The organism is Cellulomonas hominis, assembly GCF_901521055.1.
GTDB lineage: Bacteria > Actinomycetota > Actinomycetes > Actinomycetales > Cellulomonadaceae > Cellulomonas > Cellulomonas endometrii.
Map to the genome: position 1 here is coordinate 1 of NZ_CABEGA010000034.1, position 47,875 is coordinate 47,875.

44 protein-coding genes are annotated in these 47,875 nt (G+C 76.0%); 23 read left to right on the top strand and 21 right to left on the bottom strand.

Going from position 1 to position 47,875, the window contains the following annotated elements:
* Window positions 1-287: 287 nt before the first annotated feature.
* Window positions 288-1,160 carry a DUF2599 domain-containing protein gene (locus KJP73_RS09985; protein WP_213282710.1) on the bottom strand — a complete coding sequence of 291 codons (873 nt, stop codon included), beginning with the start codon at window positions 1,158-1,160 and terminating at the stop codon, window positions 288-290.
* Window positions 1,157-1,717: a YqeB family protein gene (locus tag KJP73_RS09990; RefSeq protein WP_213282711.1), complete on the bottom strand. Its 561-nt coding sequence runs from the start codon at window positions 1,715-1,717 to the stop codon at window positions 1,157-1,159. The genes KJP73_RS09985 and KJP73_RS09990 overlap by 4 nt, the downstream gene beginning before the upstream one ends.
* 186 nt (window positions 1,718-1,903) lie before the next feature.
* Between KJP73_RS09990 and purL the strand changes: the two genes are divergently transcribed.
* The 3 genes from purL (at window position 1,904) to KJP73_RS10005 (ending at window position 5,838) form a co-directional block, all read left to right on the top strand.
* Window positions 1,904-4,336, top strand: coding sequence for a phosphoribosylformylglycinamidine synthase subunit PurL (gene purL / locus KJP73_RS09995; protein ID WP_213282712.1), 2,433 nt, complete (start codon window positions 1,904-1,906; stop codon window positions 4,334-4,336).
* 66 nt (window positions 4,337-4,402) lie between these two features.
* Window positions 4,403-5,446 (top strand): ribosome small subunit-dependent GTPase A, encoded by a 1,044-nt coding sequence (gene rsgA / locus KJP73_RS10000; protein WP_213282713.1) that lies wholly within the window; start codon window positions 4,403-4,405, stop codon window positions 5,444-5,446.
* A 17-nt stretch (window positions 5,447-5,463) separates the two neighbouring features.
* The gene (locus tag KJP73_RS10005) at window positions 5,464-5,838 is read left to right on the top strand and encodes a sterol carrier family protein (RefSeq protein ID WP_213282714.1); all 375 of its coding nucleotides are present in this window, start codon (window positions 5,464-5,466) and stop codon (window positions 5,836-5,838) included.
* Between the two features lie 3 nt (window positions 5,839-5,841).
* On the opposite strand, the gene KJP73_RS10010 is transcribed toward KJP73_RS10005, so the two are convergent.
* Window positions 5,842-6,501, bottom strand: a complete 660-nt coding sequence (locus tag KJP73_RS10010; protein ID WP_213282715.1) for an IMPACT family protein — start codon at window positions 6,499-6,501, stop codon at window positions 5,842-5,844.
* Window positions 6,502-6,568: 67 nt separating this feature from the next.
* Here KJP73_RS10010 and KJP73_RS10015 point away from each other — a divergent pair, with 67 nt between their 5' ends.
* The 3 genes from KJP73_RS10015 to purM all read left to right on the top strand — a co-directional run bounded on the left by KJP73_RS10015 (window position 6,569) and on the right by purM (window position 9,741).
* Window positions 6,569-6,982: a histidine kinase gene (locus KJP73_RS10015; protein WP_249669279.1), complete on the top strand. Its 414-nt coding sequence runs from the start codon at window positions 6,569-6,571 to the stop codon at window positions 6,980-6,982.
* Between the two features lie 75 nt (window positions 6,983-7,057).
* A complete protein-coding gene (purF, locus tag KJP73_RS10020; RefSeq protein WP_213282716.1) occupies window positions 7,058-8,608 on the top strand; it encodes an amidophosphoribosyltransferase in 1,551 nt (516 codons plus the stop codon).
* Window positions 8,605-9,741 (top strand): phosphoribosylformylglycinamidine cyclo-ligase, encoded by a 1,137-nt coding sequence (purM, locus tag KJP73_RS10025; protein ID WP_213282717.1) that lies wholly within the window; start codon window positions 8,605-8,607, stop codon window positions 9,739-9,741. The genes purF and purM overlap by 4 nt, the downstream gene beginning before the upstream one ends.
* 294 nt (window positions 9,742-10,035) lie before the next feature.
* Here the strand turns inward: purM and KJP73_RS10030 are convergent, their stop codons facing one another.
* A complete protein-coding gene (locus KJP73_RS10030; RefSeq protein WP_213282718.1) occupies window positions 10,036-10,224 on the bottom strand; it encodes a DUF3073 domain-containing protein in 189 nt (62 codons plus the stop codon).
* 752 nt (window positions 10,225-10,976) lie between these two features.
* Between KJP73_RS10030 and KJP73_RS10035 the strand changes: the two genes are divergently transcribed.
* The 3 genes from KJP73_RS10035 to KJP73_RS19260 all read left to right on the top strand — a co-directional run bounded on the left by KJP73_RS10035 (window position 10,977) and on the right by KJP73_RS19260 (window position 13,818).
* A complete protein-coding gene (locus KJP73_RS10035; protein WP_213282719.1) occupies window positions 10,977-11,183 on the top strand; it encodes a BldC family transcriptional regulator in 207 nt (68 codons plus the stop codon).
* Between the two features lie 155 nt (window positions 11,184-11,338).
* On the top strand, window positions 11,339-13,057 hold the full coding sequence (locus KJP73_RS10040) for a DNA-3-methyladenine glycosylase 2 family protein (RefSeq protein ID WP_249669280.1): 1,719 nt from the start codon (window positions 11,339-11,341) through the stop codon (window positions 13,055-13,057).
* Window positions 13,058-13,152: 95 nt separating this feature from the next.
* Entirely contained in the window at window positions 13,153-13,818 is a 666-nt protein-coding gene (locus tag KJP73_RS19260; RefSeq protein ID WP_249669281.1) for a methylated-DNA--[protein]-cysteine S-methyltransferase, read from the top strand.
* Between the two features lie 82 nt (window positions 13,819-13,900).
* On the opposite strand, the gene KJP73_RS10050 is transcribed toward KJP73_RS19260, so the two are convergent.
* From KJP73_RS10050 to KJP73_RS10060, 3 genes are all read right to left on the bottom strand, one after another.
* Window positions 13,901-14,176: a DUF3618 domain-containing protein gene (locus KJP73_RS10050; RefSeq protein ID WP_213282720.1), complete on the bottom strand. Its 276-nt coding sequence runs from the start codon at window positions 14,174-14,176 to the stop codon at window positions 13,901-13,903.
* A complete protein-coding gene (locus KJP73_RS10055; protein WP_213282721.1) occupies window positions 14,173-14,601 on the bottom strand; it encodes a phage holin family protein in 429 nt (142 codons plus the stop codon). The genes KJP73_RS10050 and KJP73_RS10055 overlap by 4 nt, the downstream gene beginning before the upstream one ends.
* Before the next feature lie 91 nt (window positions 14,602-14,692).
* On the bottom strand, window positions 14,693-15,130 hold the full coding sequence (locus tag KJP73_RS10060; protein WP_213282722.1) for a phage holin family protein: 438 nt from the start codon (window positions 15,128-15,130) through the stop codon (window positions 14,693-14,695).
* A 77-nt stretch (window positions 15,131-15,207) separates the two neighbouring features.
* Here KJP73_RS10060 and KJP73_RS10065 point away from each other — a divergent pair, with 77 nt between their 5' ends.
* From KJP73_RS10065 to KJP73_RS10075, 3 genes are all read left to right on the top strand, one after another.
* The gene (locus KJP73_RS10065; protein ID WP_249669282.1) at window positions 15,208-15,648 is read left to right on the top strand and encodes a fluoride efflux transporter FluC; all 441 of its coding nucleotides are present in this window, start codon (window positions 15,208-15,210) and stop codon (window positions 15,646-15,648) included.
* Window positions 15,645-16,022: a fluoride efflux transporter CrcB gene (crcB, locus tag KJP73_RS10070; RefSeq protein WP_213282723.1), complete on the top strand. Its 378-nt coding sequence runs from the start codon at window positions 15,645-15,647 to the stop codon at window positions 16,020-16,022. The genes KJP73_RS10065 and crcB overlap by 4 nt, the downstream gene beginning before the upstream one ends.
* 68 nt (window positions 16,023-16,090) lie before the next feature.
* The gene (locus KJP73_RS10075) at window positions 16,091-18,343 is read left to right on the top strand and encodes a SpoIIE family protein phosphatase (RefSeq protein WP_213282724.1); all 2,253 of its coding nucleotides are present in this window, start codon (window positions 16,091-16,093) and stop codon (window positions 18,341-18,343) included.
* A gap of 31 nt (window positions 18,344-18,374) precedes the next feature.
* On the opposite strand, the gene KJP73_RS10080 is transcribed toward KJP73_RS10075, so the two are convergent.
* The 3 genes from KJP73_RS10080 to KJP73_RS10090 form a co-directional block, all read right to left on the bottom strand.
* Window positions 18,375-18,995 carry an FMN reductase gene (locus KJP73_RS10080; RefSeq protein WP_213282725.1) on the bottom strand — a complete coding sequence of 207 codons (621 nt, stop codon included), beginning with the start codon at window positions 18,993-18,995 and terminating at the stop codon, window positions 18,375-18,377.
* 127 nt (window positions 18,996-19,122) lie between these two features.
* The gene (locus KJP73_RS10085) at window positions 19,123-20,319 is read right to left on the bottom strand and encodes an LLM class flavin-dependent oxidoreductase (protein ID WP_213282726.1); all 1,197 of its coding nucleotides are present in this window, start codon (window positions 20,317-20,319) and stop codon (window positions 19,123-19,125) included.
* A 62-nt stretch (window positions 20,320-20,381) separates the two neighbouring features.
* Entirely contained in the window at window positions 20,382-21,740 is a 1,359-nt protein-coding gene (locus KJP73_RS10090) for an APC family permease (protein WP_213282727.1), read from the bottom strand.
* A gap of 313 nt (window positions 21,741-22,053) precedes the next feature.
* Between KJP73_RS10090 and KJP73_RS10095 the strand changes: the two genes are divergently transcribed.
* Window positions 22,054-23,886 (top strand): PKD domain-containing protein, encoded by a 1,833-nt coding sequence (locus tag KJP73_RS10095; RefSeq protein WP_213282728.1) that lies wholly within the window; start codon window positions 22,054-22,056, stop codon window positions 23,884-23,886.
* A 110-nt stretch (window positions 23,887-23,996) separates the two neighbouring features.
* Window positions 23,997-24,464 (top strand): ArsR/SmtB family transcription factor, encoded by a 468-nt coding sequence (locus tag KJP73_RS10100; RefSeq protein WP_213282729.1) that lies wholly within the window; start codon window positions 23,997-23,999, stop codon window positions 24,462-24,464.
* Window positions 24,465-24,482: 18 nt separating this feature from the next.
* Here KJP73_RS10100 and KJP73_RS10105 read toward each other — a convergent pair whose 3' ends face one another.
* On the bottom strand, window positions 24,483-25,064 hold the full coding sequence (locus KJP73_RS10105; protein WP_213282730.1) for a M15 family metallopeptidase: 582 nt from the start codon (window positions 25,062-25,064) through the stop codon (window positions 24,483-24,485).
* A 167-nt stretch (window positions 25,065-25,231) separates the two neighbouring features.
* Here KJP73_RS10105 and KJP73_RS10110 point away from each other — a divergent pair, with 167 nt between their 5' ends.
* Window positions 25,232-25,396, top strand: coding sequence for a hypothetical protein (locus tag KJP73_RS10110; RefSeq protein WP_213282731.1), 165 nt, complete (start codon window positions 25,232-25,234; stop codon window positions 25,394-25,396).
* A 37-nt stretch (window positions 25,397-25,433) separates the two neighbouring features.
* On the opposite strand, the gene KJP73_RS10115 is transcribed toward KJP73_RS10110, so the two are convergent.
* From KJP73_RS10115 to KJP73_RS10130, 4 genes are all read right to left on the bottom strand, one after another.
* Window positions 25,434-25,952 (bottom strand): hypothetical protein, encoded by a 519-nt coding sequence (locus KJP73_RS10115; protein WP_213282732.1) that lies wholly within the window; start codon window positions 25,950-25,952, stop codon window positions 25,434-25,436.
* Between the two features lie 110 nt (window positions 25,953-26,062).
* On the bottom strand, window positions 26,063-28,459 hold the full coding sequence (locus KJP73_RS10120; protein WP_213282733.1) for a transglycosylase domain-containing protein: 2,397 nt from the start codon (window positions 28,457-28,459) through the stop codon (window positions 26,063-26,065).
* A 71-nt stretch (window positions 28,460-28,530) separates the two neighbouring features.
* Complete coding sequence (locus KJP73_RS10125; protein ID WP_213282734.1) at window positions 28,531-28,869, bottom strand: STAS domain-containing protein; 339 nt, start codon at window positions 28,867-28,869, stop codon at window positions 28,531-28,533.
* 92 nt (window positions 28,870-28,961) lie between these two features.
* A complete protein-coding gene (locus KJP73_RS10130) occupies window positions 28,962-29,282 on the bottom strand; it encodes a hypothetical protein (RefSeq protein WP_213282735.1) in 321 nt (106 codons plus the stop codon).
* A 212-nt stretch (window positions 29,283-29,494) separates the two neighbouring features.
* Between KJP73_RS10130 and KJP73_RS10135 the strand changes: the two genes are divergently transcribed.
* Window positions 29,495-30,553: a PIG-L family deacetylase gene (locus KJP73_RS10135; protein ID WP_249669283.1), complete on the top strand. Its 1,059-nt coding sequence runs from the start codon at window positions 29,495-29,497 to the stop codon at window positions 30,551-30,553.
* Window positions 30,550-32,253, top strand: a complete 1,704-nt coding sequence (locus tag KJP73_RS10140; protein WP_249669284.1) for a sensor histidine kinase — start codon at window positions 30,550-30,552, stop codon at window positions 32,251-32,253. Before KJP73_RS10135 ends, KJP73_RS10140 begins: the two co-directional genes overlap by 4 nt.
* A gap of 35 nt (window positions 32,254-32,288) precedes the next feature.
* On the opposite strand, the gene KJP73_RS10145 is transcribed toward KJP73_RS10140, so the two are convergent.
* From KJP73_RS10145 to KJP73_RS10170, 6 genes are read right to left on the bottom strand one after another with little or no spacing between them, the layout of a single operon-like run.
* Window positions 32,289-33,887 (bottom strand): DUF6270 domain-containing protein, encoded by a 1,599-nt coding sequence (locus tag KJP73_RS10145; protein ID WP_213282737.1) that lies wholly within the window; start codon window positions 33,885-33,887, stop codon window positions 32,289-32,291.
* Window positions 33,884-35,062 (bottom strand): non-hydrolyzing UDP-N-acetylglucosamine 2-epimerase, encoded by a 1,179-nt coding sequence (gene wecB, locus KJP73_RS10150; RefSeq protein ID WP_249669286.1) that lies wholly within the window; start codon window positions 35,060-35,062, stop codon window positions 33,884-33,886. Before wecB ends, KJP73_RS10145 begins: the two co-directional genes overlap by 4 nt.
* On the bottom strand, window positions 35,059-35,997 hold the full coding sequence (locus KJP73_RS10155; RefSeq protein ID WP_213282738.1) for an ABC transporter ATP-binding protein: 939 nt from the start codon (window positions 35,995-35,997) through the stop codon (window positions 35,059-35,061). The genes wecB and KJP73_RS10155 overlap by 4 nt, the downstream gene beginning before the upstream one ends.
* Window positions 35,984-36,928, bottom strand: a complete 945-nt coding sequence (locus KJP73_RS10160) for an ABC transporter permease (RefSeq protein WP_213282739.1) — start codon at window positions 36,926-36,928, stop codon at window positions 35,984-35,986. Before KJP73_RS10160 ends, KJP73_RS10155 begins: the two co-directional genes overlap by 14 nt.
* Window positions 36,925-38,661 (bottom strand): glycosyltransferase family 4 protein, encoded by a 1,737-nt coding sequence (locus KJP73_RS10165; protein ID WP_213282740.1) that lies wholly within the window; start codon window positions 38,659-38,661, stop codon window positions 36,925-36,927. Before KJP73_RS10165 ends, KJP73_RS10160 begins: the two co-directional genes overlap by 4 nt.
* Window positions 38,658-39,887, bottom strand: coding sequence for a glycosyltransferase family 4 protein (locus KJP73_RS10170; RefSeq protein ID WP_249669287.1), 1,230 nt, complete (start codon window positions 39,885-39,887; stop codon window positions 38,658-38,660). Before KJP73_RS10170 ends, KJP73_RS10165 begins: the two co-directional genes overlap by 4 nt.
* A gap of 182 nt (window positions 39,888-40,069) precedes the next feature.
* Here KJP73_RS10170 and KJP73_RS10175 point away from each other — a divergent pair, with 182 nt between their 5' ends.
* From KJP73_RS10175 to KJP73_RS10200, 6 genes are all read left to right on the top strand, one after another.
* A complete protein-coding gene (locus KJP73_RS10175) occupies window positions 40,070-41,554 on the top strand; it encodes an NCS2 family permease (protein WP_213282741.1) in 1,485 nt (494 codons plus the stop codon).
* Between the two features lie 43 nt (window positions 41,555-41,597).
* The gene (locus KJP73_RS10180) at window positions 41,598-42,923 is read left to right on the top strand and encodes a UDP-glucose dehydrogenase family protein (protein WP_213282742.1); all 1,326 of its coding nucleotides are present in this window, start codon (window positions 41,598-41,600) and stop codon (window positions 42,921-42,923) included.
* A 122-nt stretch (window positions 42,924-43,045) separates the two neighbouring features.
* Complete coding sequence (locus KJP73_RS10185; RefSeq protein WP_213282743.1) at window positions 43,046-43,981, top strand: hypothetical protein; 936 nt, start codon at window positions 43,046-43,048, stop codon at window positions 43,979-43,981.
* Between the two features lie 135 nt (window positions 43,982-44,116).
* Complete coding sequence (locus KJP73_RS10190) at window positions 44,117-44,554, top strand: MarR family winged helix-turn-helix transcriptional regulator (RefSeq protein WP_213282744.1); 438 nt, start codon at window positions 44,117-44,119, stop codon at window positions 44,552-44,554.
* Between the two features lie 10 nt (window positions 44,555-44,564).
* A complete protein-coding gene (locus KJP73_RS10195; protein ID WP_213282745.1) occupies window positions 44,565-45,890 on the top strand; it encodes an MFS transporter in 1,326 nt (441 codons plus the stop codon).
* A 104-nt stretch (window positions 45,891-45,994) separates the two neighbouring features.
* Entirely contained in the window at window positions 45,995-47,785 is a 1,791-nt protein-coding gene (locus KJP73_RS10200; protein WP_213282746.1) for a DUF4012 domain-containing protein, read from the top strand.
* Window positions 47,786-47,875: the final 90 nt, after the last annotated feature.

Sequence of the window (47,875 nt, forward strand, 5' to 3'; positions counted from 1 at the left end):
GACGCGCTGAGCCCCGGCCCCCTCGCCTCCCGGCGACCGGGCCGCGGGGCCCGTGCCGGCAGGTGCCGCGGGGCGGCCCGGTCGCCGGGAGGCGAGGGGGCCGGGGCTCAGCGCGTCAGCGACGCGCGAGGGCGTTCAGCGACGACAACAGCACGCGGCGGTCGACAGGGGTCGACAGGCGCGGGTGCGTGCGGTGGCGGTCGTGTGGCGCATGGTGCGGTGACTGTAGCAACAACCGACCGGGGCGCAGGACGGTGCGTCCGCCATGCGGTCGCCGGGCTGCCGCGTCACTCCGGGTTGCACAGCGCCGCCAGCGTCTGCAGCAGGCCGACGTCGGGCCGCCACGGCTCCAGGTTCCAGCTCGCCTTGTCGGGGGCGCCGATGGTGTGGCAGGTCAGCTGGTCGTGCATGGCGGGTGTCCCGGCCTCCGGCACCTGCGCGACGAGCTGCGACCAGACCGCCTCCTCGCCGGCGCGCCCGCCCGTCCGGGCCCACGTCGCGGGGACGACCGCGAGGCTGCGCCCGCCCTCGTCGTCGCGGTCCGACCACGTGGCGCCGCGCACCGCGGTCGTGGCCACGGTGGCGGCGAGGGTCCCGCCGGGCAGGGGCTCCACGCTGCCGTCGGTGCGCACCGGCACGACGACGGACCAGGCGAGCGTCCCGCCGTCGTCGGCGTCCACCTGCACCCGCAGCCCGGACCCCGTGGCGACCCCGTCCAGGACGGGCGCGGTGACGGCGGCGACCGCGCGGCCGTCGCCGTCCCGCACGAGCGCGGACCCGTCCTCCAGCTCCTCCACCGTCGTGCCCGCGGGCGGGACCACCGTCAGGACGGGGACCACCGAGGCGGTCCCGCCGTCGGACACGGGCAGCGGGGCGGTCAGCACGACCGCGCCGTCCTCGTCGGGCGCGCCCGGGGCCTCCGGGAGCGGCGGCCACACCGCGAGCGTGACGTCGCCGACCGGGACGGCGGTGCCGGCCGCGCGGAGGCCGTCGGGGTCGGTCGGCCTGAGCTGCGCGTCGGTGCTCGCGCTCGGTCCGGCACCCGGCGCCTCGCTCGTCTCGCTCGTCCCGCGGGGTTCGGCGGGACCGGTGCACGCGGCCAGCAGGGCGGTCACCGCGAGGGCGGCGGCGGCGAGCGAGGCGCGCGGGCGGCGGGTCACCCGCCCAGTGTGGCGGACCCGGGCGGGCGCGCGGCGCTCGGGGGGCCGGCGGGTGCGGCGTCCCGCCAGCTGTACCCGGCGCCCCGGAGGGCCTCCGCGAGCACCGCCGCCGGGACGGCGGTGCGGACGCGGGCGAGCTCCGTCCCGTTCGAGGCGAGCAGCACGAGCGCCTTGTCGTCGTGCAGCGCCTCGCGCACGTCGGCCCGCGGGTACGCCCGCCGGCTCGTCCTCTGCGTCACGACGACCTCGTCGCGCGTCACGTCGATCCGCGGCTCCTTCCCCAGGTCGTCGGCCGCGGCCAGCGCCCCGAGCACCGCGCCGCCCGCGACCAGCGCCACGGGGCCCCAGCCGCCCCAGCCGTCCACGACCCGGTCGATCGTCTCGATCGCCCCGCGCCACGGGACGAACGCGAGCGAGAGCAGCCAGTCTCGCGCCAGGTGCAGGAGCAGCCCGGCGACGGCCCCGCCGCCGGCGAGCAGGACGTAGGTGAGCACGACGTCCTGCCGGGGCACCCGGAGCCCGGCGGTGCCCGTCGGCGGGTGCGGTCGCTCGGTCATGCGGCGAGCGTAGGAACGGGCCGGCGGCGGGCACATCCGCCTTTCTGCGGAGCCGGGGTGCCGTGCGGGGGAGGCGCGCGGCGCCGGTAGCCTTGTCCCGTCTGACGACGCCCGCCCCGCCCGGTCGCGCCCGGCGCCTGCACCTGCGCAGGCCGCGGCGCCCGGGCCACCAGCCCGAGGGATTCGATGACCAGCGCGCCCACCTCGCAGCAGCCCGCATCGCCCGGCCAGCCCGCCCCCGACCGGCCCGCCGGGCACGTCTCGGACACGGTCGAGCACGCCGCGGCCACCCCGGAGGCCGCGCAGCCGTTCGCGGAGCTCGGCCTCAAGCCCGACGAGTACCAGCGCATCCGCGACATCCTCGGCCGCCGCCCGACCGCCGCCGAGCTCGCGATGTACTCCGTGATGTGGTCGGAGCACTGCTCCTACAAGTCCAGCAAGAACCACCTGCGGAAGTTCGGCGAGCGGGTCACGCCCGAGATGACCGAGCACCTGCTGGTCGGCATCGGCGAGAACGCCGGCGTGGTCGACATCGGCGACGGCTGGGCCGTGACGTTCAAGGTCGAGTCGCACAACCACCCGTCGTACGTCGAGCCGTACCAGGGCGCGGCGACCGGCGTGGGCGGCATCGTCCGCGACATCATCTCGATGGGCGCGCGCCCCGTGGCCGTCATGGACCAGCTGCGGTTCGGCGCGGTCGACCACCCGGACACCGCCCGCGTCGTGCACGGCGTCGTGTCGGGCGTCGGCGGCTACGGCAACTCCCTCGGCCTGCCGAACATCGGCGGGGAGCTGGTGTTCGACGCCTCCTACCAGGGCAACCCGCTGGTCAACGCGCTGTGCCTCGGCGTGCTGCGGCACGAGGACATCCACCTGGCGAACGCCTCGGGCGTGGGCAACAAGGTCGTCCTGTTCGGCGCGCGCACCGGGGGCGACGGCATCGGCGGCGCCTCGATCCTCGCGTCCGAGACGTTCGACGACACCAAGCCCTCGAAGCGTCCGTCGGTCCAGGTCGGCGACCCGTTCATGGAGAAGGTGCTCATCGAGTGCTGCCTGGAGCTCTACGCGGCCCGGGTGGTCGAGGGCATCCAGGACCTCGGCGCGGCCGGCATCTCCTGCGCGACGTCCGAGCTCGCGTCCAACGGCGACGGCGGCATGCACGTCGACCTCGAGAACGTGCTGCTGCGCGACCCCACCCTGACGGCCGGCGAGATCCTCATGTCGGAGTCGCAGGAGCGGATGATGGCGGTCGTCACGCCGGAGAAGCTCGACGAGTTCCTCGCGATCACGTCGAAGTGGGACGTCGAGACGGCCGTGATCGGCGAGGTCACCGGCACCGGGCGCCTCACCATCGACCACCACGGGCAGCGGATCGTCGACGTCGACCCGCGGACGGTCGCGCACGAGGGCCCGGTGTACGACCGGCCGTACGCGCGGCCCGACTGGCAGGACGTGCTCGTCGCGGACTCCGTGAGCACCCCCGAGGGCGCGTCCCGGTACGCCCGGCCCGCGACCCCGGCGGAGCTCCGCGCGACCGTGCTGGAGCTGCTCGCCTCGCCGAACCTCGCGTCGAAGGCGTGGGTCACCGACCAGTACGACCGGTTCGTGCAGGGCAACACCGCCCTCGCGCAGCCCGACGACTCCGGCGTGGTCCGGGTCGACGAGACGACCGGCCTCGGCGTGGCGCTCGCGACCGACGCGAACGGCCGGTACGCCAAGCTCGACCCGTACACCGGCGCGCAGCTCGCGCTCGCGGAGGCGTACCGCAACGTCGCCGCGTCCGGCGCCCGGCCGCTGGCCGTGACCGACTGCCTGAACTTCGGCAGCCCCGAGGACCCGGCGTCCATGTGGCAGCTGGTCCAGGCGATCGAGGGCCTCGCCGACGGCTGCGCGACGCTGTCGGTGCCCGTCACGGGCGGCAACGTCTCGCTGTACAACGGCACCGGGGAGCCCGGGAAGATCGACTCCGCGATCCACCCGACGCCCGTCGTCGGCGTGCTCGGCGTGATCGACGACGTCGCGGAGGCCACCCCGTCCGGCTGGACCACCGCGGGGCAGTCCGTGTACCTGCTCGGCACGACCCGGCCGGAGCTCGACGGCTCCGCGTGGGCGGACGTCGCGCACCAGCACCTCGGCGGCACCCCGCCGCGGGTCGACCTGGAGGCCGAGCGCCGGCTGGCCGAGGTCCTGGTCCGGGCGTCCCGCGACGACCTGGTCGACGCGGCCCACGACCTGTCGGAGGGCGGCCTGTCCCAGGCGCTCGTCGAGTCCTCGCTGCGCTACGGCGTCGGGGTGCAGGTGGACCTGGCCGCCCTGTGCGAGCGCGACGGCGTCACGCCGTTCGAGGCCCTGTTCTCCGAGTCGACGGCCCGCGCGATCGTGGCGGTGCCGCGCAGCGAGGCGGTCCGGTTCGAGGACCTCTGCACCGCGCAGGGCGTCCCGGCGCTGCGGATCGGCGTCACCGCCGAGACCTGCACCCCGGGCGCGGGCGCGCCGTCGCAGGAGCTCCCGGAGGACCACGTGCACGCCCCGGCGGTCGAGGTCACCGGGCTGTTCACGCTGCCGCTCGCCGAGGCCCGCGCGGCCCACGAGGCCACGCTGCCCCGCTACTTCGGCTGACGCGGGCCCGCGGGGCGGCGGAAATCCGCTCGCCCCGCGGGTCGTGCCGTCCCTAGCGTCGTCCGCATGACGACCGGGACGGTTCCCACCCCCACGGGTCGGGTGGTGCGCGTGGACAAGGGCGCGGTGCTCGTGCTGCCCGCAGAGGGCGGCGAGCCGGTGCGCGTCGCGCTGCCCCGCGGCGGCACGGTGCCGCTGCTCGACCGCGCCGGCGCGCTCGTCGGCACCGTCCCGCCGGCGGTCGGCGACGGCGTCCTGCTCGGCGCCCACCCCGACGGCGCCCCGGCCCTCACCGCGCTGACCGAGCGCCGCACCGCGGTGGTCCGCGACGGGTCCGACCGCACCTCCCACACGCAGGTGCTGGCCGCCAACGTCGACGTCGTGCTGGTGGTCGAGCACCTGGACCCCGATCCCAGCCCCGGCCGGGTGGAGCGGCTGCTGACGCTCGCGTGGCGGTCGGGGGCCCTGCCGGTCGTCGTGCTGACCAAGGCCGACCTGGTGCCCGACCCCGGCGGGATGGCGGACGAGGTGCGTGCCGTCGCGATCGGCGCCGAGGTGCACGCGGTGAGCGTCACGACGGGCACCGGGCTCGAGCCGCTGCGCGCGCTGCTGACGCCGAGCACGACGCTGGTGGTCGTGGGGCCGTCCGGCGCGGGGAAGTCCACCCTGGTCAACGCCCTCGCCGGCGCCGAGGTCATGGCGACGGGCGACCGGCGCTCCGACGGCCGCGGCCGACACACCACGGTGCACCGCGAGCTCGTGCCGCTCGCCGGCGGGGCGTGCCTCATCGACACCCCCGGGCTGCGGGGCGTCGGGCTCGTCGCCGACGCGGAGTCGCTGGGCAGCACGTTCGCGGACGTCACGGAGCTCGCGGCGCGCTGCCGGTTCGGGGACTGCGCGCACCGCTCCGAGCCGGGCTGCGCCGTGCTCGCGGCGGTCGAGGACGGGAGCCTGCCCGCCCGCCGGCTCGACTCCTGGCGGCGGCTGGCCCGGGAGGCGGCCTTCCAGGAGCGGCGCGCGGACGCCCGGCTCGCGGCGTCGGAGCGGGCCCGCGTCCGCCAGGCCACGGCCGCCTACCATCGGATGCAGCGCACGCGCCCCGCCCGCTGAGCGGCGAGAATGGCGGGATGCCACCGCGCCGCCGCACCGACCCCGCGGTCGGCCGGGCCGCCGTCGCCGCCTGGCGCGCCGACCCGACCGACCTCCGCGCCCGCCGCACCGCCGTGCGGTTCACCCTCGAGGAGCTCGCGGACGTCGCGCCCGGGCACACCGTCGAGGTGCGGGTGCCGCCGGACGGGGCCGTGCAGGCCGTCGAGGGCCCGCGGCACACCCGCGGCACCCCGCCCAACGTGGTCGAGACCGACCCGCAGACCTGGCTGGAGCTCGCGACGGGGGAGAGCACCTGGGCCGAGGCCCTCGACGCGGGCAGGGTGCGCGCGTCCGGCGAGCGCGCGGACATCGCCCGCTGGCTGCCGCTGCAGGCGACCCGCGCCCGGGGCTGACGGTCAGCGGGACTGGACCTGCGTGGGGCCGCGCTCCGCGGTCAGGGCGCCGGACGTGGCCGACGCGAGCGCCGCGTCCAGCGCGTCCAGGTGCTGCGGCGGGACCATCAGGGTGAACGTCGCCTGCGCCCCGTAGGCGACGTCCTCGAGGGAGGCGTCGTGCCCGCCCGCCCAGTCGCGCAGCACCCCGTGCAGCCGGCCGGCGTCCGCGTGCGGGGCGTCGACCGTCACCCGCGTCGCCGCGCTGCGCCGCACGAGCCGGGCCAGGTCGAGCGCCTCGGACGTGGCGGTCGAGTACGCCCGGACCAGCCCGCCGGCCCCGAGCAGCACCCCGCCGAAGTACCGGGTGACGACGACCACCAGGTCCGTCAGGTCCCGGCGGCGGAGCACCTCCAGCATCGGGACGCCCGCGGTCCCGGACGGCTCCCCGTCGTCGGTCGAGCGCTGCTGCTCGGCGTGCGGGCCGACGGCGAGCGCGACGCAGTGGTGCCGCGCGTCCCAGTACCGCTTGCGGACCGCGGCGACGACGGCGTCCGCCTCGGCCACCGACGCGACCGGGTGCACGAGGGCCAGGAACCGCGACCGCTTCACCACGAGCTCGTGCTCGACCGGCGCGGCGACGGTGGACGGGTACCGCGGGGCGGACTCGGCAGCGGCTCCCACCCCGCGAGCCTAGGGCCGCCGGTGGTCGCGGACGGCCGGGCGGTGGCGGGCGACCTAGGATCGGCGGGTGGCTGACGCGACCGACACCGGGCGACCCGACGACGAGACAGGCGCGGACCTGCCCGCACAGCCGACCCCGGTGGAGCCGGCTCCCGCGGCGGCGCCGCGGCCCGAGCCGACCGAGGCCGAGCTGGCCCGCGTCGCCGAGCCCGCGCGCGTGCGCCGGGCCCCGAAGGTCGGCGCGTTCATCACGGCGGGCGTCCTGCTCGGGGCGCTGCTCGGGCTGGTCGCCGCGCTCGTCGTGGGGTCGTCGGACGCGCCGTCGGACGGCACCGCGTTCATCAGCATCCTGGAGGGCGAGGGCGCCGTCCGGCTGCTCTCGGCGCTGCTCGGCGCGATCATCGGCGCGTTCGTCGGGGCGGGGCTGGCGGTGCTGGCGGACCGGCGCAGCGTGCGCCGCCGGGACGCCGGCCAGGGCTGACCGCACGCCGCCGGGGGAGCGCCCGCAGAACCCGCCGGCTCGGCCGCGCGCGGGGGCCTGTGTCACCATGGAGTCGTGGCCCCCCGCGGAGACGGACTGCTCAATCACGACCTCTTGCCGAACGAGAAGGGACCCCAGGACGCGTGCGGCGTCTTCGGGGTCTGGGCTCCCGGCGAGGAGGTCGCCAAGCTCACCTACTTCGGGCTCTACGCCCTGCAGCACCGCGGGCAGGAGTCCGCCGGCATCGCGACGTCGAACGGCGAGCAGCTGCTCGTCTACAAGGACATGGGGCTCGTGTCCCAGGTCTTCGACGAGACCGCGCTGAACGCCCTGCACGGGCACATCGCCGTCGGGCACGCGCGCTACTCGACCACCGGTGGCAGCACCTGGGAGAACGCGCAGCCGACGCTCGGCGCGACCGCCGGCGGCACCGTGGCCCTCGCGCACAACGGCAACCTCACCAACACGGCCGAGCTGGTCGACCTGGTCGCGGAGCGGTACGGCGCCCAGCGGCGCGGCGAGCTCGCGCGCGGCAACACCACGGACACCGCGCTGGTGACGGCGCTGTTCGCCGGGGACCCCGACACGACGCTCGAGGAGACCGCGGTCGAGGTGCTGCCGCGGCTGCGCGGCGCCTTCAGCCTGGTGTGGATGGACGAGCACACCCTGTACGCCGCCCGCGACCCGCAGGGCGTGCGCCCGCTGGTGCTGGGCCGCCTCGAGCGCGGCTGGGTCGTCGCGAGCGAGACCCCGGCGCTCGACATCGTCGGCGCGTCGTTCGTCCGCGAGATCGAGCCGGGCGAGCTCGTCGCCATCGACGCGGACGGGCTGCGCACGCGCCGGTTCACCGAGCCGCAGCAGCGCGCCGGGTGCGTCTTCGAGTACGTGTACCTGGCCCGCCCGGACACCACGATCGCCGGCCGCTCCGTGCACGCCGCCCGCGTCGAGATGGGCCGCCGCCTCGCCCACGAGCACCCCGTCGAGGCCGACCTCGTCATCCCCGTGCCGGAGTCGGGCACGCCCGCGGCGGTCGGCTACGCGCAGGCGTCCGGCATCCCGTTCGGGCAGGGCCTGACCAAGAACGCGTACGTCGGGCGCACCTTCATCCAGCCGTCCCAGACGCTGCGCCAGCTCGGCATCCGCCTCAAGCTCAACCCCCTGCGCGAGGTCATCCGCGGCAAGCGGCTGGTCGTCGTGGACGACTCGATCGTCCGCGGCAACACCCAGCGCGCGCTCATCCGGATGCTCCGGGAGGCCGGCGCGGCCGAGGTGCACGTGCGGATCAGCAGCCCGCCGGTGAAGTGGCCGTGCTTCTACGGCATCGACTTCGCGTCCCGCGCCGAGCTCATCGCGAACGGCCTGGCCGTCGAGGAGATCGGGTCCTCGCTGGGCGCCGACTCCCTCGGCTACATCTCCATGGACGCGATGGTCGCCGCCACCGAGCAGCCCGCCGCGCAGCTGTGCACCGCGTGCTTCTCCGGGAAGTACCCCATCGAGCTCCCGCCCGCCGACCGCCTCGGCAAGCACCTGCTGGAGCAGAGCGAGCTCCCGCTGGGCTCCCCGGAGGACGGGCTGGCGACGCTCGTGCCGGGCTCGGGCGGCGGCAACGCGCTGGAGCACCCGTGACCGCGGGCGGGCCGGGTGCCGGCGGCGTCACGTACGCCGCGGCCGGGGTCGACACCGAGGCCGGCGACCGCGCCGTCGAGCTGATGAAGGACGCCGTGCGCGCGACGCACGGGCCGCAGGTGCTGGGCGGGGTCGGCGGGTTCGCCGGGCTGTTCGACGCCTCCGCGCTCGTCGGCTACCGGCGGCCGCTGCTGGCCACCTCGACGGACGGCGTGGGCACGAAGGTCGCGATCGCGCAGGCGATGGACGTGCACGACACCATCGGCTTCGACCTCGTCGGCATGGTCGTCGACGACATCGTGGTCGTGGGCGCCAAGCCCTTGTTCATGACCGACTACATCGCGTGCGGCCGCGTGGTCCCCGAGCGGATCGCGGACGTCGTGCGCGGCATCGCGGCGGCCTGCTCGGTCGCCGGCACCGCGCTGGTGGGCGGCGAGACCGCCGAGCACCCCGGTCTGCTCGGGCCCGACGAGTACGACGTCGCGGGCGCGGCCACCGGTGTGGTCGAGGCCGACGGGCTGCTCGGCCCGGAGCGGGTCCGCGCGGGCGACGTGCTCATCGCGCTCGGCTCGTCCGGGCTGCACTCCAACGGCTACTCCCTGGTCCGCCGCGTGGTCGAGGTCGCGGGCTGGACGCTGGACCGGGACGTGCCGGAGCTCGGCCGGACCCTCGGCGAGGAGCTCCTCGAGCCGACCCGGGTGTACGCGGCCGACTGCCTGGCGCTCGTCGAGCGGGCGGGCGGCGCGGTGCACGCCTTCAGCCACGTCACCGGCGGGGGCCTCGCGGCGAACGTCGCGCGCGTCCTGCCGGGCGGCCTGGTGGCGGACGTGCCCCGGGACTCGTGGACGCTGCCGCCCGTCTTCTCGCTGGTGCAGGCCGCGGGCGGCGTGCCGTGGACGGACCTGGAGCGGACGCTGAACCTGGGCGTCGGCATGGTCGCGATCGTGGACGCCGCCGGCGCCGACGGGGTGCTGCGGCACGCGGCCGAGCTCGGGATGCAGGCCTGGACCCTCGGCGAGGTGCGCGCGCTCGACGCCGAGCGCGACGCGGCCGGGGGACCGGACCTGGTCGCGGGGACCAAGGGCGTGCAGGGCGGCGCGGTCCACCTCAGCGGGGCGTACCGGACGGCTTGAGGGCTCGCGACGGGCGCTGGCCCGTCGGACGGTGAGGTCGTCAGTCGCGCACGAGGTCGTCCCGCAGGACTGACGACCTCGTGCCGTGGTGACGACCTCGGCCTCGACCTCGACCTCGGCCGCGCGGGGCGGGTCGGCGGGCCGGTGGGGTCGGCGGGCCGGGCCGGGCCGGACAGCACTCGGGTCGGCACCGCGGTCCTCGGGGGAGCGCGGTGCCGACCCGGCTGCTTGTGCGTGCCGCGTGCTCAGCGGCTGGCCGGTCTCACGCGGACGACGCGTGTACCGGCCGGGGATTCAGTGCTCGTCCACCCAGCGAGGGTAGTCATCACCCTCGTCGTCGGAGTCCTGGCGGCTGTCGGTGACGAGGTCGTTCCGACGCCCTGTGAGCTCCTGCTCCAAGGCCCGGTAGTTGGTGTCAGGGCTGAAGTACTTCAGCTCCCGCGCCACCTTCGTCTGCTTAGCCTTCTGACGGCCGCGCCCCATGGCATCGACCCCCTCTAACGTGGAAGCGGGGCGGCTCCGTGCTCACACGTGCGGCCCCGGGGTGCTGAATCGTCTGTTCGTGTCGCAACGGTACATGGTCCCGCGGCATTCCGACCACTCGCCGCCGGAGTGACGCCGCTCGCACGCCGGCGGCCGCCCGGCGCGGGTGCGACGGGGCCCGCGCGGCACCGGGACCGGCACCCGCGCGACGTGCCGCGGGGCGCCGCGGGGAGGGTACGGAGGCCGACGGCGACCCCGCGAGGCCCGCCGGGCGGTGCCGTCCTGTGATGTTCGCCACCGGCTGACAGGGTGAGGGCGCCGCGACGGACGGGTGTCGTCCTTCACCCGCGATCACCCGACCGGCGTGGTCTCGCGGGCGAAGTCCGTGGTCGCGGCGTCGCCCCGGCGCCCAGTCACAGCGGCCCGGACACGTTCGGGTGACCGTGCCCCGCCTGGCGACCCCCCGTTCGGCCCAGCGTGCCGACGCGCAGTCATGTCCACTTCGACCTAGAGTGTCCCAATAGTTACCGCTTGTCCGGAGATGGGACGTTGGTACTAGTTGCGAGAGTTCGATCGTGACAGAGTCGTCGCGGTGGGGGCGCTAGGGGGTCAGAGCGTGTTGAGGTCGCCGTCGCAGAGGTGCCCGGGCGTGGCCCGGGCACTGGTACCGAGGACGGCCCTGTTCCAGACAGATCCGACGGCGGGCCCGCGGGCCGGCCGTCACCGCCAGGACAGCACCCCGGAGGTCTGACGTGTCCGCCCCGCACACCGAGAACGAGATCCTGCTCACCCCGTCCGAGGTCGCGACCCTGTTCCGGGTCGATCCCAAGACCGTGACCCGGTGGGCCAAGTCCGGCAAGCTCTCGTCGATCCGCACGCTGGGCGGTCACCGCCGGTACCGGGAGACCGAGGTGCGCGAGCTCCTCGGCGGCATCCCCGGTCAGCGCGACGACTCCTGACGCCGGACCGCTGACGCCGGTGCGCCGGCACCGACCGCGCCCGCACCGAGCGCGCCGGCGCTGACGCCCTCGACCTGACCGCGCAGCGCTGGCGCTCCCACCGCCGTGTCCGAGGACCGCCAGAATGGGGGTCCGCGACGGACGAGGGTGAGGCGGTGAGCACCACGAACCCGCAGGACGACCTGCCCACCTGGATCGACCGTGCCGTCGCCTACCGCGCGGTGAGCGGCAGGGACCCGCGCTACGACGGCCGCCTGTACCTCGGCGTGACGTCGACCGGCGTGTACTGCCGGCCCTCCTGCCCGGCGCGCACCCCCCGGCAGGAGAACTGCCGCTACTACCGGTCCGCCGCCGCCGCGGTCGCCGCCGGGTTCCGCGCGTGCCGCCGCTGCCGCCCGGACGCGCTGCCCGGCAGCCGGGAGTGGGACGCGCGCGCCGACCTCGCGGCCCAGGCGCTGCGTGCGATCGCGCTCGGCGTGGTGGACGAGGTCGGGGTCGACGGGCTCGCCGCCCGGCTGCACGTCAGCTCGCGCCACCTCCAGCGCGTCGTGGTCGCCGAGATGGGCGCCGGGCCCGCGCAGATCGCCCGCAGCCGCCGGGCGCAGCTGGCCCGGCACCTGCTCGACGAGACCGCGCTGCCGATGGCCGACGTCGCCTTCGCCGCCGGGTTCGCGAGCGTCCGGCAGTTCAACGACGTCATGCGCGCGACCTTCGGCGCCGCTCCCCGGGACCTGCGGCGCCGGCGTCGTGCCGGTGCGGCCGGGACGGCTGCCGCGACGTCCCCGCCCACGGGCACCCGGGTGCACGCGAGCACGGCGCCCGGCGACGACGGTGACGCACTCGCCGCCGCCCGGCCACCGGTCGACCGCGCACGCCTCGCCCTGCACCTGCGGCACCGCCCGCCGTTCGACGCCGCCGCGTGGTTCGCGCACGTCGAGCGCCGCGCCGTCGCCGGGCTGGAGGTCGCCGAGGCGTCGGCCACGGAGTACCGGGTGCGCCGCCTGGTGCCCGCGCCCCACGGACCGGCCGGGGTGACGGTGCGGCTCGCGCGGGACGGCGCGCGGGTGGACGTCGAGCTCGAGCTGGGCTCGCTCGCGGACCTCGCCCCGACCGTCGCCCGCGTCCGCCGCTGGCTCGACCTGGACGCCGACCCCGCGCTGGTCGACGCCGCGCTGGCGGAGGACCCGGACCTGGCGCCGCTCGTCGCCCGGCGGCCCGGGCTCCGGGTGCCGGGCACGGTCGACGGGTACGAGCTCGCGGTGCGCGCGGTGCTCGGCCAGCAGGTGTCCGTGGAGGCGGCACGCACCCTGACCGCCCGGCTGGTCGCCGCCCACGGGGCGCCGGGGACGGACGGCGCCGACGCGCTGCGGGCGTTCCCGCGCCCGGACGTGCTGGCCGCGGTGGGTGTCGACGGCGTCCGGGCGCTCGGCCTGACCGGCTCCCGCGCGACCACGGTGGTCGCGGTGGCGCGTGCCGCAGCGGACGGTCTGCTGCTCGACCCCGCGGCGGACCGGGACCGGACCCGCGCGCAGCTGCTGGCCCTGCCGGGCGTCGGGCCGTGGACGGCCGAGTACGTCGCGCTCCGGGCGCTCGGCGACCCGGACGCGTTCCCCGACGGCGACCTGGTCCTGCGTCGTGCCGTCGGCCGGTACGCGCCGACCCCCGGCCGCGAGGAGGCGCCGGCCGCGCGCGCGGTGCGGGACCGGTCGCAGCAGTGGCGGCCGTGGCGCGGGTACGCCGCGCAGCACCTGTGGACGGCGATGGCGGCCGACGCCGGGGAGCCTGCGGCGCGGCCGTCCGCACCAGCAGCGGCACCTGGACCCGCACCCGCAGCGGAAGTGGCTCCGGCACCGGCAGCGGCAGCGGCGCGATGACGGCGCGCCGGCCCGCCGGCCCGGGGGTGCGCGGCGGCACCGCGATGTCCGCGGACCGCCAGATCCGCGCTGCGGGGGCGGCGCATGATGGAGCCATGGCCCTCGACGGATCCACCCTGACGCTCCCGGCCCCTGCCGCCGCCCCTGCGACCCCTGCCGCCGCTGCCACCCCCGTGGCCTCTGCCACCCCCGTGGCCCCTGCCGCCGCTGCGGCCGCCGCCGGTGCGGTCGCGGCGGAGCCGCTGCTCGCGGTCGCGCTGCCCACGCCGGCGGGGGAGCTCGCCGTGCTGCTCACCCCGGAGGGCGTCGTCCGGGCGGCGGGGTTCGCCCCCGTCGCGGCGATGGTCGCGCGCCTCCCGCTGGCGCTGAGCACGCGGGGGCACGAGTTGCTGCCGGCCGATGCCCTGGCCGGTCGCGGGGCCGGTCCGGCGGCCGTGGCGGACGCCGTCGCACGGTACGCGGACGGGGACGTCGCGGCGCTCGACGGCGTGCCGGTCGAGCAGCCCGGCGGGCCGTTCCAGCAGCGCGCGTGGCTCGCGATGCGCGCCATCGCCCCGGGCGGCACGGTGACGTACGCCGAGCTCGCGCTCGCCGCCGGGAGCCCCACGGCGGTCCGCGCCGCCGGGTCGGCCTGCGCGCGGAACCTCGTCGCCCCGTTCGTGCCGTGCCACCGGGTGCTGCGCTCCGGCGGGGCGCTGGGCGGGTACTACTACGGGCTGGACGTGAAGCGGGCGCTGCTGGCGCACGAGTCGCGCGCCTGACGCCCGGGTCGACGACCAGGCCGGGCACCCGGCCGACGACCCGGCCGGCCGGTCCCCTGCGGGACCGGTCGGCCGTGCGGCGTCACCGCCGGACGATCAGCAGCACGACGAGCGCGAGCGCGCCCACGCCCGAGGCGAGCACCGCGCGGGAGCGGTTCCGGTTCGCCGGGTCCGCGCCGGGGTCGGTGCCGACGGCGTCGCGCCACACCTTGCGCGCGTTCTCCTTGGCGTCCGCGATCTGCCGCTTCGGGGCCAGCCGGGCGGCGAGCTCGTCCGCGGTGCCGGCGAGCTCGGCGCGGGTGAGCGTCACCTCGGCCTCCAGGTCGCTGATGGACGGCGTGCTGGTGGTGTCGCTCATCGGTGCAGACCCTCCTTGACGGACCGGGACACGGTGTCGGCGTCCTGCTTCAGCCCCGCGATCGCCTTCTCCGGCGTCGGCGGGGTGCCCTTCTTCAGGCTCTTGATCCCGATCAGCGCGAGCACGGCCGTGACGACCGCGAGCAGCACCAGGACGATCAGCGCGGCCAGCCACGGCGGCATCGCCTCGCTGAGCGCCAGGATCACGGTGGTCACCAGGACCGCGAACGTGAAGAAGCCGAAGAACGCGGCGCCCGCCAGCAGGCCGGCCCCGATGCCGGCGGCCTTGGCCTTCTGGGCCAGCTCCGCCTTGGCCAGGTCGATCTCGGCGCGGACGAGCCGGGCGGCCTGCTCGCTCAGCCGGCTGATCAGCTGGCCGATCGACTGCTGGTCCGGCCCGGAGCCGCGGCCCCATGTCGTCGTCATCCGGTGCTCCTTCGTGGGCGGGAGGCGTTCGGAGCCCAGTCTGGCCCGTCCGGGGGATCCGCGCAGGTGGGCGCGCTCGCCGGCCGCGTCCTCAGTCGGTCCAGGGGTGCACGAGCTCCTCGGCGTCGGGTGCGGGACCGGCCCCGGCGGGGGCGACGCGCACCGGCTGCGGCAGGCGTCGACGTCCCCACGCGGCGGCACCGGCCGCGACGGCGATCAGCACCACGCCCACGATCAGCGCCGCGAGCCAGAGGTCCAGCACGAGGTCGAGCGCGACGACCGCCGCCGTCACGAGCAGCGCGAGGCCGAAGACGGTGAGCAGCAGCGCCGCCGCGAACGCCAGCGCGCTGGGGCGGACCTCCACCGCCCGCGCGCGCACGGAGCGCGTGACGGAGTCGATCTCGGACTGGATCGACTGCCGGACGCGGTCCTCGACGTGCTCGACCCGTTCCCGTGTGAACTCCGCGAGCGGCTCGGTGAACCGGCTGAACAGCCCGGGTCGGCGCGGGTCGTCGCTGGTGCTCGTCACGGTCGCTCCTTCGCGGTCCGGGGCCGGTGCAGCCCGTCGAACCCACCCTAGCGACGCCGGTGCGCGAGGATGTCCCGGTGCCGACGCCCGCGCCCGCCCCGGAGGACCTGCCGCCCCGGGCGCCGACGACCTCGCCCCGCGGGCGTGCGGCGCTGGCGCTGCTGGTCGCGGTGGGCGGCGCGGCCGGGTCGCTCGGGCGGTACGGGCTGGCGCAGGCGCTGCCGGTGCAGCACGGCTGGCCGCTGGGGACGCTGACGGCGAACCTGGTGGGCGCGTTCCTGCTCGGGGCCCTGCTGGAGGCCCTGGGCCGGCGGGGGCCGGAGACGCCCGGCGTGCTGCGGGTGCGGCTGGCGCTCGGCACGGGGCTGCTCGGCGGGTTCACCACGTTCAGCGCGCTGGCGCTGGAGACGGAGCGGCTGCTCGCCGCGGGTGCGCTCGGGACCGGCCTCGGGTACGCCGCGGTCAGCGTGGTCGGCGGCGTGCTGTGCGCGGCCGCGGGCGGGCCGGGTGCCCGGTGAGGGACGCGCTGCTGGTCGCCCTGCTCGGCGGCGCCGGGGCCGCGACCCGGTTCTGGGTCGACGGTGCCGTCCGCGCGCGGGGACGCACGATCCTGCCGGTCGCGACGATCACCATCAACGTGACCGGGTCGCTGCTCATCGGGCTGATCGCCGGCGCGCACCTGTACCGGGGGCTGCCCGGCACCTGGCAGCTGCTGCTCGCCACGGGGTTCTGCGGGGGGTACACGACCTTCTCCACCGCGATGGTCGAGACCGTCCGGCTGGCCCAGGCCGACGAGCGGGGCCGAGCGGTGCTGAACGTGCTCGGCACGCTCGTCGTCACCGTCGGCGCGGCCGCCGCCGGGATCCTCCTCATGGCCGTCGGCACCGGGTGATCTACTGGGGGAGGTGCCGTCGCACGTCGTGACGGCGGTCCGTCGTGGGCGAGGGGAAGGGGTGACGGGTGACGCAGCAGGTCTTCCTGGCCCCTGGCGAGCCCGTCGACCTGGACAACTGCGCGCGCGAGCCCATCCACATCCCCGGCTCCGTGCAGCCCCGCGGCGTGCTGCTGGTCGTCCAGGAGCAGGGCTCCGTCGTGCTGCAGTGCTCCGCCAACGTCGGCGAGGTGCTCGGCCGGCCGGTGGACGAGGTGCTGGGCGCGACGCTCGCGGACGTGCTGGGCCGGGCCGCGTCCCGCGTGGTGCTCGAGCAGCTGGCGGCGGTCGCCGACCACCGCACGCGGAACCCCGGCCTCGTGCACGTGGGCGCCGGCGAGGCGGCCGTGCTCCTCGACGTGGTCGTGCACCGCCCGCCGCCCGCCACCGCGTCCGACCCCGGCCCGGTGTTCGTCGTCGAGCTCGAGACCGCCGACGGGCCCCGCCCGCTCACGTTCGGCAGCACGTACGAGCGGGTGCGCGACGCCATCGCCGACCTGAACCGCGCGAGCGAGCTGACCGGGCTCTACGACACCGCGGCGCGGCACGTCCGGGCGATGACCGGCTTCGACCGCGTGATGCTCTACCGGTTCGACGCGGAGTACAACGGCGAGGTGGTCGCCGAGGCCCGCCGCGACGACCTCGAGCCGTTCCTCGGGCTGCACTACCCGGCCTCGGACATCCCGCCCCAGGCGCGTGCGCTGTACGAGAAGAGCTGGATCCGGCTGATCTCGGACGTCGACTACACGCCCGTCCCCGTGGTGCCGACGGCCGAGCCGCTGTCGGGCCGGCCGCTCGACCTCACCTACGCGACGCTGCGCAGCGTCTCGCCGATCCACTGCGAGTACCTGCGCAACATGGGCGTCCGCGCCTCGATGTCGATCTCCCTGCTCCGCGACGGGAAGCTGTGGGGCATGGTGGCCTGCCACCACTACGCCGGGCCGCACGCCCCGTCGTACGGCGTGCGTGCGGCGGCGGAGTTCCTGGGCGTGGCGCTGTCCGCGCGGCTCGTCGCGCAGGTCGAGGAGGACCTGCTGGCGGAGTCCCGGCGCGCGTCCGGCGTGCTCGCCCGGCTCGTCGCCGCCAGCCGGGACGAGGACGTCCGGCTCGCGCAGGCGCTGACCCGCACGGACGACCTGCTGGAGCTCGTCCCCGCGGACGGCGTCGTGGTCTGCGTCGGCGGCGACCTGGCCTCCCGGGGCCGGGTGCCGGACGCCGAGGCGCGGCGGAGGCTCGCGGCGTGGGGCAGCGGCGTCGGCGGGGTGCTGGCCACCGACCACCTGCCGGACGAGCCCACCGCCCCGCACGTCCCCGGCACCGCCGGCGCCCTCGCGCTCGCCCTGCCGGACGGCGGCTCGGTGGTCTGGCTCCGCGACGAGGTGGTGCGGACCGTCGACTGGGGCGGCGACCCGCACAACAAGGCCATCGCCGTCCGGGACGGCGACCGGTACCGGCTCAGCCCCCGCACCTCGTTCGACGCGTGGCGGGAGCACGTCCGCGGGCGCTCGGCGCCGTGGGACGACCGGCACGCGACCAACGCGACCGACCTGCGCGGCCACCTCGTCGAGGCGATGTTCCGGCGCGGGCAGGCCGAGGTGCTCGCGGCGCGCGCCCTGCAGCGCACCCTCGTGCCGTCGCGGTTGCCGGCGGTGCCGGGCTGGACGGTCGAGGCCCGCTACGAGCCGTCCGGCACCGGGCAGGTCGGCGGCGACTGGTACGACGTCGTGACGCTGTCCGACGGGCGGGTCGCGCTCGCGGTCGGCGACGTGACCGGGCACGGCCTGCCCGCGGCCGCCGCGATGGCCGAGCTGCGGCACGCCACGCGCGCCTACCTGCTGGACGCCGCGCCGCCGGCCGTCGTGCTCAGCCGGGTCGCCCGGCTCGCCCGGTGGTCCCGGCCCGGTCAGATGGCGACGATGGCCCTGGCCGTGCTGGACCCGGCGACCGGTGAGGTCGAGCACTCCTCCGCCGGGCACCTCCCGCCGCTGCTCGTCCGGGCGGACGGCTCGGCGGCGTGGGAGCCGGTGCTCGGCTCACCGCTGCTCGGCCTGCTGGACGCCGAGCCCGCCTCGGGGCGCGTCACGCTGGCGCCCGGGGACGCGCTGCTGCTGCTGACCGACGGCCTGATCGAGCGGCGCGGCGAGTCGATGCGCGTGGCGATGGCCCGGACCGTCGCCCAGGTCGGGCGGCCGGAGCCGGGCCGCCTCGGGGACGTGGTCGCCCGCGTCCGGGACAGCGCGTCGGAGGACGACGCGACGGTGGTCCTGCTCGCCCGGGACTGACGGCCGCGACCCGCCCGGGCGGCGCGCGCCGTCAGCCGCCGAGCAGGTCCGCGAAGGACGGCGCGCCGGCGAACGGGTCCTGCGGGCCGCGGGGGCCGCGGGCGGCGACGGTCGCCGCGAGCTCGGCGCCGGCCCGGCGGATGCGCGCGGGCAGCGGGCTCGGCTCGCCCGCGGTGCTGCCGGTGGCCCAGTCGTCGGTCGCCGCGAACACGGACGTCGTCGCGACGTCGGCCCGCAGGTAGGTGAACAGCGGGCGGATCGAGTACTCGATCGCCAGCGAGTGCCGGGGGGTGCCGCCGGTCGCGCCCAGCAGGACGGGCAGCCCGATGATGCCGTCCTTGTCCAGGATGTCGATGAACGACTTGAACAGGCCCGAGTACGTCGTGGTGAAGAGCGGCGTCACGGCGATCAGCGCGTCGGCGCCGGTCACCGCGTCGATGACCTCGGCGAGCGCGGGGCTGGGCACCCCGGTGAGCATCGCGTTGACGATGTCGTGCGCGTGGTCCCGGAGCTCGACGACGCGGACCTCGGGGCGCTGGCCGCGGTCGGCGAGCTCGGTGGCCGTCGCCTCGGCGAGCCGGTCGGCGAGCAGGCGGGTGGACGACGGCTGGCCGAGGCCGGCCGACAGCGCGACGATCCTGCGCTCGGTCATGAGTGGTGCTCCTCGTTCTGGGGTGGTGCTGGTGCGTGCTGAGGTGCGCGGAGTGGAGCGTCCTGACGGGACACGCCGGGCGTGTCCGGCAGAACTCTCCACTCCGCGCGGATGTTCCGCGGGTGGGTCAGAGGCCGAAGGCCGCGCCCCTGGTGCTGACGGCGTCCGCGGCGGCGGCGTCGTCCTCGGCGGTCTTCCCGGTCCAGTGGTCGGCCGCGGCGACGGTCTGCTCGTGGACGGCACCGGCGGCGCGGGCCTTCGCGACGCGCTCGGCGTGCGTGGGCGGGCCGGACGGCACGTCGGCGGGGCGGTCGGACTCCATCTCCTTGCGGAGCACGGGGACGACCTCGCCGCCCAGGATGTCGAGCTGCTCCAGCACCGTCTTGAGCGGGAGCCCCGCGTGGTCGATGAGGAACAGCTGCCGCTGGTAGTGGCCGACGTCGTGGCGCATCGCGGCGTACCGGTCGATGACCTGCTGCGGGGAGCCGACGGTCAGCGGGGTCTGCGCCGAGAAGTCCTCCAGCGACGGGCCGTGGCCGTAGACCGGGGCGTTGTCGAAGTAGGGCCGGAACTCGTCGACGGCGTCCTGCGAGCTCTTCCGCATGAACACCTGGCCGCCGAGGCCGACGATCGCCTGGTCCGCGCGCCCGTGGCCGTAGTGCTCGAAGCGCTGGCGGTAGAACTGCACCATCTGCTTCGTGTGGCTCATCGGCCAGAAGATGTTGTTGTGGAAGAAGCCGTCGCCGTAGTAGGCGGCCTGCTCGGCGATCTCGGGGCTGCGGATCGAGCCGTGCCAGACGAACGGCGGGACGCCGTCCAGCGGGCGCGGGGTGGAGGTGAAGCCCTGCAGCGGGGTGCGGAACTTGCCCTCCCAGTCCACGACCTCCTCCTCCCAGAGGCGGCGCAGCAGGGCGTAGTTCTCGATCGCGAGCGGGATGCCCTGCCGGATGTCCTGACCGAACCACGGGTAGACCGGGCCGGTGTTGCCGCGGCCCATCATGAGGTCCATCCGGCCGTCGGAGATCACCTGGAGCATCGCGTACTCCTCGGCCAGCCGGACCGGGTCGTTCGTGGTGATCAGCGTGGTCGCGGTCGACAGCACGATGTTCGTGGTGCGCCCGGCCAGGTAGCCGAGCATCGTCGTCGGGGAGGACGCCACGAACGGCGGGTTGTGGTGCTCGCCGGTCGCGAAGACGTCGAGGCCGACCTCCTCCGCGTGCTGGGCGATCGTGAGGATCGACCGGACGCGCTCGGTGTCGTCGGGCGTGCGGCCCGTGGTGGGGTCGGTCGTGATGTCGCTGACCGTGAAGACTCCGAACTGCATCTCGCGCTCCTCAAGTCGATGCGTTTGCATGTACTTGCGCCCCAACGGGCGAGCGCGCGGATCTATTCCGCGGGGACGGACCCGGTGTCGCGGCGCTCGCTCGACACCCCGCGGCGGGACGACCGCCGCGTCAGCAGGTGCAGCACGAGGCCCACGGCGACCAGCACCCCGGCCAGCGCCCAGTGCCGCGCCTCCTGCTGGGTGAGCAGCACCAGGCAGGTGACGACGGCGAGCACCGGCAGCGGGGTCCACGCCCGGAAGTGGTCGTGCTCCACGCGGTCCCTGCGCAGCACCAGCACCGCGATGTTCGTGCTGAGGAACACGAACAGCAGCAGGAGCACGACGGTCGACGCGAGGTCGACGAGCTCGCCGGTCGCCGCCAGCACCATCGCGACCAGCGTGGTGACGACGATCGCGACCCACGGCGTCCGGCGGCCCGGGAGCACCCGCCCGAGCACCGGCGGCAGCAGGCCCTCCTCGGCCATGCCGTAGGTGAGCCGGCTGGCCATGATCATCGTCAGCAGGGCCCCGTTGGCGACAGCGACCAGCGCCACGACGGAGAACAGCTCCAGCGGCACGCCACCGGCCGCCCGGACCACCTCGAGCAGCGGCCCGCTGGAGGACGCCAGGTCCTGCGGCGCGACCACGGCCGGGGCGACGAGCCCCACCAGCAGGTAGACCGCGCCGGCCGTCACGAGCGCCCCGAACAGCGCCTTGGGGTAGACGCGGCGGACGTCGGTGACCTCCTCCGCGATGTTCGCGGAGGTCTCGAAGCCGACGAACGAGTAGAAGGCGATCAGCGCGCCCCCGAGCGTGGCGGCGGCCCACGACGTCTCCGCCGGCAGCTCCAGCACGCGGCCGGGGTCGCCGTCGCCGCGGCCCAGGACGATCGCCCCCAGCACGACGACGAGCACCAGGCCGCTCAGCTCGATCACCGTCATGACCAGGTTGGCGCGCAGCGACTCCTTGATCCCGCGGGCGTTCAGCAGCGCCACCAGGGCCAGGAACACGAGCGCCGTCGGCACCGCCGGCAGGTCCACGAACACCGACAGGTAGTCGCCGCCGAACGCCAGCGCGAGGCCCGCGGCCGACGTGACGCCCGCGGCCAGCATGCAGAAGCCCACGAGGAACGACACCAGGGGGCTGCCGAAGGCCCGCTGCGCGAACACGGCCGAGCCGCCCGCCTGCGGGTACTTCGTCACGAGCTCGGCGTAGGAGGACGCCGTCAGCAGCGCCATGCCCAGCGCGACGACGAGCGGCAGCCAGATCGCGCCGCCGGCCTCCGCGCCGAGCTCGCCGACCAGGGCGTAGACGCCGGCGCCCAGCACGTCGCCGAGCACGAACAGGAACAGCAGGGGGCCGGTCACCGCGCGGCGCAGGCGCGGCGTGGTGCGGTCCGTGGGGGTGTCGGTCGTGGTCACCCGGCCGATTATCGGGTCGGGCCCGCGGGCGCGCGCGGCGAGCGGGCGGGCCGCCGGACGGGTGACCGAGACCACACGCCCGGGGCGGATGGGCTCACGCCGGGCCGCGTGTTGACGATCGGTGGACGTGCGGCCGCTCACGGCGCCCGCACACCGGGGCCAGCGCCCCGGGGCACCGACGGCCCCCCTCCCACGGCGACGACGACGCGGGACGGCGCGCCGCCGCACCCGCCGCGGACGCGGCACACGTCACGCACCAGCACAGCAGCAGACCGGGCGCCCGGCCGGGTGCCCGCCAGCAGGGGGCCCCTCCATGTCCGTCCGTCCCGACGGGCGTGCCCGCGCGCACGCCCGACCCCTCCGCACGGCCGTCCTGGCCGTCGTCCTGACCGTCGTGTCCGTCCTGTCCTGCGGGGTGACCGCCCCGGCGGCCGCCGCCACGACCGACGACCCGGGGTTCCGCCTCGGCGCGCACGTGGACCGGGGCGCCGCCGCCGACACGGCCGCCGCCGTCGCCGGCTTCGAGGACGCCATCGGCCGGCGCCTCGACGTCCACCGCTGGTACAGCCGGTGGGACGACGTGCAGCCCGCCCCGGCGGTGGTCGCGTCCGTCGCGCGCGGCCGGACGCCGCTGCTGTCGATCTGGCCGCGGCGGCTCGACGGGACGGTGGTGCCGTGGCAGGCCATCGCCGACGGCCGGGTCGACGCGCAGATCCGCGCGCAGGCCGCGGGGGTCGCCGCCCTGGGGGTCCCCGTGTACCTCACGCTGCACCACGAGGCCGACATCGCCGACGGCTGGGGCACCCCGGCGCAGTTCCGTGCGGCCTGGCGGCACTACGTCGAGGTCTTCCGGGACGCGGGCGTGCCGGACGTGCGGTGGACGTGGGTCGTGACCCCGGGCAGCTTCGGCTCCGCACCGTCGACGGCCGGCGCCGACGCCTTCTACCCGGGGGACGACGTCGTCGACCGCGTCGGGCTGGACGCCTACAACTGGTACGGGTGCGCGGCGGGCAAACCCGCGGCGTGGCGCTCGCTGGCCGAGGTCGCCGGGCCGTTCCGCCGGTGGGCGCAGGACCGCGGCAAGACGCCCGTGCTCGCCGAGTTCGGCACCGCGACGGACGCCGCCGACCCGGGGCGCCGCGCCGCGTGGCTGACGGACGCGGTCGACTGGCTCGGCCAGTGGCCGGGGCTGGACGTCGCGTCGTCGTTCGAGGGCACCGGGACGTGCCCGTGGGCGGTCGCCGGCTCCGCCTCGGCCCGGACGGCCTACGCGGCCGCCGTCGCGTCCCCGGTGGCGAACGCCAGGCCGACCGCGTCGCTCCGGCCCTCCGGCACGGTCGGGCCCGCGCCGCACGCGGTGACGTTCGACCTGGCGTCGAGCACCGGCGGCGGCTCCGCCACCGGCACCGGCGTCGCCCGGTGGACGCTCGACCTGGGGGACGGGGGCACCCGCTCGGGCACGGGCGCGCCGGGGGCGGTCGCGCACACCTACGGCGCCGGGACCTTCACGGCCCGCCTCGCGGTCACCGACGCGGCGGGGCGGACGGGCACCGACAGCCGGACGGTCACGGTGGCGCCCCCGCCGGTCGTCACCGCGGCGGAGCAGGGCGTCACCGGGACCGGGGCCGGCCTGCGCGCGTGGGTCGACCCCGAGGGCCTGGCGGGCACCGTGCGCCTCGCGTGGTCGGTCGACGGGGGTGCGGAGGCCGGGCACGTCGACCGCGCGGTGACGGCGAGCACGTCCGCGCAGGCCGTCGGGGTCGACCTCACCACCCTGGCGCCGGGTACCCGGTACCGGTGGACGGCCACCGCCACGACCGCGGCGGGCACCACCACGGTGGCGCGGACCTTCGACACCCCGGGACCGCCCACCGTCCGGCCCGTCGCGGCCACCGCCGTCGGACGGACCAGCGCGACCGCCCAGCTGCGGGTGCACCCGCACCTGCTGGCCACGACGGTGCGGGTCGAGCTGGGCACGGGGACGCGGTCGGCGGACGTGGCGTTCCCGGCGGCGAGCTGGGAGCGGGCGGGCACCGTCGCGCTCACGGGCCTCGCGCCCGGCACGACGTACCGGTACCGCGTGGTCGCGACAAACGCCATGGGGACGACCACCGGGCCGGAGCAGACGCTCACCACCGCGCCCTGACGGCGGGTCTCGACGGCCGGGGGTGGGCCGCCGCGCGCGCAACCGCGCGGTTGGTCAACCCCGGCGTGCCGTGGCAGGCTCGGCGCAACCGACCGGTTGAGGAGGTGCTCGTGGCTGCGGACGACCCGCTGTCCCAGGTGTTCTCGGCGCTCGCGGACCCGCTGCGCCGCGACATCGTGGCGCGCCTGGCCGCCGGCGACGCGACGGTCGGCGAGCTCGCCGCGCCGTACAGCGTGACCGTGCAGGCGGTGTCGAAGCACCTGCGCGTGCTGGAGGCGGCCGGCCTCGTGACCCGCACGCGCGACGCGCAGCGCCGCCCGGTGCACCTCGAGGTCGACGTCTTCGACCTCATGACGATGTGGATCGAGCGGCACCGGCGCGCCGCGGAGTTCCGGCACCGCCGCCTGGACGAGGTGCTGCTCACCGACGAGGAGACGCCGCCCGAGCAGGCGCCGCGGGTGCGGACCGAGCGGGCGCCGCGGGTGCGTCCCGAGAGCGAGCGGGTGTTCCAGCCCTGGGACCTCGGGTCGCGCGTGGTGCGCCCGGGCACGGAGGACGGGGCCGACACGGCCCGCTGACCTCGCGCCCCGTGCGCCTCAGCCCTCGTAGGCCCAGTGCCAGGGCTCGCGCGGGGTGTCCTCGACGAAGCCGTAGCGGCCGCCGTTCGCCCGCATCCAGGCCTGCGCGGCGTCGTCGAGGTCGAGGTCGACCGCCATGCCCCAGCCGTGGTCGCTGGTGCCCGGGACCGCGGCGAGCCCGCCCTGCGAGTACAGGCCCTTGCGGGCCGCGACGTCGACCTGCGCCTCGTACGACCGGTACGAGTCCGTGATGCCGATGGTCACGCCGTCCTTCGCCGCGTCGGCGCGGGCGCGCTCCAGGGCGTCGGCCGCGGGGGCCCAGAGCCGGTGGCCCGTGCCCTCCACCTCGGACAGCGCCGAGGCGGGGATCTTGCCGTTGCCGTAGGCGGCGAGCTCGACGGGGACGCCGTCGGCGTCCCGCTCGCCGCTGCTCGCCGCCGCGGACGTGCCCGCGGTCTCGTCGACCGCCTGGGACAGCGCCTGCTCGAACTGGGCACCGCTCGTGGCGGTCGCCGCCGGGGACGCCGGGGCGAGCGACCCGAGGGTCGCCTGGATGGCGGCGATGCGCTGGGTGATCGCGCCGATGCCGTCGAGGCTCATGGGGTGCTGCTCCTTCTCGGGTGCTCGGCGGTCCCATCGGCGGGCCGGGCGCGGACCTGAGCGGACCTGAGGCGCCAGGGGCCGGCCGCGGGGCGGGTTCCGGAGCAGGACGCGACACGCGGGAAGAGGAGCTGGACGTGTCAGTGGTCCTGCGTACCGTCGTGGTCATGAGGAGTGGACGGCACCTGTGCACCTGGTTCGACGACGCGGACGGCGTCGAGCTGCTGTGCGGCTGCGGCGCCCGGGCCGTGGTCGTGGTCGACGACGAGACCGGCGAGACGGTCGTGGTCGTGGTCCCCGACGAGCCCGCGCCGCTGGCGATCTCGGCCTGAGCCGGTCGCCTGACCGGCGGGCCGGCCTACCGGCGGGTCAGTTCACCGGGACCGTGCGGCGCTCGGGCGTGAACGCGTACAGCGTCCCGTCCTGCTCGCCGACCCACCACTCGCCGCACATCGTCGTCGACCGCTGCTCGACCTCCGCCGGCCACCACTGCGCCCGGAGCGTGGACACCGACCGGTAGTCCGCCGGGTCCGCGTCGACGGGCCGCGGCCCCAGCGGCTGCTCGGCGGTCACCGGGACGCACGTGGCGGGCAGGTCGGCGAGCGTGGCCCGCAGCGACACGATGCGCTCCGCCCCGCCGGAGCGCGCCTCGACGCGCACGTCGGTGGCGTCGTCCGGCACCCACTCCGGCAGGGCGCCGGCCCCCTTCGCGTCCGCCCCCGTGGCGTAGGTGGCGGCGTGGCCGGGGCTCGGCCGGCCGAGGGCCTGCGCGACCGGCCCGCCGCACGCCGACAAGACCAGCACGGCCCCCGCCGCGACGGCCAGCGCGCCGAGCATCCGGCGCTCCGGGGTGCCCGACGGGGTACTGGTCAGCGGCGTGGTGTCCATGCCCTCGACGCTACGGACCGGCCACGGGCCGCCACATCGGCTCCCGGTCCGGTCCTCGCGCCCCGCCCCTCCACCCCGGGGTGGAGGGGCCGGTCATCCTGCGGTGGTGCTCAGGGCGCCGGCGGCGCGGGGGGCGGTGCGGCGGGTGGCGCCGCAGGAGGTGGTGCCGGGCCGGCCGACAGCACGAGCCCGACCGTCGAGCCGATCGTCCCGGTGCCCGACAGGCTCTGGCTGACCACGAGCCCGGGCGCGAGGTCCGAGGGCGCCGGTGCCCCGACGGACACCCCGAACCCGGCGGCGCTCAGGGCGGCGCGCGCGGCGCCCTCGTCCCGGCCGACGACCCGGGGCACGGGCACCTGCTTGCCCAGCACCTCGTCCTGCCCCGCGGGGGCGAACCCGGGGACGGCCTGGCCCTCGACGGTGCGGGTCATGAAGCCCTTCCACACCGGTACCGCCACCGAGGACCCGAACACGTTGCGGATGTACCGGCCGTTGATGACGACCCGCTGCATCGGGATCATCCGCTCGGCGTGCCCGACCCAGACCGCGGTCGCGCGCAGCGGGGTGTAGCCGACGAACCACGTGTGCTCGTTCCGCGAGGTGGTGCCGGTCTTGCCGGCGGACGGGAACGGCGGGGGCGACGTGGCCGCGGTGCCGCTCCAGACGTTCTGCAGGGCGTGGTTCACGGCGTTCGCGATGCGGGGCTCCAGCGCGCCCGGCGTGCAGGTCGCGGCGGGCACGGGCAGCGGGTTCCCGTCGGTGTCCACGACGGCCGAGATCGCCACGGGGGTGCAGTACGTCCCGCCGGCGGCGAAGGCGGCGAACGCGGCGGCCATCGCGAGGGGGGCCACCGAGTCGCTGCCCAGCACGTTGGCCGGGAGCGGCGCGAACGGCCCGTCCCCGGACTGGCCGCCCGCCCGGTGGATGCCCAGCGCGGTGGCGGTGTCCATGATCCCGCAGAGGTCCAGCTGCGACGCCATGGCGATGTACCCGGAGTTCACGGAGTTGCGCGTGGCGTCGAGCACCGACATGCGGCCGCCGGAGCGCGGGCCCTCGGCGTTCGAGAACCGGTACTCCGTCCCGGGGTCGAGCGTGGTGCACGGCGCGGGGAACTGGCTGAACCGGTAGGAGAACCGGGTGGCGTCGACGACCTCGCTGAGGCTGTGCCCCTCCTTCAGCCACTGGGCGAGGGTGAACGGCTTGAACGTCGAGCCCGGCGGGAAGCCGCTGCCGCCCCCGTACGTGAAGTCGGTGTTGTAGTTGACGGCCGTCTCGCGCTCGCCGTGCTCCTGGGTGTTGTTGTACGTCCGGTTCTGCGCCATGGAGGTGATCCGGCCGGTGCCGGGCTCGACCGTCACGAGCGAGGTGGCGACGCCGGAGGGGTCGTCCACGGGCACGCCGTTCTTCAGCTCCTCGTCGGCGATGGTCTGCTCGCGCGGGTCGAGCGTCGTGGTGATCGTCAGCCCGCCGCGGTACAGCAGCTCCACGCGCTCCGCCGGCGTCTCGCCGAACGCGGGGTCGTTCCGGATCACCTTGGTGACGTAGTCGCAGAAGAACCCGGAGCCCCGCACCACGTCGCCCGCCGCCATGCACCCGACCTTCGGCTCGTGCACGACCAGGGTGGCGGGCAGCGGCGTGGCCAGCCCGGCGGCGAGCTCCTCGGACGTGACGTAGCCCTGCTCGTGCATCAGCCGCAGCACCCGGTCGCGGCGCTCCTGGGCGACCTCGGGGTTCCGGACCGGGTCGTAGGCGGTGGGGCTCCGGGTCACCCCCGCGATGGTCGCGGCCTCCAGGTAGCCGATCTGCGCCGCCGGCTTGCTGAAGTAGCGCTGCGAGGCGGCCTGCACGCCGTAGGTGTTGACCCCGAACTGCGCGATGTTGAGGTAGGCCTCGAGGATCTGGTCCTTGGTCATCTCCTTCTCGAGGGCGATCGCGAGCTTCGCCTCCCGCAGCTTGCGCGCGTACCCCTGGGCGCCGTCCGCCTCCCGCGCCTGGTCCGCGGCGACCAGGTCCCCGCCCCGCACGGCCTTCTCGATCAGCACGTTCTTGATGTACTGCTGGGTCAGGGTGGACGCGCCCTCGGTGCGCTGCGGGTGCTGCAGGTTCCGCACCAGGGCCCGCAGCATCCCCTCCGGGTCGATGCCGCCGTGCTGGTAGAACCGCTTGTCCTCCGTGGCCACGACGGCGTCCCGCAGCGGCTGGGACACCTCCGCCAGGGGGACGACCTCGCGGTTCTCGGCCCAGAAGGTCGCCAGCACGGTCGTGCCGTCCGCGGCGAGCACGGTGGAGCGCTCGGACAGCGGCTGCCGCTCCAACTCGGTCGGCAGGTCGCCGAACGCCTCGACCGCGAGGTCGGTGGTGCCGTTCGCGACCGCGACGGTCGGCAGGACGAGACCCGCGGTCAGCAGGCCGCCGACGCCCGCGGTCAGCACGAAGGCGACCAGCAGCGCGACCGCCTTGACGACGGACATGCGGCGGGCGGCGCTCGGACGCTGCGACGCGGCCATGGCCACACGCTAGGGCAGCGGACGGCCCGTGGGGAGAGGTGCGGGGGACCGGGCGGTGCGGCGGCCCGGGATCAGGACAGCGCGGCGAACGCGTCGGCGACGGTCTCGTGCGCCGGCAGCACGCGGATCATCGTCGTCAGCTCCAGGACGTCGAGCACCTGACCGCCCGGGCGGGCGATCGTCAGGTCCCCGCCCGCGGTGCGGGTCGCGCGCAGTCCGGCGACGAGCGCGCCGAGGCCGGACGAGTCGAGGAACGTGGTGGCCTCCAGGTCGACGACGACCCGGGTGCTGCCCGCGGCGACGAGGTCCGACAGGACGGCCTTCAGCTCGGGGGCGTCGGCGGCGGTGAGCCGGCCGGTCGGGCGGACGACCACGGCGGGCCCGCTGATCCGCTGCACGGCGATCTCCACGTCTGCCCTCCTCCTGGCGCGGTCCGCCCGGACCCGCGACGCCCAACCCTATGCACACGCACGCGCGGCCGCCGTCCGCGCCCGCCCAGCGGTCAGACGGCGGGCTCCACGTCGACCCGGTGGCGGGGGAGCTGGTCCTCGCCCAGGTCGGTGCGCCAGCGGCCGCACACGCGCAGCCCGGCCAGGTCCAGGTGCGGCGCGACGACCTCGCCCAGCGGCGTGGGGCAGTCGGGGGCGGCGAGCAGGTCCCGGCACAGCGCGTCGCCGTCGGCGTCCGCGATGGTCAGCGTCCACACCAGGTCCCCGTCCGCGGACGACGCGTCGGGCGAGTGCACGGTCACCGTCCGCGCACGGGCCATGGTCACCTCGTCCAGCGCGGTGATCCGCGGCAGCTCGTCGTGGTGGTGCGCCATCGCCCCCTCCATCCGGTTCCCGCATCATGCGCGCCGCCGCAGGTCCCGCACGGCCGCCGCGCGGGTGAATTCCGCCACGGGCACGGCACGCCTGGCCCGGCGTGTCCGGCTCGTCACCGCCGTCCCGCCGGGTGAGCATGGCGGAGGCGACCGGAGGTCCCCGCCGGCGCGGGCACCCGTGCCGCCGCCCTCCCGAGCCGAGAGAGAGATCGTTGACCACCTCCGCGCTGCGGGTCGTCGTGCTGGACGACGACCCCGACGTCGCCACCTACACCGGGACCGTCCTCGAGCGCCGCGCGGGGTGCGAGGTGGTCGTCCTGCACGACGCCTCGGACATCGCCGGGACGCTCGCGCGCTTCGACCCCGACGTCGTCGTCACCGACATCGAGATGCCCGGCATGTCGGGGCTCGAGCTGGCGGGGGTGCTGCGGGAGCAGGCGCCGGACGTCGGCGTCGTCGTCATGACCGCGCACGTGTCGGTCGACTACGCCGTGGGCGCGCTGCGGCAGCGGGCGGACGAGCTGCTCACCAAGCCGGTCCCCGCGGGGCAGCTCGTCGAGGTCGTGCGCCGGCTCGGGGAGCGGCGCCGCGCGGTGCAGGCCGCACGGCCGGTCGTCCTGGCGGTCGGTGCGCACCCGGACGACGTCGAGATCGGCGTCGGCGGGACCCTCGCGAAGCACCGGGCGGCCGGGGACACGGTCGTCGTGCTGACCCTGTCCCGCGGCGCCCGCGGCGGCGACGTCGAGCACCGCCAGGGCGAGGCGCTCGCGTCGGCGGAGCTGATCGGCGCCCGGCTGTTCCTGGAGGACCTGACCGACACGGAGATCCCGATGGCGGAGCCGACCGTCGGCATCGTCGAGCGGGTCGTGGCCGAGGTGCGGCCGACGGTGGTCTACACGCACACCGTGCACGACCGGCACCAGGACCACCGCGCCGTGCACCAGGCGGTGATGGTCGCCACCCGGGGCATCGGCACCGTCGCCTGCTTCGAGAGCCCGTCGGCGACCGTCGACTTCCGGCCCAACCGGTTCGTCACCATCGACGCGCAGCTCGAGACCAAGCTCGCGATGCTCGCGTGCTTCGCGTCCCAGACCGCCGTCCGGGACTACCTGGACCCGGAGATGGTGCGCGCGACCGCCCGGTACTGGTCGCGGCACGGCACCGGCGACGCCGTCGAGCCGCTGGAGATCGTGCGGGACACCGGCGGGATCGGCTCCGGCGCGCTGCTCGCGGCGGACGACCGCCGCGCCACCCGGGCGGGGTCGCGGTGAGCGGCGTGCTCCGGGGTGCGGCCGCCGGCGCGCCGAGCGGGCGGCGTGCGGCACCGAAGGCCGACCGCGCCGTCCTGCTCAAGCACCTGCCCACGCTGCTGGCGTCCGTGGTGGCCGCCGTCGTCGTGGCCGTGGCGCCGGACACCGTGGTCACCGACGGCCGCACGGTGCTGGCCGCGGCGGCGGTGATGGCGCTCGCGACCGCGCTGGCCGTCCTCGCGGTGCTGCGGCCCTCCCGCGCACGCCGCCGCGACCCCGAGGACGCGTGGGGTGCGAGCGACGGCTGGGCGGTGGTCGTGCCGCTGCTGTCCGTGCTGTCGATCGGCCTGCTGCGCGCCGGCACGGGCGGTTCCGGCTCGCTGTTCGGGTCGATGCTCGTGCTCCCGCTGATCTGGATCGCCGCCGAGCCCGGCCGGTGGGCCGTGCTGCTCGCCGCGGGGGCGTCGTGCCTCGCGCTGCTGCTGCCGTGGCTGCCGTGGCTCCCGGGGGCCGGTACGGGGGAGGCGGACGCCCTCGCGCCGTGGCGCGCGGTGTTCGTCCCGTTCGTCTACGCGCTCGCGGCGCTCACGGTCAACGAGCTCGCGCGGCGGCTGCGCGGGCACCTCGCCCGGCTGCACTCCGCCGACCGGCTCACCCGCAGCGTGCTGGACGCGGTCACCGAGCAGGCGGTCATCGGCACCGGGCTCGACGGCCTCGTGGACGTGTGGAACCCGGGCGCCGCCGCGCTGCTGGGCCGCAGCCCCGCGCAGGCGCAGGGCCGCGTGCGGATCGACGAGGTGGTGCTGCCGGCCGAGCTCCACGAGCAGTGGCGGCGCACCGGCACCACCACGCCGTTCGAGGCGCTGGTGGCCGGCGTCGCACCCGGCCGGCCGGACGTCACCGAGTGGACGTGGCTGCGCGCGAACGGGTCGCACGTCCCGGTCCAGGTCTCCGTCACGGTCCGGCAGGACGGGGGCGGCCGGCCCGTCGGCTACCTGTTCGTCGCGACCGACGCCAGCCGGGTGCACGAGGCAGCCCGGCTGCAGGAGCAGTTCACGGGGATGATCTCCCACGAGCTGCGCACCCCCGTCTCCGCGATGCTCGGGCACCTGGAGCTGCTGCGCGACGATCCGCTGACCGCCGACCAGGAGCGGTCCGTCGAGGTCGCCGAGCGGAACGCGCACCGGCTGCTGCGACTCGTCGACGACCTGCTGCTCACCGCGCGCGTCGACGCCGGCGGGTTCCCGCTCGCACTCGAGGACGTCGACGTCGCGGAGGTCGCGCGGGCTGCGGTCGTCGCGTCCGGGCCTGTGGCCGACCGGGCGGGGGTGCGCCTCGACCTGGACGTGCCCGACGCGCCCGTGCCGCTGCGGGCGGACCCCGGCCGCCTCGCGCAGGTGTGCGACAACCTCGTCTCGAACGCGCTGAAGCTCACCCCGGCCGGCGGCTCCGTCACGGTGCGCGTCACCTCCGGCGTCGACCACGTGCGCATCGCGGTGGCGGACACCGGGCTGGGCATCCCCGCCGACGAGGTGGACCGGCTGTTCGGCCGCTTCTTCCGCACGTCGACCGCCACCCGGAACGCCGTGCCGGGCGTCGGGCTGGGGCTCGCGATCACGCGGTCGATCGTCGTCGCGCACGGCGGGGCGATGGAGGTCGCGAGCGTCGAGGGGGAGGGCGCGACGTTCACGGCGGTGCTGCCGCGGCGCCGCGCGGTCTGACGGTCCCACCACCCGGCCCCACCGGGGACGGGTGCTCAGGGGCGGAGTGCCGCGTCCAGGAAGAGGTCGACGTCCTCGAACATGAGCGGCAGCAGCTGGTCGACCTGCTCGTCGTCCCAGTGCCACCACTGCACCGCCAGGAGCCCGGCGATCTGCCGGTCGGTGAACCGCTGGCTGACCCGCCGTGCCGGTGCACCGGCGACCACGGCGTACGGCTCGACGTCGTGGAGCAGCAGCGAGCCGGGTGCGACGACGGCGCCGTCCGCCACGGAGACCCCTGGCATGACCGTCGTCCCGTGGCCGATCCACACGTCGTTGCCGAGGGTGATCGGGCCTGACGCGAGCGCACGACCGCGGATCAGCCGCGCGTTCGGCCACGTCTCCGCCAGGGTCGCGAAGGGGTAGGACGTGACCGCGTCGGCACGTCGCCGGCCGAGGACGAGCGTGACGTCGTGGTCGATCGACGTGAACCTGCCGATGGTGAGCGCCGCGGCGCCTGCGCCCTCGACGGCCGGCTTCCCGACGGTGTGGTCGCCGATGACCCAGCCGTGCCGCGCGGCCTCCTCGGCGAGCGCGGAGCGCGTGAGCCGCGACGAGCGCTCCCGCGCGGACCAGTCGGGCTCGACGGTCTCCAGCACGTGGACGATCCGCTCCGCGCGCCGGGGCAGGAACGCGCCCTCGAGCCGCAGCCCCGCCGCCGTGGTGGTGACCGTGTCGAACCGCGTCGTGGCCCGTCCGTCCGTGCCGCGCAGGACCAGGACGCCGTCCTCCAGCGCCCACGTCGCCTCGTTCTTGTGCGAGTGGCCCCACACGCTGCCGTCCGCGAGCAGCCGGATCGGCTCGACGACGTTGGAACCGTCGGCGCGGCGCTTGCGCCAGGTCGCGGCGCACACGAGGTCACGGTCGAGAGCGACGGGTGCAGCGGGATCTGCGGGCGGGCCCGGGGGCAGGCGCGCGGAGGCGCCGTCGAGAGCTGCCGCCGCGACGAGCCCGGAGAGGGCCGCCGCCGTCGCGCCGCCGGGTCGAGAGGGTCGCGCGACGACGTGCGCGCCGAGCGAGCGGGCGGCGCGGTCGACGTACGGGCGCAGACGGGCGTCCACGACGTCGGCCGGGACGTGGCGACCGCCGGCCTCGTGACCGGTCGGCGGTAGGTCGAGCAGCACGACGCGAGCCGCCGGCACCGTCCTGCGCAGGACGTCCCCGAGCCAGTCGGCCGCCCTGGCCCAGTGCTCGAGGTGGAACGGGTCCCCGACCTCGAGATGACGGGTGCGCGGGGGCAGCAGGTCGTCACCCCCGGCGGACAGCAGCTCGGGCGTCCGCGTGACGACCGAGCCGTCGGGCAGCAGGTGTACGCCCAGGCACTCGTGGAGCAGGTCCAGGACCACGAGGTCCACCCCGCCGGCGACGGCCTCCAGGAGGTCCGCGAGGTTCGAGTCGAAGTCCCCGCGCACGGCGCGCTGAGCGGAGCGCGAGGGGAGAGCCGGCGGCGGGATGAGGGTCACGGGCCGGGAGTAGGCGCTGAGCAGCGACTGGTGCACCACGAACTGCCGCACGTGGAACCGGGCCGGGTCGAGGTGCTCGGCGACCTCCCGCCCGCGCGGGGACCCGTAGACGAACACGCGCTTCTCGCTCATCGTGCCTCCAGCCGGCGCGGGCGCGCGTCCTCGGGGACGAAGTCGTCCGGCCGTCGCCCCCTGCCGAACCACCAGGCGACCGCCTGGACGGCCCGGGCGGCGGCGTGCCCGTCGCCGTACGGGTTCGCCGTGCCGGACACCGAGGCGTGCGCGGCGGGGTCGGAGAGGATCCGCGCCGCCTGCTCCACGATCCGGTCCTCGTCGGTCCCCACCGGCAGGACCGTGCCGGCGTCGACGCCCTCCGGACGCTCGGTCGTGTCCCGCAGCAGGACCACCGGGACCCCGAGGCCCGGGGCCTCCTCCTGCACCCCGCCCGAGTCGGACAGGACCAGGTGCGCGCGAGCGAGCAGGCGCGCGAAGTCCAGGTAGTCCAGCGGGTCGGTCAGGACGACGTTGGGCAGGCCCGAGAGGTGCGCCTCCAAAGGGCGGCGGACGGCCGGGTTGCGGTGCAGCGGCGTGACGAACCGGACGTCACCGAACTGCAGGGCCAGCCGCCGGACGGCACGCCCGATCCGTTCGAGACCGGGCCCGAGGTTCTCCCGGCGGTGAGCGGTCACCAGCACGAGCCGGCGCCCGCTGCCCGACGGCTCACGGAGCCGCGGGTCGGCGACCGGGGCGGGGCCGGCCAGGGCGAGGTGCAAGGCGTCGATGCCGGTGTTGCCGGTCACGACCACGGCCTCCGGCTGGACCCCCTCCATCAGGAGGTTGCTCCGGTTCCCGGCCGTCGGGGCGAGGTGCAGGCCGGCGACCTGGGTGATCTGCCGGCGGTTCAGCTCCTCCGGGAAGGGCGAGGTGAGGTCGTGCGTCCGCAAGCCGGCCTCCAGGTGCACGACGGGGACCCGGCGGTAGAACGCGGCGAGCGCGGCCGCGGCCGCCGTGGAGGTGTCGCCCTGGACCAGGACGGCGTCGGGAGCGGCGCTCGCGAGCAGGGCGTCGACCCGCTCGAGCGTGCGCGAGAAGATCCTCGCGAGCGGTGCCCCCGCGGCGAAGACGTCGAGGTCGTGGTCCGGGCGGATGGCGAAGACCGCGTTCACCGCGTCCAGCATCTCCCGGTGCTGCCCGGAGACCACCGTGACGGGCGACAGCACGGCGTGACGCGCGAGCGCGTGGATCACGGGTGCGACCTTGATCGCCTCGGGCCGGGTGCCGTACACGACCATGACGCGGAGCCTCACGCGGTGCCCCCCGGTGACCGCCGGCGGGGTCCTGCCCGGGCGTGCCGCGGCGGCGCGTCCCGTCGGGGCGTGGCCGTGACGTGGACGTGCGTCTCGCGGTGGTCGGCACGGGCCTCGTCGAGGATGGACGCGGCGGTGGCCGGTCGGCCCTTCGCCGTCCAGTACGCCCAGCGGCGGTACCGCGGGGCGACGTCCGCGGCCGGACCGTCGAGGACCGGCCGGCCGTCGTGCAGCCAGATCGCCCGCGTGCACGTCGTCTCGGTCGTCCGTGCGTCGTGGCTGACGAGGAACACCGTCCCGGCGTGCTCGCGCAGCCGCTGCATGCGCTCCTCGCTGCGTCGGCGGAACGCCGTGTCGCCCGTCGCGAGCGCCTCGTCGATGAGCAGGATGTGCGGGCGCACCGCCGACGCGATGGCGAAGCGGAGGCGCGCCGCCATGCCGGAGGAGTACGTCCTCATCGGCAGGTGGATGGACGCACCGATGCCGGCGAGCTCGACGATGTCCGGCACCGACGCGTCCGCCTGGGCGGGGGTGAGGCCCATCGCGAGGCAGCCGAGCCGCGCGTTCTGCCGCCCCGAGAGGTCGGGGACGAGGGCGGCGTTCGTGCCGATGAGCACCGGCTGGCTCTCGGCCAGCACCCGGCCACGGGTCGGGAGCTCGAGCCCGGCGACGACGCGCAGCAGCGTGCTCTTGCCGCTGCCGTTCCGGCCCACCAGGCCGATCTGCTCGCCGGCCCGGGCGACGAAGGAGACGTCGTCGAGCGCGTCGACGAGCACGGTGGGCCGGCGTCCGAGGCGCGGCCGCGCGCCGCGGGCGAGCGGGTGGCTCCGTCGCGTCACCGGAGGCTCCTCGGCGGACGGTGTGCGGTAGCGGACCGAGACGCTCTGCACCGCGACCGTGACCGGCGGCAGGTCCCCGAGGTCAGGCGCGGCCATACGACTCCTCCCCGTGCCAGAAGAAGGTGATCCCCGCGACGAGGCTCCCGAGCGCCCACGCGGTCAGCGCAGCCCAGGTGGAGAACGCCGGCGTCCGGGCGTACAGCAGGCAGTCGCGCGCGGCGTCGATCACCAGGAACATCGGGTTGGCGTGGACGAGCGCGAGCAGCACCGGGTGGGAGACCGCGCCGTCGAACGAGAAGAAGACGCCCGAGCCGTAGAACCAGAAGCGCAGCAGCACGCTGATCAGCTGGTTGACGTCGGGGAGCACGGCACCCACGCGGGCCACGACGAGCGAGGCGCCGAGGACGAACACCGCCTGAAGGGCCACCACCAGGGGGAAGAGCAGCGCGCTCCATCCCCAGCGCTCCCGCTCCGGCAGCACGACGACGAGCAGCAGCATCGCGAGCAGCGCGGGACCGAGGCTCACGACGCCCTGGAGCACCGCGGACACCGGCAGGGACGCACGGGGGAAGGTGAACGCCCGGACGAGCGCGCGTCCGGTCCGGATCGACCGGGTGCTGGAGGTGAGGCACTGCGACGTGAACGCGAACAGGAAGGTGCCGACGACCAGGTACCCCACGTAGTTGTCGATGCCGCGCCGCGACCCCAGCAGGAGACCGAACACGACGTAGTAGGCGAGGCCGTCCAGGACGGGTCGCACCACCAGCCACGCCTGGCCGAGCACCGTCTCGCGCGTCCTGCCGATCACCCTCCCGCGGGCCTCCTCCCACAGGAACGACCGGCGCCCCCACAGCTGGGCGACGTAGCCGGCCAACGGGGCGCGCGCCCCCACCCGCGTCAGGGCCTCGGGGGAGACGACCTCGACCAGGGGACCGGCGCCGCTCGTCCACGCATCGCGCGTCGGGGCGGGGTCCGGGAGCCAGGGCGTCGCCGCGCCGGTGGTGGTCCCGGCACCGGGCCCCGTCACGCGTCCGCCCCGATCCGTCCGTAGAGGTCGCGGTACAGCCGGCCGCTGCGCGCCCACGTCCGGCCCGCGGCGACCTCGCGCCCCGCCCGGACCAGCCCGGTGCGCACCGCCTCGTCGCCCCGCAGGGCCGCGATCGCGTCGGCGAGGGCGACGGCCTCGTCGGCCGGGACGAGCCGTCCCGCGCCACCCGCCAGCACCTCCGCGAGGGCCGGCAGGTCGCTGGCCACGACGGGCCGTCCGAGCGCCATGGCCTCCACCGGCTTCAGCGGCGTCACCCGCCGGCACACCTCGACGTCCCGTCGCGGGACCACGAAGACGTCGAGCGCCTGGTGCCAGCGCGGTGCCTCGCCGGAGGGGACGCGGCCGGGGAACAGGACCGTCCCGCCGACCCCGGCGTCGTGGGCGTGACGCTCGAGCTCCGGGCGCGCGACGCCGTCGCCGACGACGCACGCGCGGACGTCGACACCTCGTCGCCGGAGCAGGGCCACGGCGTCGATCAGCGTGTCCAGGCCCTCGTACCCGACCAGGCTGCTCACCGTGCCCACCCAGAACCCCTCTCCCGGCAGCCCGAGGCGGCGCCGCGTGGCCGCCGGTCCCTCGTCGGGCAGGGTGAGGAGCCGCCCGTCCACACCGTTGGGCACCACCGCGATCCGGGACGCGGCGACGCCCCGGAGCACCAGGTCGGCCCGCAGCGTCTCGCTCAGCGTCACGACGTGGTCCGCCGACGCTGCGACGGCCGCCTCCTGGGCGCGCAGCAGGGTGAACCGCTCGCTCGCGCCGGCGGCGGCCTGCTGAGCGGTCCCCGGACGGCCGGCCACCCAGGTCTGCTCGAGCAGACCGCGCACCTCGTACACCCACGGCACGCCGAGCTCCGAGGCGAGGGCCGCGGCGACCTGCCCGTTGCCGTACGGCGTCGTGGTGTGCAGGACGGTCGGGCGGAGCGCGCGCGCGACGGGACGGAGCAGCTCCACCGTGTGCACGGAGCGCTGGACGGCGGTCGCCGGCTGCCGTGACGGCAGCAGCCGGCGGTAGGTGACGCCGTCCACGACGTCGGTGCGCCGGGCGGTCAGGCGCCCGACCGAGACCGGGTAGCCCAGGCGGGTCGCTGCCTCGACCCGGATCCCTGCGGCGGACTGGGCCCGCAGGACCGCGTGCGACCGCAGCGCGTAGCCGCTCGCCGTGTGGGGCAGCGAGCTCGTCAGGAGGTGCAGGGCGACCGGCCCGCCGCGGGCAGGAGCGGCCCGACGGGGCGGGGGACCGGCCGGCACCGCGAAGCCCGGCCGCAGCGTGGCGGAGTCGGACGCGTACCGGCGGACCAGCACGTGGTCGCCCGAGGCCGCCGCCAGCCGGACGGCCCCGCTCAGGTCCCCGGCCCGCCACGCCGCCCGCGCGGCCGTCGCCCCCGGGAGGTCCGGCACCAGGTCGGGCCGGTCCAGCTCGACGGCCAGCTCGGCGAGGAGCCGTCGCCCGGCGGCCCGACGGGGCCTGGCCTGCGGGAGCAGCGCCGCGGCCTGCTCCCGGCGTCCGGCGAGCCAGTGCCCCACCACCGCGCGGGTGCCGGAGGCCCGGCCGGCGAGCACGGTGCGGGCGGCGGCCGCCGACAGGCCGCGTGGGAGGCGGCGCGACACCTGGACCACGAGGAGGAGCGGGTCCTGGCGCAGCATGCCGCGAGCGGCGGACCCGGCGAGCGGCAGGTTCCGCAGGAGCGCGCGGACGCCGGCGACGCGGCTCATCGCGCGACCTCGTGCAGGAGGTCGAGGTAGTGCTCGGCCAGGCGGTCGAAGTTCGCGTGCCGGTCCACCCAGCGGCGGCCGTCCTCACCGACGTCGAGGCGGGAGCGGTCGAGCGCGAGCCCCTGCCACAGGTCGGCGAGCGCGCCGGGGTCCTCGGGCGGGACGACGTCGCCGGCCCGGGCCCGGCGGACGACGTACGCGGCCTCGCCCGACAACGACGCGGACACGTGCCGCCCCGCCGCCATCGCCTCGTAGAGCTTCGAGGGCACCGTCCACTCGAACGGGTCCCACGCGCGCAGCGGGACCAGGACGGTGTCGGCCCAGTCGTAGTGCGACCCCACCTCGCGTCGTGGCACCCGGCCGACGAACCGCACCGGCGCGTCGAGTGCGCGCGCCTCCGCGCGGAGCGCCGCGTCCTCGTGCCCGGACCCGACGACGCGCAGCCGCACCGCGACGCCGCGCCCCGCCAGCAGAGCCGCGGCGCGGACCCCGGTGAGGAGCCCCTGGCTGCGTCCCGTCGTCCCCAGGTACAGCACGTGCAGCGCGGCTCGCGGCGGAGGGGGCGGCCGGAGCGCGACCTCCGGGGCCGCGCCGTTGCGGACCACCTCGACCCTCCGCATGCCGCGATCGCGCAGCACGACCGCGAAGCCTGCCGTCGTGGTCACCACGGCCGCCGCTCGCCGTTGGCAGGACGTCACCAGACGGTGCACGGCGCGGGTGACCACCGCCTTCCACCCGCGCCGGCGACCGCCCCAGATGCCGCTCGGGGCGATGAGGTCCGGCCACGCGTCCCGCATCTCGACGACCAGCGGGGACCGTGTCGTCCAGGACAGCACCAGCCCCGCGGCGATCGACGGGATGCCCGGGGCGGTGGCGATGACGACGTCCGGCCGGTCGGGGCCGCGCAGCCGGCGGGTACCGACGAGGACGGTGTGCAGGGCGGCGACCAGCTGGTCGCCCGTCCGGCCGACCAGCCCGGTGCCGTGCTCACGGAACCGGACGCGGTGGATCGTCTCCCCGGACGGCCCGGCTCCGGTCGCGTGCGGCCGCTCGTCCGGTCGGAGGCCGTCCGCCGTGCCGCTCGGGTAGTGCGGCGGTGGCGCGAGGACGGTCACCCGGTTCCCTGCCGCGACGAAGCGCTCCACGAGGTGGCGCCAGCGACGCTGGGGGGCGCCCACCTCCGGCAGGTAGTGGTGCGTGACGAGGACGACGTGCACGGTCCTCACCCCGATCTCCACAGGTCGCTGACACGGACCCGGGGAGGCTATGTGCGCACGTCGGAGCGTTGAGTGGGACCGCCGACCCATGGGTAGGTGGTGGGGAGCGGCTACCCGCGACGGTGTTTCGTGGGTGTAACAGATCTGGGCAGAGGGTTCACGTCCGTCACCCTTCTGCCACACTTCCCCCCATGTCCACCACCTCCACGGGGGCGTCCGCGCAGGCGCCCGCCGCACCGAAGAGCGCGCTCGACCGGTTCTTCAAGATCTCCGAGCGCGGGTCGACCGTCGGGACCGAGATCCGGGGCGGCCTCGTCACCTTCTTCACGATGAGCTACATCATCGTGCTCAACCCGCTGATCATCGGCACCGTGCAGGACGGCACGGGCAGCTTCCTCGGGGGCGGCTCCGAGCCGAACATCCCGATGATCGCGGCGACCACGGCGCTGGTCGCAGGCGTCATGTCGATCCTCATGGGCGTGGTGGCCAACTTCCCGCTGGCGCTCGCGGCGGGCCTCGGGCTGAACGCCGTCGTGACGTACTCGATCGCCTCGCTGCCCGACATGACGTGGGCCGACGCGATGGGCATCGTCGTGCTCGAGGGCCTGATCATCCTGGTCCTCGTGCTCACCGGCTTCCGCGAGGCCGTGTTCCGCGCCGTGCCCATGGAGCTGAAGACCGCGATCAGCGTCGGCATCGGCCTGTTCATCGCGTTCATCGGCCTGTTCGACGCCGGCTTCGTGCGCATCCCGTTCAGCCAGGCGACGCCCGTGGAGCTCGGCATCGGCGGGTCGCTCGGCAGCTGGCCGCTGCTGGTCTTCGTGGTCGGCCTGTTCCTCGCGATCATCCTCATGGCCCGCAAGGTGCACGGCGCCATCCTCATCGCGATCATCGCGTCGACGGTGCTGGCCGTCGTGGTCGAGGCCGTCGCGGGGATCGGCGCCCGGTCCGCCGACAACGCCGGTGGCTGGTCGCTGGCCGTCCCGGCGCTGCCCGACTCGATCGTCGCGACCCCCGACTTCTCCCTGCTCGGGCAGTTCTCGCTGTTCGGGTCGATCGAGAAGATCGGCATCGTCGCCGTCGTCCTGCTGGTGTTCTCGGTGATGATCGCCGACTTCTTCGACACGATGGGCACGATGGTCGCCGTCGGCGGCGAGGCCGGCCTGCTGGACGAGAAGGGCAACCCGCCGCGCACCCGCCAGATCCTGGTCGTCGACTCCCTGGCGGCCGCCGCCGGCGGTGCGGCGTCCGTCTCCTCCAACACCAGCTACGTCGAGTCGGCCGCCGGTGTCGGCGACGGCGCGCGCACCGGCCTGGCGTCCGTCACCACGGGTGTGGCGTTCCTGCTCGCGACGTTCCTCGCCCCGCTGGTCGGCATGGTGCCGTTCGAGGCCGCCACCCCGGCGCTGGTCGTCGTCGGCTTCCTCATGGTCATGCAGGTGTCGGGCATCGACTGGAAGAACTTCGAGGTCGCCGTCCCCGCGTTCCTCACCATCGTGCTCATGCCGTTCTCGTACTCGATCACGGTCGGCATCGGCGCGGGCGTCATCTCGTTCATCGTCATCAAGCTGGCACTCGGCAAGCTGCGCCAGGTGCACCCGCTGATGTGGGTCGCCGGCGCGCTGTTCGTCGTGTACTTCCTCATCGGCCCGATCAAGGACCTGCTGGGCGTCTGACGCGCCGGTAGGTTCGACCCGACCACCACCGGCGGGAGGACCCATGCGCGTCTCGGTCATCGGCTGCGGCTACCTCGGCGCGGTGCACGCGGCGAGCATGGCGGAGCTCGGGCACACCGTCGTGGGCGTCGACGTCGACAAGGCCAAGGTCGAGAAGCTCGCCGCCGGGACGGCCCCGTTCTACGAGCCGGGGCTGCCCGAGCTGCTCACCTCGGTGCGGGACGCGGGACGGCTGACCTTCACCACCGACCCCGCGGAGGCCGCCGGCGCACGGGTGCACTTCCTGTGCGTCGGCACCCCGCAGCGGCACGGCGAGCTCCGGGCGGACCTGACCTACGTCGAGGACGCGTTCGCCGCGCTGCTGCCGCACGTCCGGCCCGGTGACCTGGTGGTGGGGAAGTCCACCGTCCCGGTGGGCACCGCCGAGTCGCTGGCCGAGCGGCTGGCGCCCACCGGCGCGACCCTCGTGTGGAACCCGGAGTTCCTGCGCGAGGGCTTCGCCGTGCACGACACGCTGCACCCCGACCGGCTCGTCTACGGCCTGCCGACGGACCCGGGCGGGGTGCCCACCGAGGCCGGTGCGGCCGCGCGGGCGGTGCTCGACGAGGTCTACGCGGCTGCGCTCGCCGAGGGCACGCCGCTGGTCGTCACCGACTACGCCACAGCGCAGCTCGTCAAGGTCGCCGCGAACTCGTTCCTGGCGACCAAGATCTCCTTCATCAACGCGATGGCCGAGCTCTGCGAGGCGACCGGTGCCGACGTCACCGGCCTCGCGGACGCCATCGGCTACGACGACCGGATCGGGCGCCGATTCCTCAACGCCGGCCTGGGCTTCGGCGGCGGCTGCCTGCCCAAGGACATCCGCGCGTTCATGGCCCGCGCCGGGGAGCTCGGCGTCGACGAGGCGCTCACGTTCCTGCGGGAGGTCGACGCGATCAACATGCGGCGGCGCGTCCGGATGGTCGACCTGGCCCGCGAGGTGTGCCACGGGTCGATCGTCGGGCGGAACGTCGCGGTGCTGGGTGCCGCGTTCAAGCCCGACTCCGACGACGTGCGGGACTCGCCCGCCCTGTCGGTCGCCGGCCAGATGCAGCTGCAGGGCGCCCAGGTCCGGGTCACCGACCCCCGGGCCGTCGACAACGCCCGCGCGGCGTGGCCGGGCCTCGTGTTCACGCCGACCGTCGAGGAGGCCGTCGAGGGCGCGGACGTCGTGCTCCTGGCGACCGAGTGGGCCGAGTACCGCGACCTGGACCCGCACGCCCTGGCGGGCCTGGTCCGGGAGCGCCGGATCCTCGACGGCCGCAACGTCCTGGACCCGCCGCGCTGGCGCGCCGCGGGCTGGACGTACCGCGCCCTGGGCCGCCCCTGACCCGGCCCCGCCCGCGCGAGTGGCGAGTCGGCGAGGCGTCCACAGGGACCGGGGCCGTGTGGCGTCCACAGGGAGCGGGTGGTGCGGGGGCGTCCGGCGGCGCGCGGGTGCGACCGTGCGGCATGTCGACCCGGCCCGCGCCCGTGCCTCAGCCGCTCGTCCACCGGGCGTTCCGCACGGCCGACGGCGCGGCGCTCGGACTGACCGCGGGCCGGATGCGTTCCTCCGACCTGGCCGCGCCGCACCGGGGCGTGCGCGTGGCCGGACCACCGGCCGCCGATCTGGAGGGCAGGTGCCGGGCGCTGCTGCCCCTGCTCCCGCCCGGGGCCCGCTTCACGCACGTGACGGCCCTGGCACTGGTCGGCGTCGAGCCGCCCTGGAGCCTGAAGGACGACGACAGGCTGCACGTCGAGGTGAGCACGACCGCGACGCGTCCGAGGATCCGCGGAGTCGTCACCCACCGGATCCCGGGCGCCGTTCCGCTCCTGCACCTACGCGGGCTGCCCGTGCTCCGACCGGAGCTCGCCTGGACGCGCACCGCGGACCGGCTGGCACACACCGAGCTCGTGGTGCTCGCGGACGGACTGTGCCGCCGGAAGCGGCCGGTGACCACGCCGGAACGCCTCGCGCAGGTGGTCGCAACGCTCCCCGCCGGGACGCGTGGTGTGCGGCTGCTGCGAGGGGCGGCCGCGTCGTGCGGGGCGGGGACCGACTCGGTCATGGAGACCCGGACGCGTCTGGCGCTCGACTCGGCGGGGATCCGGTGCGAGGTGAACCGCGCTGTGCGCGACGAGCAGGGGCGGTTCATCGCGATGCCAGACCTCTCGGACCCGGTGCTCCGCGTCGCGATCGAGTACGACGGCGACGTGCACCGGACCGACCGGCGGACGTGGCAGCGTGACGTCGCCCGCCGCCAGGCGCTCGAGGCGGCCGGCTGGCGCGTGGTCACGCTCACGGCCGGTGACGTCCTGGGAGCCGACGACCGGTGGATCTCGTGGGTCGCCGCGGCACGTACCGCGCAGTCCCGCGTCGCATCGCGCTCGTCGAGAGGGCAATAGATGTCTCGATGCGGGCGCCGATGGGCGCACCTACTGCCCACTCGGCGCCGGACGTCCGCGGGGGAGGCGGCCGGGACGGCGGGGGAGCGGGCTCCGGGCGTGTCGTTAGCGTAGGTAATGAGTTAGGGTAAGGACATGTCCCTCGTCGCCGATGCCCGGCCCCTCGCGCTCGCCGGGGAGCTGCGCGTCGCGCTGGCGAAGTCGACCCGGCGGATCCGGTCCCGGCGCGGGGCCGCCGACCTGCCGGACCCGCAGTTCAACGTGCTCGCGATCCTGCTCCGCGAGGGCCCCCTCACCCCCGGGGCGCTCGCGGAGGCCGAGCACGTGCAGCCGCCGTCGATGACCCGCACCGTGAACACCCTGGTCGGGCTCGGGTTCGTCGCGAAGTCGGAGCACCCGACGGACGGGCGGCAGGTCGTCGTGAGCCTCACGGGCGCGGGGGAGGCCGAGGTCCGCGAGACCCGCCGCCGCCGCGACGCCTGGCTCGCCGACCAGCTCCGCACGCTCACCCCCGAGGAACGCCGGACCCTCGCGCAGGCCGCCGTGCTGCTGCGCCGGATCGCGGCAGGATGAGGCCGCCCGCATGAGCTCCACCTTCGCCTCGCTGACGTACCCGAACTACCGGCTGTGGTTCGGCGGTGCGCTCGTCGCCAACATCGGCACCTGGATGCAGCGCGTCGCGCAGGACTGGCTGGTGCTGACCGTCCTGTCCGACGACTCCGGCCTGGCGGTCGGCATCACGACGGCGCTGCAGTTCCTCCCGACGCTGCTGCTGTCCGCGTGGGCGGGCGTGCTCGCCGACCGGGTGAACCGCCGCAAGCTGCTGATGCTCACGCAGGGCGGGATGGGGCTGCTGGCGTTCGGGCTCGGGGTGCTGGTCCTGTCCGGGAACGCGCAGCTCTGGCACGTGTACCTGTTCGCGCTGGGGCTCGGCGCCGTCGCGGCGCTCGACCAGCCGGTGCGGCAGACGTTCGTCGCGGAGCTCGTGCCCGCCGGCCGGCTGTCCAACGCGGTGGGCCTGAACAGCACGTCGTTCAACGCCGCGCGGCTGATCGGCCCCGGGCTGGCGGGCCTGCTGATCGCCGCGGTGGGTACCGGCTGGGTGTTCGTCATCAACGGGGTGTCGTTCGCGGCGACGATCCTGGCGCTGCTGCTCATGCGGACCTCGGAGCTGCGCCCGATGCCGGTCGCACCGCGCGCGAAGGGGCAGATCCGCGAGGGCGTCCGGTACGTCCGGGGCCGCAGCGACATCCTCGTCATCATGGTCGTGATCTGCGTGGTGTCGACCTTCGGGCTGAACTTCCAGATGACGAGCGCGCTGATGGCCCGGGCCGAGTTCGGCAAGGGCGCGGGGGAGTACGGGATCCTCGGGTCGGTGCTGGCGATCGGGTCGCTCGCGGGCGCGCTGCTGGCCGCCCGGCGCGAGCGGCCCCGGGTGCGGCTGGTGATCGGTGCGGCGTTCGCGTTCGGGGTGGCGACGGGCGTGCAGGCGCTGATGCCGACGTACACGTCCTACGCGATCGCGTGCATCCCGGTGGGCCTCGCGTCGCTGACGATGATGACCGCCGCGAACACCACCATCCAGATGTCGACCGACCCCGCCGTCCGCGGGCGCGTCATGTCGCTGTACATGATCGTCATGCTCGGGGCGACGCCGGTCGGGTCGCCGATCGTCGGCTGGATCGGCGAGACGTTCGGCGCGCGCTGGTCCATCGGCATCGGGTCGATCACGGCGCTGCTGGTGTCCACGCTCGCGGCGCTCTGGGCCAGGAAGCACTGGAACGTGCAGGTCCGCTACCGCGTCCGCACCCGCCCGCACCTCGAGGTGCTGCACCCCGACGTGCCGAACCCCCGCCGGAGCGGCGTGGACCAGGTCGCGGCACGCGAGGCGGCCGACGCGGCGCTGTGACCGCCGGACGCTCTCGCCGCCGGGACGCTCGGGGCGCCACCGGCGCCGGGTGAACTTCGCCCCTCGACCCGTGTCCGAATTGTCCGGTATGTGACGATCGAACGATGGCGATCCGACGGCGGCTCCTCATCGCGGTGGCGGTGCTGCTCGGCGGTGTGCTGCTGGCCGGCGGGTGGCTGACGTTCCGCGTGGTGCAGGCCGCCGGGGCCGCCCGGGACCTCCAGGCCGCGGCCGACGGCGCGCGCCCGGAGGCGGAGGCGCTCGACGTGGCGGCCCTCCGCGCGCGGCTGCCTGCCCTGCAGGACGCCGCGGCCCGCGTTTCCGACGCCGCCGACGACCCGGTGTGGCGGGTCGCGCAGCACCTGCCGTTCGTGGGGGACGACCTCGCGGCCGTGTCGGCGGTCGCGACGGCAGCCGACGACCTCACCCACGACGCGGCCCCGGAGCTCCTGGACGCGCTGGATGCGCTCACCGCGCCGGCAGGGGCCGCGGACGCCGGGCGCACGGTCCCGGACGGCTGGGTCGACGTCGCGCCGCTGGCCGCGGCCGCTCCCGCTGCGGCCCGCGCCGCCGAGGTCGTCGACGACCTGGCCGCGGACCTCGCGCCGATCGACCCCGACGGGCTCACCGCCCCGCTCGCCGACCCGGTGCGGGACCTGCGCGACGCGCTCGACGCCTCCGCGGGGAGCCGGGCCACCCTGGCGGACCTCGCCGCGGCCCTGCCGTCGATGCTCGGCGCCGACGGCCCGCGCACCTACCTGCTGCTGTCGCTGAACCCCGCGGAGCTGCGCGCGCAGGGCGGCATCGTCGGGGCGGTCGCCGTGCTGCAGGCGCGGGACGGGGCGGTCGGGCTGGTCGGGCAGCGCAGCACAGCCGACCTGCCCGAGCTGCCGGCGAGCGCCCTGCCGCTGACCGACGACGAGCTCGCGCTGTTCGGCGACCGGCTCGGGCGCTGGGTGCAGGACACGGTCCAGACGCCGGACTACCCGCGCGCGGCCGAGCTGGCGTCGGCGTTCTGGGTCGCCTCGACGGGGCAGCCGGTCGACGGGGTGCTCGCCACCGACCCGACGGTCGTCGCCGACCTGCTCGCCACGACCGGGCGGACGGTGCAGGCCGACGGCGAGGAGCTCGGCGGCGACGACCTGCTGCAGGCGCTGCTGCGCGACGCCTACCTGGCCTACGGGGACCCGCGCGCGGGCGACCTCTTCTACGCGCAGGTCGCCACGTCGGTGTTCGCGGTGCTGCGGGACGCCGCCGCCGACCCGGCGACGGCGCGTGCCGCGGTGACGGTCGCGACGGACGCGGTGGCCGCCCGCCGGGTCGCCCTGTGGTCCGCGCGGCCCGACGAGCAGGCCCGGCTCGCGGCGTCGTCGGTGGGCGGGGCGTTCCTGAGCGGCGACGCCCCCACGGCCACCGGGAGCGTGGGGCAGGCGGTAGGCGTGTTCCTCGACGACGGCACCGCCGGCAAGCTCGACTACGACCTCACGGCGACGGTGACCATCACGATGACCGGGTGCGGGACGCCGCGGGCGGCGGCGCGGGTGGACGTCACGCTCGACTACCACCCGCCGGGCGACGTCGCCGGGCTCCCGGCGCAGGTGGTCGGCGACGGCGGGTCCGGGCTGCCCGCCGGGTGGCTCGCGACGAACGTGTCGTTCTACTCGGCACGCGACGGGCGCCTGGGAGAGGTCCGGCGGGGCGACGCGGTGGTCGGCGGGCAGACCGCGAGCACCGCGCGGCGGGACGTCGCGGTGCTGACGTCGCGCCTCGCCCCCGCGACCGCCGAGGTGTACTCGGTGACCGTGCCCGCCCCCGACGGCGCGCTGACCGTGTGGACGACGCCGACCCTCACGGGCCCGGGCGTGGTCACGGGGGAGTGCCCGCCCGCACCCTGAGGCGCCGCCGCCCTGCGCCGCAGGCCGCAGGCCGCCGCCCGCCGCCCGCGGCCCGTCGAGATGACAGTGCGCGCCTGCGTCGCCGTCCGG

Excerpts from the sequence above, each read along its gene's own strand:
- KJP73_RS09990 (WP_213282711.1), bottom strand. The coding sequence starts at position 1,717 with ATGACCGAGCGACCGCACCCGCCGACGGGCACCGCCGGGCTCCGGGTG.
- purL (WP_213282712.1), top strand. The coding sequence starts at position 1,904 with ATGACCAGCGCGCCCACCTCGCAGCAGCCCGCATCGCCCGGCCAGCCC.
- rsgA (WP_213282713.1), top strand. The coding sequence starts at position 4,403 with ATGACGACCGGGACGGTTCCCACCCCCACGGGTCGGGTGGTGCGCGTG.
- KJP73_RS10005 (WP_213282714.1), top strand. The coding sequence starts at position 5,464 with ATGCCACCGCGCCGCCGCACCGACCCCGCGGTCGGCCGGGCCGCCGTC.
- KJP73_RS10030 (WP_213282718.1), bottom strand. The coding sequence starts at position 10,224 with ATGGGGCGCGGCCGTCAGAAGGCTAAGCAGACGAAGGTGGCGCGGGAG.
- KJP73_RS19260 (WP_249669281.1), top strand. The coding sequence starts at position 13,153 with ATGGCCCTCGACGGATCCACCCTGACGCTCCCGGCCCCTGCCGCCGCC.
- KJP73_RS10050 (WP_213282720.1), bottom strand. The coding sequence starts at position 14,176 with ATGAGCGACACCACCAGCACGCCGTCCATCAGCGACCTGGAGGCCGAG.
- KJP73_RS10055 (WP_213282721.1), bottom strand. The coding sequence starts at position 14,601 with ATGACGACGACATGGGGCCGCGGCTCCGGGCCGGACCAGCAGTCGATC.
- KJP73_RS10080 (WP_213282725.1), bottom strand. The coding sequence starts at position 18,995 with ATGACCGAGCGCAGGATCGTCGCGCTGTCGGCCGGCCTCGGCCAGCCG.
- KJP73_RS10085 (WP_213282726.1), bottom strand. The coding sequence starts at position 20,319 with ATGCAGTTCGGAGTCTTCACGGTCAGCGACATCACGACCGACCCCACC.
- KJP73_RS10095 (WP_213282728.1), top strand. The coding sequence starts at position 22,054 with ATGTCCGTCCGTCCCGACGGGCGTGCCCGCGCGCACGCCCGACCCCTC.
- KJP73_RS10105 (WP_213282730.1), bottom strand. The coding sequence starts at position 25,064 with ATGAGCCTCGACGGCATCGGCGCGATCACCCAGCGCATCGCCGCCATC.
- KJP73_RS10110 (WP_213282731.1), top strand. The coding sequence starts at position 25,232 with ATGAGGAGTGGACGGCACCTGTGCACCTGGTTCGACGACGCGGACGGC.
- KJP73_RS10115 (WP_213282732.1), bottom strand. The coding sequence starts at position 25,952 with ATGGACACCACGCCGCTGACCAGTACCCCGTCGGGCACCCCGGAGCGC.
- KJP73_RS10120 (WP_213282733.1), bottom strand. The coding sequence starts at position 28,459 with ATGGCCGCGTCGCAGCGTCCGAGCGCCGCCCGCCGCATGTCCGTCGTC.
- KJP73_RS10130 (WP_213282735.1), bottom strand. The coding sequence starts at position 29,282 with ATGGCGCACCACCACGACGAGCTGCCGCGGATCACCGCGCTGGACGAG.
- KJP73_RS10145 (WP_213282737.1), bottom strand. The coding sequence starts at position 33,887 with ATGAGCGAGAAGCGCGTGTTCGTCTACGGGTCCCCGCGCGGGCGGGAG.
- KJP73_RS10155 (WP_213282738.1), bottom strand. The coding sequence starts at position 35,997 with ATGGCCGCGCCTGACCTCGGGGACCTGCCGCCGGTCACGGTCGCGGTG.
- KJP73_RS10165 (WP_213282740.1), bottom strand. The coding sequence starts at position 38,661 with ATGAGCCGCGTCGCCGGCGTCCGCGCGCTCCTGCGGAACCTGCCGCTC.
- KJP73_RS10175 (WP_213282741.1), top strand. The coding sequence starts at position 40,070 with ATGTCCACCACCTCCACGGGGGCGTCCGCGCAGGCGCCCGCCGCACCG.
- KJP73_RS10180 (WP_213282742.1), top strand. The coding sequence starts at position 41,598 with ATGCGCGTCTCGGTCATCGGCTGCGGCTACCTCGGCGCGGTGCACGCG.
- KJP73_RS10185 (WP_213282743.1), top strand. The coding sequence starts at position 43,046 with ATGTCGACCCGGCCCGCGCCCGTGCCTCAGCCGCTCGTCCACCGGGCG.
- KJP73_RS10190 (WP_213282744.1), top strand. The coding sequence starts at position 44,117 with ATGTCCCTCGTCGCCGATGCCCGGCCCCTCGCGCTCGCCGGGGAGCTG.
- KJP73_RS10195 (WP_213282745.1), top strand. The coding sequence starts at position 44,565 with ATGAGCTCCACCTTCGCCTCGCTGACGTACCCGAACTACCGGCTGTGG.
- KJP73_RS10200 (WP_213282746.1), top strand. The coding sequence starts at position 45,995 with ATGGCGATCCGACGGCGGCTCCTCATCGCGGTGGCGGTGCTGCTCGGC.